The organism is Rhizobium sp. LjRoot258, assembly GCF_964254185.1.
In the GTDB taxonomy this organism is placed as follows: Bacteria; Pseudomonadota; Alphaproteobacteria; order Rhizobiales; family Rhizobiaceae; genus Rhizobium.
Window position 1 is genome coordinate 2520938 of sequence record NZ_CAXUST020000001.1, and the last position, 56634, is coordinate 2577571.

A 56634-nucleotide genomic window follows, 5' to 3' on the forward strand; every position below is an offset into this window, starting at 1 on the left:
CGCAATCCACACTTCATCACTCATCGCAGCCCGATCGACCGCCTGCAGGACAAGCTCAAGGTTGAAGCTGAGCTTCAGCTCACACACCACGACGACAGGCGGCCCACCTTCGCTCAAGCCGACGAGATCGCATCCGCCGATCTCGCCTTTGACGACATAGCCCGCCGCCTCCAGGAAGCCTTTCACCGGCAGGTAGAGCGAGGTTTCCATCATGACTCGAGGTTATCAGGCGTTGATATCGGCGATGTCGCCGTGCCGGACAAGCAGCCGCGGCGACGACATATCGCCGGTCTCTTCGTCGACCATCACGGCATAGGCCGCGACGCCGACGAAACGCGAGGCCATGGAGGTGGCAATCTTCTCGGCGCTGATGGCATTCGATGCCTGGCGCATCTCGCCCGGCACCAGATTGCCCCGGTTCTTGCGGTAAGGGAGCACGATAAACTTCTCAGCATTGGCCACGGCGATATTCCTGATTGATCGTTCCCGAAATGTTCTGATTTGTTGCAGGATGTCAATCAGAACCTGCCGGCTCTCGTCGCTGGTGTCTGAACTACACACTGTCAAGCCGATACAAGACCAAGAGGGCGGCGGTTGGCACCGCCAAGGGGGCAGCCGCGCAAGATCGCAGTTCACGGCAGATTGCGGGGGCGGCTTGGTGAGAAAATGCGGCCTGATCATTGTGGAGCCAGAGGGAAGCTCTGAGCATCCACGGCAGCGCCGTCCACCACCCGGAAACGAGACCGGCCTGACGCAACGCCGTGGCAGTCCAGGTGTTGCACCCAAAGAAGGCATTGAAATAGCCCTCGGCTTCAAAGAAGGCGTCGTTCTCTCCATAGGAGAATCCGGCCAGCGGCATCGGCTTGCCGACCTGCTTCGCGAAACTGCCGAGAACGAACCCGAGCAGGCGCCGGTATCCCTCCTCGCCGACATCGACTGCCATGACGCTCGGGTGATCGAGCTGAATGTCGCCGGCCAGCGAAACATGCATCACCGAATTGTCGAGGCTGAAGCTCTTGAAGACCGGCATCGCCTTCAGGTCTGCCCAGGTCGGCGTTTCCGTATAGAATGACCGGCCTCCCCATCCGAAGATGATGTAGCGAAGGTTCGGGTCGTCCAGATCAAGGGCGCCGTCACGAAGGAAGCCGAAGCGCGCAAGAATGTCGGCGTCAACCGGCACGGCGATGTCGCTGTGGATCGGATTGCTGAGGACGAGGATGCGGTGGCGAACGCCTCCCGGCGTCGGATCGTCGCGCCAGATCGGCCTTGGCAAAACGATGCCGGCCGCAGTTGCCGCAGCGATTAGCACGATGACGATCGCGAATGACTTCAGGATCTTCGGGAGCACGCGGCCATCCATAGCTGAAAGAGCAGTGGATGCTTAACAGCCATTGTGGCAATTTGGAGTAGAAAATCTTGACATGACACGGGAATTTTCCGCGAGCCCGCGCGGCATGGCCACCACGTTGGCCATGCCGCCGATTGTCTCCAAAGAGGCCGAGACGGCCCCGCCTGACGCGTCGTCTCAGGCCGCCTTGGTGTTTGCCTTGCGCGACAGATGGGCGACGACGTTCTCGATCATCCGCATGCCGGCATCGCCGCCAAGCGTCATGATCGATTCCGGGTGGAACTGCACCGCGGCGATCGGCTCCTTGTCGTGCTCGATACCCATGATGGTGCCATCTTCGCTTTCCGCCGTGATGATAAAATCACGCGGCAAGGTCGAGGGATCTGCAAAGATCGAGTGGTAGCGGCCGACCGTCACCTCCTTGCCGAGGCCGGAGAAGACGATGCCCGGCTCCAGCACACGGATGCGCGACGGCTTGCCATGCATCGGCAGCGCCAGATGGCGGAGTTCTCCGCCATAGGCCTCGGCCAGCGCCTGCAGCCCGAGGCAGACGCCGAAGATCGGCAGGTTGCGCGCCCGCGCCTTCTTGATCGTCGCCTTGCAATCGAAATCCTTGGGATTGCCGGGACCCGGCGACAGCACGACCAGATCCGGATCCAGCCGGTCGAAGATCTCTTCCGGCACCGGCGTGCGAACCGTCGAAACGGTCGCGCCGGTCTGGCGGAAGTAGTTGGCCAGCGTATGTACGAAGCTGTCCTCGTGATCAACAAGCAGGATATTGACGCCCTTGCCGACGGCAGCGACGTCGCGGCTGACCTTGCCGGAGTTGCCGGCCTTGGCATCGCGAATGGCGGAAAGCATGGCGGAGGCCTTCAGTTCGGTTTCGGCTTCTTCTTCGTGCGGATCGGAATCGTTGAGCAAGGTCGCCCCTGCCCTGACCTCCGCGATCCCGTCCTTGATCCGAACCGTGCGCAGCGTCAGGCCAGTGTTCATGTCGCCGTTGAAGCCGACCATGCCGATCGCCCCGCCGTACCAGGCGCGCGGGCTCTTCTCATGGCTTTCAATGAAGCGCATCGCCCAGAGCTTCGGCGCGCCGGTTACCGTCACGGCCCAGGCGTGGCTGAGGAAGCCGTCAAAAGCGTCCATGTCGTCGCGCAGCCGGCCCTCGATGTGGTCGACGGTGTGTATCAGGCGCGAATACATCTCGATCTGGCGGCGGCCGATGACCTTCACCGATCCGGGTTCGCAAACGCGGCTCTTGTCATTGCGGTCGACGTCCGAGCACATCGTCAGCTCGGATTCGTCCTTCTTGGAATTCAGAAGCTTCAGGATCTGCTCGCTATCTGCGATCGGGTCCTCGCCACGCTTGATCGTGCCCGAGATCGGGCAGGTCTCGATGCGTCGGCCGGACACACGCACGAACATTTCAGGCGAGGCGCCGACCAGATACTCCTGGTTTCCAAGATTGATGAAGAAGGAATAGGGCGACGGGTTGATTGCCTTCAGGCGCTTGGAAATGTCGGACGGCTTGCTGTCGCAGCGCTCCATGAATTTCTGGCCGGGCACCACCTCGAAGAGATCACCTTTGCGGAAGCTTTCCTTGGCCTTGACCACCAACGCGGCATACTCGCCGGGACGATGGTCGCTCTTCGGCGGAATGGCGTCGGTGCGCTCGAACGGCTCGGCCGGAATGTCGCCCGCCTTGCCCTCGGTCGAAAGCCCGCTCTTTTCGAAATCGTAACGGTCGATCCAGGCCTTGGCAGAGTAGTTGTCGACGACGAGGATTTCATCCGGCAGGTAGAGAACCATGTCGCGCTGGTCGGACGGGCGCGTCAGTTTCAGGTCGATTGCATCGAACTGAAAGGCAAGGTCGTAGCCGAAGGCGCCATAAAAGCCGAGGTTCGCATCCGCCTGCGAATAGAAGAGATCGGTGATAGCGCGCAGCACCGTGAAGACCGTCGGGATCTTCGAGCGTTCCTCCTCGGTAAAAGCACGTTCCGGCATCTTCACCGTCAAATCGAGGCGCCGCGCCGTGGAGACGCCGAGCACCAGATCGGAGACCGTCTTCAGGCGCTCGGTAATGAAGGAGAGGATCACCTCACCGCGCTCGTTGTAGGCCTCGATCCAAACGTCGCGGCCATGGCAAGAAATCCCGAGTGGCGGATCGACGACGGCAGTGTCCCAGCGGGTATAACGGCCCGGATATTCGTAGTTCGACGAAAACACGGCGCCGCGGCGCTCGTCGAGCTTGTCGATACAAGAGGAGACCGCATCGGCATAGGGGATCGCCCGCCGCTGCCGGGTGACGGTAATCCCGCCCCGCGTCTCGTAGATTTCCGCTCCGTCATCCCGAAGGATCGTTACCATTGTTCCACTCCGTTATCGGGGCCCGGGTGACAGGCAGCCTTAAAAACAAAAAAGCCGCCTGGCGTTTTCCGGGCGGCTCACTCGTCGTCTTTGGACACGATAGGTCGAGGCCGCCTCAGCGAGCCCACCACCAAACTGCAATGTTCAAGGACGTGTTCATGGGCGAAATTGTTAGCGTGAGATCGGATCGAGCGCAAGAGCCGAATCGGGGAATGAAAAAGGGCGGTCCAATGGCCGCCCTTCACATCTCTATGCCGCCGGTTCAGAATCTGGCCTTCGCTGTAACCATGAAGGTACGACCGCGACCGGTATCGATCGCCGTGCTCTGGATCGTGCTGGAAGCCGGCGTGTAGGTCTTGTCGAAGACGTTCGTCACGCTCGCCGTCAATTCCAAACCATTTTCCCACTTGTAATTGGCAAAGAGGTCGACGACGCCATAGCCACTCATGAATCGTGGGCGCCCGGCATTCGTTGCATTGATTTGCCCGATGTCAGCCTTACCGGCAGCGTAGAGGCGCGTGCCGACGGTCAGGCGTTGATCTTCAAGAAAGCGCCCACCGAGGGTACCGCTGAAGATGTTTTGCGGAAGATAGCTCTGCACCCCAAAGCCGTTAACCTGCGGCGGCAGATCGGTGTTGGTATGGGTATAGGCAAGATCGCCGAAGACGAAGCCCGCGTCGTACGCCGCCTGGATTTCAATGCCGCGAACGTTCGACGTACCGGGGTTGTTGACGAAGAAGGTCTGCCTGCCGCCGCCGGCAAACGCACCCGTGATGTAGTTGTCGATGTCGTCGTTGAAATAGTTGGCCTTGAAGCGGAAGCTGTCGCCTGCATCCAGAATGCCATCCAGCTTGATGTTGGCGCCGACTTCCCAGCCCTTGGAGGTTTCCGGCTCCAGGAAAGGATTCGGGAAAAAGTTCTGGCCGGTAGAACCGGGGTGTGAGCCGCCAGCGAAGGTTTCATTGATGGTCGGCGCGCGCTGGGTTTCAGCATATGTCACATAGGGCTGGAACCACGCGGTCGGATTGAGCGCAAGGGTGACGCTTGGGTTCAGGCGTCCATCGGACTGATCGACGGTGTATGGACCTGCCGGCATTCCGAGCGGATTGCTGGCAACGACAGAACCCGAACCGTCAAGATCGAAATGATCATAGCGCAGGCCAAGCGTCAGATCCGCCATGCCGTAGGTCAACGTGGTTGTGTCGAAGACGCCGAGGATGCCGCTCTTGCCGCTACCGTTGACGCCACCCAAGGGCTGCGTCCGGCTGTTGATCACGTCGTAATCGTCGTGGAAATACTCGACACCATAGTTCGTGGAGACGGCGACGTCGCCGATATCGAATTTGGAGGTGTTGGAGACGTCGAAGCCAATGCCGGTATCGGTAATCCGGCGACCGGCGGCCGCACCGCCGCCCGTGGCGTTCGTGTCATATTTCATCTCAAGGCGGTTGTAGTAAAAGTTCGTCTCGAAATCGATCAGCTCGTTGTCGCCGGGCGTATAGGCGTAGCTCGCGGCAAACGTCTTGTTCTTCACGTTCTGGAAATAGGAGTTCGCGAAGAAGTCGTTGTCGTAGGTGATGCCGCCAAGTTTGATCGTGTTTTCCGCATTCGGCGTAATCTCAGCCTTCAGCATGCCGGAAAGCAGATCCTGCTCGGTGAAAGGCACGGTAACGCCGTCGCCGTTCTCGTAGTTGCCCGGATCGCTCTTGCTGATACCGCCGAGGACGGCAAAGACATCATTGAACCGATAGGCGCCAATAGCCGATTCGGACCAACCAAGTTCGTTGGTTCCGACCGTCGCTGAGACCATACCACCGTAGTTCTTGTCGCCCTGGATCAGATCATCGATCTCGTAGGTTCGGAAATTGACCGTCCCGGCCAGTGCACCGCCCCCGATACCGGTGATTGCACCGCGGGTCACGTCGATGCCTGCCAGGAAGGCTGGATCCACATAGGTAAATCCTTGCGCCTCATGGCCGGTGAAGCGGAAATTCTGGCGAACGCCGTCGATCGACATGTTGACGCGGCCGGAGCCTTCGAAGCCGCGAATGTTCACGGCCACCCCCGGGTTCTGAGGATTGTTGGCCGTCGACGTTCCGGGAACACTGCGCAGCAGATCATCAGTGCCCTGACCGGACTGGAGGTTGATCTGGTCCGCGGTGACCGTGCTGGAAGGACCCGCCTTGTTGTAGGGATCGTTGGCCGCCTGCCGGCTGCCCTTCACGATGATTGGCGAGAGGAAGGTATCGCCCTCGTTCTTGGCCTTCTGCTCTTCGGCCGTCTTTGCAGTCGAAGGCGCGCTTTGCGCAAAAGCGATGGCGGAAGGCAAAACAATGGCGAGTGCTGTGCAGGCGAGTAGAACCGAGCGCGAGTGCCGGACGATCATGAAATCAACCCCTTGAGAAAAATATCCACCGGGCTGGCTGGTCGTGACGCGGCTGCGTTTTCGATGGGCTGGCTAGGCTTTCTGGCGACGTTTTTCGCCTTCTTTTTGCCGCATAAAAAACATGACTTTAATTGTCAATATATCGGGAGCCAGTTATCTTGATTTAATAAATCATATTTTCATCGTAGCGATCAACGTTGCGAAATTGCAACGAAAACCGCATCCGCACGTTCTCCTCCCGGGTCAACATACAACGGGTGGATGCGTGAAGAATATCATCGTGATTCTAGTGGCACTGGGCTGCATTGGGCTTTTGACCGGCGCACGCCTGCCGCACGAGGGCCCTCATCCGGCGGTCCGTCCAGGTCAATCCAATACGGCGGAGCCCACGCCGCAACGTCCCCCGATACCTGAACCGAAACCGGAGCGAGGCGATGCTGAAACGCCGCCCGCCAAACAGGGTCCTGCCGATTTTTCTAACCAGCCGGAAAAGCAGGGACCGAAACTTCCGTCGCAGCAGACGCTGGAAGAGCAGCATCTGACGATTGCCGCAGAGAGCGATGCCGAGCATTCGGAATGTGAGAGGGAGCTTCAGGTCCTTGGCGTTGTCTTCAAGGACATTTCGCGCATCGATGATGGCAACGGCTGTGGAATCGACAAGCCGATCGAGGTTTCCGAGGCTTTGCCGGGGATCAAATTGAAGCCCGAGGCGGTGTTTCGCTGTCCTGTTGCTCTCGCCTTGGCCCGCTGGATGAAGGAAAGCGTCATCCCGGCGGCAAGCGTCGCCGCAAAGGATCAGGGGCGCATCGTCGCCGTCAATCAGGCTTCGTCCTATATCTGCCGGCTGCGCAATGGCGCGCAAACTGGCAAGGTTTCCGAGCACGCGCGCGGCAATGCGATCGACATTGCAAGCTTCAGCTTCGAAAAAGGCACGGACGTCGCCGTTCAGCCGCGCCGGGAAGATGCAACGCTGATCGGCGCCTTCCAGCGAACGATCAGCGCCGCCGGCTGCCTCTACTTCATGACGGTGCTGGACCCTGAAAGTGACGCAGCCCACGAAACCCACTTCCACCTCGACGTGTTGGAGCGCAACGGAGGATATCGCTATTGTCATTAGAGCGCCGAGCGTTCGGATGGGCGCACAAGGGACGCTCTAACTCTTTGAATCTACACATCGTGCTTTCCGAAGATCGATTCCGGTTTTCGGGCCGATGCTGTAGCTGGCGTCGCCACCTTGCGGCGCCGACTTACCGGTTCAATCACCCGCGCGCCGCGTGCAGACATAGGGTTTCTTGATGCAGGCGATCTTCGGCGTCGAGCAAGCGGCTTTGCCGTCGACCACAGCGCAGATCGAACACTGATCGCTAAATTCCATGCAATCGGGATTACGCTTCATGAAATCGGCCATGCTTTCGGCAGCCGACCACGCGTCGGCCATAGCGCTGTTGGCGATCAGCAAAAGGACCGCCGCTGCAAAAACATAGCGTCGAGTAAAGCCACAGAACGACATCGTCGTTTCCAATCCAGCCGGGTGCACCGCATTTAATCCTTGCGTTGCGGCGAGGTTCAGAACAACCCCTCGATATAGCCCTGATCATTGAGGTAGATCCGCTCCGCCGAGGGCGATCTCGGCAGGCCGGGCATGGTCATGATTTCGCCGGTGATGGCGACGACGAAGCCGGCGCCCGCCGAAAGGCGGACCTCGCGCACCGGCACGATATGTCCTTCCGGCGCGCCGCGCAGGTTCGGATCGGTCGAAAAGGAGTATTGTGTCTTGGCCATGCAGACAGGCAGGTGCCCGTAACCCTGCTCCTCCCAGGCCAGCAACTGGTCTCTCACAGCCTTGTCCGCCGTCACCTCACCGGCGTGATAAATCTTCGAGGCCACGATCTCGATCTTCTCGAACAGGGAGACATCGTCGGGATAGAGCGGCTCGAATCTCGACTGTCCCGATTCCGCAAGCTCGACCACCTTGTAGGCAAGCTCCTCGATGCCGGCAGAACCCTCGGCCCAGTGCCGGCACAGGATTGCCTCCGCCCCGAGGCGGGAGACGAACTCCTTCACCGCTGCGATTTCCGCATCCTTATCCGAGACAAAATGATTGATGGCGACGACGACGGGAACGCCGAACTTGCGAACATTGGCGATATGGCGGCCGAGGTTGGAGCAGCCCTTCTTCAGCGCGGCGACATTCTCCGTTGCGAGATCGTCCTTCCTCACGCCGCCATTCATCTTGAGCGCGCGCACCGTCGCAACAATGACGGCGGCATCGGGCTTCAATCCGGCCTTGCGGCATTTGATATCGAAGAATTTCTCGGCACCAAGATCCGCACCGAAACCCGCTTCCGTCACGACGTAGTCGCCGAGCTTCAACGCCGTCTTGGTGGCAATCACCGAGTTGCAGCCATGGGCGATATTGGCAAAGGGGCCGCCATGCACGAAGGCCGGATTGTTTTCCAATGTCTGAACGAGGTTGGGCTGCATGGCGTCCTTCAAGAGAACTGCCATCGCGCCGTCCGCCTTCAAGTCGCGGGCATAGACGGCCGTCTTGTCGCGGCGGTAGCCGACGATGATGTTGCCGAGACGCTCCTCCAGATCCTTGAGATCCCTGGCGAGGCAAAGAATGGCCATCACCTCGGAGGCCACCGTGATGTCGAAGCCGTTCTGCCTGGGAAAGCCGTTGGCGACGCCGCCGAGCGAGGAGACCATCTCGCGCAGCGCACGATCGTTCATGTCCATCACGCGCCGCCAGCTGACGCGCCTGAGATCGATATCCTGTTCGTTGCCCCAATAGATGTGATTGTCGATCATCGCGGCAAGCAGGTTATGGGCGGAGGTGATGGCGTGGAAATCGCCCGTGAAATGCAGGTTGATGTCCTCCATCGGAATGACCTGCGCATAACCGCCGCCCGCAGCGCCGCCCTTCACGCCGAAGCATGGTCCGAGCGAAGCCTCGCGGATGCAGACGATGGCCTTCTTGCCAATCCGGTTCAGCCCATCGCCGAGGCCGACGGTCGTCGTCGTCTTGCCCTCGCCTGCCGGTGTCGGATTGATTGCTGTTACGAGGATCAGCTTGCCATCGGGCTTGTCTGCCTGCGCGGCAATGAATTGGGCGCTGAGCTTGGCCTTGTCATGCCCGTATGGCGCGAGTTGCTCGGCCGGAATGCCGAGCTTTGCACCGATTTCGAAGATCGGCTGCTTCTGCGCCGCGCGCGCGATCTCGATGTCAGATTTGTATGCTGCCATCCCCGTTTCCCCACTGTTGTCTGCGCTTGATCGGCGCCACATATGTTTCAACGGGATAGCGAAATATCGCGACTGTGAATAGTGCGCTGGTTGCCCAACGCTCGTCCAAGCCTCTGTCAGTCAGACATCGAACCTATCCATTGCGCGGACAAGATATGAAATCACTCGAACTCATTGTCGACCACATCATCCGTCGAGCCGCTGGATACTCGTGGCCTTCTAATATCGGCCTTGCCCTCGCGGCTGGCCGTTTATGCCGTTTCCTTCGACTACAAGTTGCTGAAGGTCGCGGGCGGCGTGTTCATCCTCGATGAGGGTGAAATGATCTTGGCCATGCTTGCATCGTCATGGTGATGATCTTCGGCTACGAAAACGTCGTCAGCCGCTTTTCGACGAGAGCGAGGCCGATGTCTCGTTCATCGGCAAGCTCGACGCCGGCAGCCTCAAGATCAAGGTCGCGTCTTCGATCGCGGCAAAAGCGAAGATGACGGACAAGATCTGATCCCGAAATGATTCGAAAGTCCTTGGCGCCTTGCCGCAGGTGCCCCGAAATTCCGGCCTGCACGGGCGCTCACGTCGCCTTCGCATGGAGGAATGGCCGATTCCGTCTCCTTGGGTTGCGTTTCCAGCGGGCACGAAAACAACCATAGGCCGATCCCTGTGGTTAAAGTAATACAATTGAAATTAATCACTGCGTGCCGCGCTGTTTCGCACTAGCAAATATATCAGTTTGCATATTCTATGACGCTGATATGAAGGTAAGCAGGGACGCATTGATGTCTTACATGACTACCTCGGAACGGCAGCTGTCTCTCGTCACGGAGATTTCAGCGGTCAACACCAGGGCCGAATTCGCACAAGCTCTCGTTGGGGCAGCACGCGCTTACGGTTTCCGGCATGTAACCTTGATGCATGCCCCCGCGCCCGAAAGCATTCTTCTCAAAACCCTTCTCATCGAAACCTCGCTTCCATCCGCATACTTCAACCAGTTCGACCGCGCCCGCATCATGCGCTTTCCGATGCTGTCGACGGGAATGGGCGACTCGGCCCTGCCGCGTTCCTGGAGTCTTTCCGACAATGCCTGCGACAGCATTTTCCCGGATGAGTTGAGCAAGCTTCTGCGCGCCTTCGGCATGCCGACGGGCGTCGCGGTGCCCGCCTATACACGCGACAGTGAGCGAATCCTGTTCTGGCTGGGGGGCGACCGCCCACCGCTCGGGCAGACGGAGCTCAACGAACTCACGATGGTGACCCTCCATTTGCTCGACGCCTATAACCGCACGAAGCAATCGAAGCTCATGGAACACCCGCCCCTTTCTGCCCGCGAACGGGAGGTCGTCCGCTGGACGGCACAGGGAAAAACGTCGATCGAGATCGGCCAGATCCTTTCGCTCTCCGATCACACCGTGAACGCCTATATGACGAGCGCCATCAAAAAGCTCGACTGCGTGAACCGGACGCAGCTTGTCGCCAAGGCGATCCGGATGAAACTGATCAACTGAACAAGGCGCTCAGCGATCGAGCACGGAGCGAATCTCGACGAGATTTGACCGGACGCGAAGAATGTAGAAGCCCATCGTCGCCAGATGGCTCGGCATGATCCAGCCGTCTTCCCGACCGTTGGAAATAATCGCCGGCTGGATTTGCAACGCCGCCTGGAACTGCCTCATCGTTGCGCTAAAGATTGCGCCCAGATTGCGCTCCGCGACGACTTGGGAAAAGTCGGATTGTGCGGCCGCAAGGATCGCGTAGTAGGCATAAAGCTGCCCGTAGGCGAACCAGAAGCGGTCATCGGCGCGTGTATCGAACCAGCCGCGATGATGGTTCTGCGAGCGGTCCGCCAGAACATCGGAGGTGCTACCGAGATCGTTGGCGATGCGGTCGATGAACTGGATCAGGTTGTCTGCGCGTCCATCGAAGATCGCGTTGCAGGCGGCCAGGTCGGTATTGAATTTGCGCAGGCTTTCGAGAGCGGAGCGATAATAGCTTGGTGTCGGCGTCTTCGGCCCGAACGGATTAAGTCCGAAATACCAGCTGTACTCGTCGAACTGCAGATTGCCGCGCGCCCTTTGCAGATCGTTGTTGATCCCTGACGTGCCCCGCACGCGGCCAAGCGTGTCGACGAGTTCGACCGAGGTGCGACGAACCGCCTGGTTCACGCCACGCTGAAACGACGCCTTGTTGTCAAGGAACGGCGTGTGATCCCAGTCGATGCCGAAGAAGCCGAGACGATAGAGGAGCATGGAGGAGATCCACGCATTCTGATTGACGTTGAAGTCCGTCAGATCGGCCGCGACATCGACGATGGCCGAGCGCTGGCAGGTCTTTGCCGCCGACCCGTCTGTTGTCGGCAGCTCCTGACCGGCAGGAACCTTGCGCTCCGAAAGTCGGTACTCGTTCACGAAAGAAGGGTTGAACCCGGACCAGACCTGCGTCTGCCAGATGAAATTGCAATAGAGAACAACAAGCAGCCCGATAAAGCCAAGGATCGGCAACCGGACCATCCATGTCCTCTGAACATACCAGCCACGGGCGGCGATAAATGGCCAGAAAGCCCAGGCGAAGAAGATCCGCGCCCAGCGTGCGATGGTCGCGCCGATCAGCCTGAAAAAACCGGCGATCCGGTCGAGCATCGTCTTCTCCTTGCCGCGATGGGCGAACGTTGTCTGCGCACTGACATATGCGCTCGCTCCGGGAAGGACAATATCATGCTGATATTATTGTTTCTTCGGCGAGAGGCTAGGAGCGCAGAAAGCGCAAGCGGAGACGCTTGGAGATTTTCGTCGTATCGATGATCGGCCCGCCGGAGCTTTCCTCCGGCTCCTGCTGGAAGGCCCCGAACTTGCTCGCGAAGACGGCGTCTGCGGTCCGCTTGCGATGCTCCAATTCCTGCGGCACCAGCATGTTACGCTCAAACAGTTCAATCGGACCGGCAATGGCGGGAAAGAGGTCGGCTGAAATCTGGACCTTTGAACCCGGAATGTCCGTGTCCACCTGTGCCTGATAGATCAGCAGTCGCTCTTCGGTGTCGATCACCATCTTGCGGCTGAGGGCGTTGCACTGGCCGACCTGGCTATTCAGCGCATCGACGAAAAGCTGGAAGAGATTGATGAAGCGTTCGCGGCGCTGGCTATCCTCGCGCATTGCGCGTTCCTCGTCGGCAACACGCTCAGCGTCCGCCTTCAGGGCGCGCCGCTCTTCTTCCATGCGCTCCCATTCGGCCTTGCTTCCGTAAAGGCCAATCCTGCCCTGCGTCGTGAGCGCCTTGGCATTCAATTCCCGGATGCGCAGGCGCGCGATATCGATCTTGTCGACAAGCCGACGGCGCTGCTCGACGATACCGATCAGCCCATGTTCCCCCAACTTATGAAAGTCGATGCCAATCGTGCGGTAGCTCGAAATGACACCCGTGGTGGCATCCGACTTCACCAAAAGGTCGCGCAGCCGCTCCACAACAGGAGCAGCGCGCACTCGCGCGCTATGGCGACGCCACATCCGCTGGCGCGAAAAGCGACCGATGAATTTTTCGCCCGCCGTCAGGCCACGGAAGCTGTCGAGATCCGACGAAACCTTGATCGTCAGCGTATCGAGGACGGAAACGAGTTCCGCGAGGAGATTGGTCAGGCTCGCGCCGTTTGCGACAAACGCCTGGAAGCGGCCGTTCTCGACCAGGAAGCGCTCATCGTCGACGGCGGCCCCTTGGCGTGCAAACTCGCTGATGAAGTCGACGCAGACCCTGGCTTCAAGACGCAACTGTTCCACGAGCGCTCGCGCAGCTTCCAGCTGCGTGTCGAAGGAAAAAGGCTTGCGCACAAGAACGCCTCCATGAATCGGTTATGGCGAAACTAGCGCATAAGCCGCCGAACCGGAATCTGTTTCAGGAACGGTCATACCGCTTCGGCGAGCCATTCCCCGTTCATGGCGTCATCCCAATGGCGCCGACAGAGGGACACGTACTTTTCGTTGCCGCCGACATCGATCTGCGCGCCTTCGCGCAGCACCTTTCCTTCTGCGTCGTGGCGCACCACCATCGTCGCCTTGCGCCCGCAATGGCAGATGGTGCGGACCTCACGCATCTCGTCGGCGATCGCGAGAAGCTCCTCAGACGCCGGAAACAGTTTCCCTTGAAAATCGGTCCTGAGCCCATAGACCATGACAGGAATGTTCATGCGGTCGACGATCCGGGCAAGCTGCCAGACATGCTCGCGCGTCATGAAGTGAGCTTCGTCGACGAAGACGCAAGCGATTGGCTCCCCCTCCTTGCTGAGATCGCCGATCAAGGCCTGCAAGTCCGCTTCCGGCTCGAAGGCGACGGCGCTCGCCTGCAGCCCGATCCGGGACCCGATAATCCCCTTTCCGACGCGCTCGTCGAAGGCCGCAATCAGCAAAACGACACGCATGCCGCGCTCCTCGTAATTATAGGAGGCCTGCAGCAGCATCGTCGACTTGCCGGCATTCATGGTCGAGTAGTTAAAATAGAGTTTTGCCATCGTTTTCTCCGTCTTTCGTTTCTTGGAAGCTCGAAACTGCGAAGAAAAGTCCCTCATTTTGATAATCACAGGAAAATCGAGGCCAGAAACCGTCAAAACCCTTGAAAACCCGGCATTCCGCGAAAAATGCCCTACGTCGCAATCGGGTACTGCAATGCGGCGCAAACGCGCTCGGGTCGCTTGTAAAACTCGGCTATTGGTGATTGGCTTGGGAACGCAAGACTGGGAGTCAAAAATGAAAACGACAAGCGCATTCAAACTGACCACCGCCACCGCAGTTGCCGCTCTCTCTGTCGCAACAGCAGCATTCGCCGCAGATCCCGATAGCTGCTCGGCCGTGCGTCTTTCAGACGTCGGCTGGACGGACATCACCGCCACCACCGCCACAACCGCAGTCATTCTGAAGAACCTCGGCTACGAGCCGGATGTCAAGGTGCTCTCGGTTCCGGTCACCTATCAGTCGATGAAGAACAAGGACATCGACGTGTTCCTCGGCAACTGGATGCCGGCCCAGAAGAAGGACGTCCAGCCCTACCTCGATGAAAAGACTGTCGATTCCCTCGGCGTCAACCTCGAGGGCGCCAAGTACACGCTCGCGACCAATGCCAAGGGCGTTGAACTCGGCATCAAGGATTTCGGCGACATCGGCAAGCACAAGGACGAGCTCGACGGCAAGATCTACGGGATCGAGCCGGGCAACGACGGCAACCGCCTCGTCATGACCCTGATCGAAAAGAACGAGATGGGAATGGGCGGCCTTGAACTCGTGGAGTCCTCCGAACAAGGCATGCTGGCCCAGGTCGCCCGCGCCGAAAAGGAAGGCAAGCCGGTCGTATTCCTCGGTTGGGCGCCCCATCCGATGAACGAAAACTTCAAGATGACCTATCTGACGGGCGGCGACAGCACCTTCGGTCCGAACTTCGGTGGCGCGACGGTCTACACCAACACCCGTGCCGGCTACACCACCGAATGCCCCAACGTCGGCAAGTTGATCTCGAACCTGAAGTTCAATCTGGAAATGGAAAACCAGATCATGGGCAAGATCCTCAACGATGGTGAGGATCCGCAGGTCGCCGCGACCGAGTGGCTGAAGGCAAATCCGAACGCAGTCGATCCCTGGCTCGCAGGCGTCACGACGAAGGACGGCAAGGACGCCCTTGCCGCCGTGAAGTCGGGCCTCGGCCTCTGAAACTGATGAACGGGGCGGCCCTCGCCGCCCCTTCTTGTTTCACCTCGATCTTTGCTCTTTCGGATAGGCGCGCTCCTTGAATTGGATAACCGACTATAAAATTCCTATTGGCCCGCTCGCCAAATCGACCGTCGATTGGCTGACATCGAGCGGCGAATGGTTTTTCGACCGGCTTGCATTCGTGTTATCGCACGTTATCAATGCGTTGCTCTTCATTCTGCAAGCCCCGCATCCGCTCATCGTGCTGGCTGCGATCGTTGGGATCGCCTATTGGCTGCGCCGCTCGATCGGCGTCGCGGTCTTCACCCTGCTCGGCTTGCTGCTGATCATGAACCAGGGCTACTGGAAGGAGACGACGGAAACGCTGGCGCTCGTCCTGGCGTCGACGTTCGTCAGCATGGCGATCGGCATTCCGCTCGGTATCGCCGGGGCTCGACGCGCCTGGGTGTTTTCCATCATGCGGCCGGTCCTTGACCTTATGCAGACGATTCCGACCTTCGTGTACCTCATCCCAGCGCTCATTCTCTTCGGTCTCGGTATGGTCCCCGGCTTGATCGCCACTGTCATTTTCGCGATCCCGGCCCCGATCCGCCTGACGCGTCTGGGCATCATCTCAACGCCTCCATCCCTCGTTGAAGCCGCCGAATCGTTCGGCGCGACGCCGATGCAGGTGCTGCGTAAGGTCGAGCTTCCCTTCGCCATGCCGCAGATCATGGCCGGCCTCACGCAGACGATCATGCTGTCTCTCTCGATGGTGGTTATCGCCGCCCTTGTCGGCGCCGATGGTCTCGGAAAGCCGGTGGTGCGCGCGCTCAATACGGTCAACGTCGCCATGGGCTTCCAAGCGGGTCTGTGTATCGTCATTCTTGCGATTATTCTCGACCGCATGTTCCGTGCGACAGGTGAAGGAGAAGGCGTATGACCGCGGTCCGCTTCGACAACGTCAGCATCGTCTTCGGCGACAAGCCGGAAAACGCCCTCGCCTTGGCCGATCAGGGCAAGAACCGCGACGAGATCGGCGCTGCGACTGGCCTCGTCCTCGGCGTGGCGGATGCCTCGCTCTCGGTTCAGGAAGGCGAGATCCTGGTCCTCATGGGACTTTCGGGCTCCGGCAAGTCGACCCTGCTGCGTGCCGTGAACGGGCTGGCGCCCGTCGTGCGCGGCGCGGTGTCGGTCGCAACATCGAATGGGCTCTGCAATCCCTACAAGACCACTGCCAAGGGCTTGCGCGACTTGCGCATGCATACCGTTTCGATGGTCTTCCAGCAGTTCGCGCTTTTGCCGTGGCGCACCGTGGCGGAGAATGTCGGCTTCGGCCTTGAGCTCGCGGGCATGCCGGAAGCCGAGCGCAAGAAGCGCGTCGGCGAACAGCTCGAGCTCGTCAACCTGACGAAATGGGCCGACCGCAAGGTCAATGAGCTGTCCGGCGGCATGCAGCAGCGCGTCGGCCTGGCGCGTGCCTTTGCGACCGGTGCGCCGATCCTTTTGATGGACGAGCCGTTCTCGGCCCTCGATCCGCTGATCCGCACGCGCCTGCAGGATGAGCTTCTCGAGTTCCAGCGGCGGCTAAAGAAGACCATCCTGTTTGTCAGTCACGATCTCGACGAGGCGTTCCGCATCGGCAACCGCATCGCCATCATGGAGGGCGGGCGCATCATCCAGTGCGGCACCCCGCAGGAAATCGTCAAGAACCCAGCTGACCAGTACGTCGCCGATTTCGTCCAGCACATGAACCCGATCAGCATGCTGACGGCGCAGGACGTGATGCAGCCCGGGCTCGGTCATGCAGCGGCGGGCGCCAGCGTCAGCGGCACGGCGCGTGCCGAGACGCCACTGATCGACATTCTCGATGCGCTGTCGCGCCAGCCTGGCAGCATCGGCGTCGTGGAAAACGGCGCCATCGTTGGTACCATCTCGGCGCAGGATATCGTCGAAGGCTTGACCCAGCACCGGCGCAAAGAACAGGCTTGATCCCGCCGTCCGCTTCCGCCAGAAAGTGGACATGAAAGATCAAGCGTCCGTTCTCAGGGAAACGGACGGAGAAGCCCGCAAGCTCGCTCGCACCCTTCTCCGCTCCGCCCGCTACGCCGCAATTGCCGTTCTCGATCCCGGGACCGGCTTCCCCTTTGCGAGCCGCGTCCTCATCGGCACCGACATCGATGGCGTTCCCGTCATTCTCGTCTCTGGTCTGTCGACGCATACGCGCGCGCTCGACGCCGATCGTCGCGCCTCGCTGCTGACGGGTGAGCCTGGCAAGGGCGATCCGCTTGCCTATGCCCGCCTGACAACCCAATGCCTTGCCGAACCGGTCGAGCGCGACAGCTTGATCCACGCGCGAATTCGCAGCCGCTTCCTCAACCGCCATGCCAAGGCAAAGCTCTACATCGATTTCCCCGACTTCCGTTTCTTCCGGCTTGTGCCGCAGTCGGCAAGCCTCAATGGCGGTTTCGGTCGCGCCTATCTTCTTCAAGGCGACGACCTGACGATTCGATCCTCCGGCAGCGAGGCCGTGGCAGCGCAAGCCGACGCGATAGTGCGAGAATTGCTAGATAAGCGCCCCGATCTCGCCGCGACGATCGCAGCTGGCCTGAAGGCCGGTAACGGCGATTGGCGCATTTGTGGAGTCGATTGCGCCGGTTTCGATCTGATTTCGGGAGATTTTCTCTTGCGTTGCGAGTTTGACGCCGTCGCGCAGGGGGTTGAGGACGTTTATTCGCATATATCTAACATAAAATACGCAATACCTGAAATTTAGCTATATACAATCTTGACGCGGTATTGATAGTTTTCGCCGTCCGGCATTGAGCGGGAACATGCGTTTTTGAAATTAGTTTCACATCGGGAAGAAGATATGGACACAATCGATTTAACCGCCAACGCGAACGTTGCAGCTGCCTTGTTATCGGCCATGGCAAATCCGAAGAGACTCCTCATTCTGTGCAACCTCGTTAAGGGGGAAATCCCGGTCGGCGCGCTCGCGCAGCAGGTCGGTCTGAGCCAGTCGGCTCTCTCGCAGCACCTGTCCAAGCTGCGCGCGCAGAAGCTGGTAAAAACGCGCCGTGACGCCCAGACCATTTACTATTCCAGCAATTCCGAGCCGGTTCTCAGAATCCTTGAAGCCCTCACCGACATCTATGCCGTTCAGAGCCGCGCAAAATCTGCGGCGTAAGGACGCGCTGACATAATGTCAGCCTATAAGTCGCGCTGCCGAGGGGATGTATCCCGGAATAGTGCGGCATTTTATTTCAGCACCTGAGTATAGTTTTAGACCGGCAGGAATGCCGGTCTATTTTTTTGACATCGCGCTCACCGATCCGGCGGCAATGTCCAAGCCAGGTCGGCGACATTTGATCGTGGGCGACGCCCAGGCGGCAACGTCCGCGGCTTGACGCCCGGACAGGCGCTGATAATTTGACCGGGCAGTAAAAAACTGCCTCAGCCAATACCGGGAACGGCCTCCGAAACGGCCATGGAGAACAGCATGTCCAACCGCGTCAATACCACGCCAAACGACCTTCGGGCCTTTTGGATGCCCTTCACTGCGAACCGTCAGTTCAAGAAGGAGCCGCGTCTGTTCGTCGGCGCCAAGGACATGTACTACACGACCCATGATGGCCGTCAGGTGCTCGACGGCACCGCCGGCCTCTGGTGCGTGAACGCCGGCCATTGCCGGCCAAAGATCACCGAGGCGATCCGCGAACAGGCCGGCGAGCTCGATTACGCGCCGGCCTTCCAGCTCGGCCATCCCAAGGCCTTCGAGCTGGCCAACCGCCTTGTCGACATTGCGCCGGAAGGCATGGATCACGTCCTTTATACCAATTCGGGATCGGAATCGGTCGAGACCGCCCTCAAGGTCGCGCTTGCCTATCATCGCGTGAACGGCGATGGCTCGCGGTTCCGCCTGATCGGCCGCGAGCGCGGCTATCACGGCGTCAACTTCGGCGGCATCTCAGTCGGTGGCATCGTCTCCAACCGCAAGATGTTCGGCACGCTGCTGACGGGCGTCGACCACATGCCGCACACCCACCAGCCGGGCAAAAACGCCTTCACGCGCGGCCAGCCGGAGCATGGCGGCGATCTCGCCACCGAGCTCGAGCGTATCGTCACGCTGCATGACGCCTCCACCATCGCCGCCGTCATCGTCGAGCCGATCGCCGGCTCGACCGGGGTCCTGATCCCGCCGAAGGGCTACCTCAAGAAACTCCGCGAGATCTGCACCAAGCACGGTATTCTTTTGATCTTCGACGAAGTCATTACCGGCTTCGGCCGGCTGGGCGCGCCGTTCGCTGCCCAGTATTACGACGTCAAGCCTGATATGATCACCACCGCAAAAGGCCTGACCAACGGCGTCATTCCGATGGGCGCGGTCTTCGTGACCGCAGAGATCCATGACGCGTTCATGAACGGCCCGGAGCACATGATCGAGTTCATGCACGGCTACACCTACTCCGGCAATCCGATCGCTTCGGCAGCAGCGCTTGCCACGCTCGACACCTACAAGGAGGAAGGTCTGCTGAGCCGCGCTGCGGAACTCTCCGACTACTGGGCCGACGCGCTGCACTCCCTGAAGGATTGCCCGAATGTCATCGACATCAGGAACACCGGTCTGATCGGCGCCATCGAACTAGACCCGATTGCCGGCGAGCCGACCAAGCGCGCCTTCACGGCCTTCCTGAAAGCCTACGAGAAGGGCCTGCTGATCCGCACCACCGGCGACATCATCGCGCTCTCGCCGCCGCTGATCATCGAGAAACACCACATCGACGAACTCTTCGGAAAACTGCGCGAAATTCTGCAAAACAACATCTGATATCGGCGACGGTAGAGTGCCGCCTTTCAATCCTCTCCCCTTCCAGGGGGAGAGGCATCAAACGCGATGAGCACAATTCACGCGATGACCGACCACCGCCTTGCTCGTCATCCACCGAATGACAAATCTGCATAAAGCCAAGACCTGAATCGCGTTACGGGTCTCCGCCACCGCATTTCTCCGCCAGAAAGGACACATTCCTTTCGATCGGGGATCATTGCCATGTGCACGAGACTGCTTGCGCTTTTCTTTCTGTTGCTCGTCACATTCTCTGCCTATCCAGCCTCTGCTGCGACGGGCTTTCGCGAAATGACCATCCCGGGCACTGAGAGCGATCATCCTTTGCATCTCAGCCTCTGGTATCCCACAGGTTCCGACACTGAACCGGCAAAGCTTGGCGAGACGCCTGCCTTTGTCGGCCTCCCCGTCATCCGGGATGCCGACCCCGCGCCCGGCCCGCATCCTCTGGTTATTCTCTCGCATGGCTACGGCGGAAGCTGGCGCAATCTCGCCTGGCTCGCCAGCGAACTCGTCGACCGAGGTTATGTCGTGGCCGCACCAGATCACCCCGGCACGACCACCTTCGACATGAGGCCGGCGGACACCGTGAGGCTCTGGAAGCGCCCCACTGACATCAGCCGGGCAATCGATGCCGTCCTTGGCGACGCAACACTCAGCGGCGGCGTTGCAGCCAACCGCATCGCCGCCATCGGCCATTCACTTGGCGGATGGACCGTCGTCGAACTCGCCGGCGGCCGCTTCGACGCCGAGGGCGTGATGACAGACTGCTTGGCGCAGTTTAGCGCCATCTATTGCAAGATCTTCGCCGCACTCGGCGTTGGCCGCGATCCGGCAGCCACCGCAGCACTTGGCGCGGATCTCAGCGACAGCAGGCTCGGCGCGATCGTGACCCTCGACCTCGGCCCTGCGCGCGGGTTCACCCCACAGAGCCTCGCTGCAGTGCAGATACCCGTGCTTGTCCTTAGCGCCGGAAAGAACATTGATACGCAGACGGCGGAAAGAGCAGACATCGCAGCGACCAACAAGGACTCGTTCTATCTGGCCGGGCACCTGCCTTCGGCAACGACGCAATTTACTCTGGTTGCTGGCGCACTGCATTTCAGCTTCATGCAGCTCTGCAAGCCGGGCGCAGCCGCACTGATCGAGGAAGAGGCGCCTGGTGAAAGCATCGTCTGCCGGGATGCAGCTGGCGCCAATCGACAATCGATCCACAGGCAGGTCAGCGACATGATCCTTGCCTTTCTAGAAAGAGCGCTTCCGGCGAAATAGATGGCGCAGCGGAACAGTCGGATTCGCGGATTTTCTTGTCAAGAATCGTGATTCCGGCGCAGCCCATTCCAGAATTCGTCAAAAGTGGCGATCGATTTGCTATCTTCTTGCTTAATCGCCGTGAAATTCCTAAGAAACTTGCTACGCACTCGCCGAAGCCAAATATGGAAGGCGGGTGTCTCGGCCGCGCAGCTGCTCATCGTCTCTTGGCGCATCCCCGCAAGGGTTGTTGTACGATCTGGGTTCGCCGCTGCGGTGCTCAAATCGCGGGTTTGAAACCCACCCAAGGAGAAAGAAAATGAGTCTGAAGACTTTGTCGGGCGCGACCCTCGTCGCCTCCCTTGCCTTTGCGCCGCTCGCCCATGCAGACATCACTATTGGCCTTATCGCGCCACTGACCGGTCCGGTCGCTGCCTACGGCGATCAAGTGAAGAATGGCGCGCAGGCCGCTGTTGACGAGATCAACAAGAAGGGCGGCATCCTCGGCGAAAAAGTCATCCTCAAATATGCCGACGATGCCGGCGAGCCCAAGCAGGGCGTTTCCGCTGCAAACCAGATCGTCGGCGACGGCATCCGCTTCGTCGTCGGCCCGGTCACCTCAGGCGTCGCGATCCCGGCATCCGACGTTCTCGCCGAGAACGGCGTGCTGATGGTCACCCCGACCGCAACTGCCCCGGACCTGACCAAGCGCGGGCTTGCCAACGTCCTGCGCACCTGCGGTCGTGACGACCAGCAGGCCGAAGTCGCTGCCAACTACGTCCTGAAGAACTTCAAGGACAAGCGCGTCGCGATCATCAACGACAAGGGCGCTTACGGCAAGGGTCTGGCAGACGCCTTCAAGGCCACGCTGAACGCCGGCGGCATCAAGGAAGTTTTCGACGACTCGCTGACGCCAGGCGACAAGGACTTCAGCGCGCTGACCACTCGCCTGAAGGCCGAGAAGGTCGACGTCGTCTATTTCGGTGGCTATCACCCGGAAGGCGGCCTCTTGGCCCGCCAGCTGCATGACCTCTCCGTCAACGCCGTCATCATCGGCGGCGACGGCCTCTCGAACAGCGAGTTCTGGAACATCGGCACCGATGCGGCCGGCGGCACGATCTTCACCAATGCGGTGGACGCAACCAAGAGCCCGGACTCCAAGGCAGCCTCCGACGCGCTTGCCGCCAAGAGCATTCCGGCTGAGGCCTTCACGCTCAACGCCTACGCCGCAGTCGAAGTCCTGAAGGCAGGCATCGAGAAAGCCGGCAGCGCCGAAGATTCCGAAGCAGTCGCCAAGGCGCTGAAGGGCGGCGAGCCGATCTCGACGGCAATCGGCAAGCTGACCTACGGCGAAACCGGCGACCTGACTTCGCAGAGCTTCGCACTCTACAAGTGGGAGGGCGGCAAGATCGTTCCGGCTGAGTAAGTCTTTCGATCTCTTCGATTTTTTGCCGGGCGTCGGTTTGTGGCGCCCGGTTTCATTTGTGTGAACAGGCATCCCACTGCAGCAAGCCAATCTCGCTTTGTCGCGCACATCGGCTATAACTGGACAAACGCCAGCACGAGGATGCCCATGACCGCCAAGCTCGAACGCCTCATCGACCAGGGAACGGGCCGCCTGCCTGCCGATATCGTGCTGAAAGGCGGACGCTTCTTCGATCTCGTGACCGGCGAACTTGTGGCATCGGATATCGCCATCGCCCAGGACCGCATCGTCGGCACATGCGGCAACTACGATGGCGAAACCGAAATCGATATCTCAGGCAAGATCGTCGTGCCTGGTTTCATCGACACGCATCTCCATATCGAGTCCTCGCTGGTGACGCCGCACGAGTTCGACCGCTGCGTCCTGCCCTATGGCATTACCACCGCCATCTGCGATCCGCATGAGATCGCCAATGTCCTTGGCACTGAAGGCATCCAGTACTTCCTGGATTCCTCCCTCGAGACGATCATGGACATCCGCGTCCAGCTTTCCTCCTGCGTGCCCGCCACGCATCTGGAAACATCGGGCGCCGATCTGCCGATCGAACGGCTCCTTCCATTTCGCAGTCACCCGAAGGTCATCGGCCTTGCCGAGTTCATGAACTTCCCCGGCGTGATCCACAAGGATCCCATCTGCATGGCCAAGCTCGACGCCTTCCAGGGCGAGCATATCGACGGCCACGCGCCCCTGCTCTCGGGCAACGACCTGAACGGCTATCTCGCCGCCGGCATCCGCACGGAGCACGAATGCACGAGCGCTGCCGAAGCGCTGGAAAAGATCCGCAAGGGCATGCACATCCTCGTGCGTGAAGGCTCCGTGTCGAAAGACCTCGCCGCGCTGATGCCGATCATCACCGAGCGTCTGTCGCCGTATCTGGCGCTCTGCACCGACGACCGCAATCCGCTGGACATTGCCGAGCACGGCCATCTCGACTACATGATCCGCACCGCGATCAAGAACGGTGTCGAGCCGCTGGCCATCTACCGCGCCGCATCGATCTCTGCTGCGCGTGCCTTCGGGCTGAGAGATCGCGGCCTCGTCGCCCCCGGCTGGCGCGCGGACCTCGTGGTCATCGACAGCCTGGCAAACTGCCGCGCCGACATCGTCTTTGCAGCCGGACGCCAGGTGACAGCGGAGCTTTTTGCAGCGCGCAAGCCGGTGGAGCCGGTCGGCCTCGACAGCGTTAAAGCCCGGCCCGTCAACGCCGCCCATTTCGGCGTCCCGGTAGCCGATGGCGAAACGCCTGTCATCGGCGTCACCCCCGGCAAGATCATCACCGAACATCGCCGCTACCGGCTTCCGGTGAAGGGCAACCAGACCGATGTCGATCTTGGCAACGACATCATCAAGGTCGCCGTCATCGAGCGGCACGGCAAGAACGGCAACCACGCCAACGGCTTCGTCCAGGGCTTCGGTCTCAACAAGGGCGCGATCGCGTCAACCGTCGGCCATGACAGCCACAACATCTGCGTCGTCGGCGTCAGCGAGGATGACATGGCGCTCGCGGCCAACCGTCTCAGCGAAATCAAGGGCGGCTTCGTGGTCGTCGAGGACGGCAAGGTCACCGGCGAGATCGCCTTGCCCGTTGCCGGGCTGATGAGCCTCGAGCCCTACGAGACGGTGCGCGACACGCTCCACCGTCTACGCCAAGCCGCCTATGCGCTCGGCACGACGCTGGAAGAACCCTTCCTGCAGGTCGCCTTCCTGCCGCTGCCGGTCATCCCGCACCTGAAGATCTCAGACCGCGGAATGGTGGATGTCGACACGTTCGCGTTGATCGGGTGAGTGCCTAGCCCGCTACCCGTGCGCAGAACGCATCCAATGCTGCGAGCTTGATCGGCCCGGTTCCAATCACCGCCTCGAAACCCGGCATCGCCAGGCGTTCTCCGATCACCATTCTTGCCGGTGGCACGAACTGTGCCGGCTTGCGCGTCAGGTTGAAGACGAAGAGCAGCTTCTCGCTTCCCTTCTGTCGCGTGAAGGCCAGAAGGTCCTGATTGGTCCCGATGAATTCCATCGTCCCGTCAAGCAGCGCCGGGTGGCTTTTGCGGAATTCGAGCGTCTGCCTGTAGTGATGCAGCACCGAATGCGGGTCGTTTTCCTGCGTATCGACCGAAAGAGCCGCCTGCTCGTAAGGCACAGGCAGCCACGACCTCTGCGCACCCGTGAAGCCGGCATGCGCCTTGGCAGCCTCCCAGGGCATCGGCGTGCGGCACCCGTCGCGTCCCTTGAAGGCCGGCCAGAAGCGGATGCCGTAGGGGTCACGCAGATCCTCGAAAGCAAGCTCGGCCTCCGGAAGCCCCAGTTCCTCGCCTTGATAGAGGCAAATCGAGCCGCGCAATGTTGCCAGCACCGACAAGGCGAGCTTGGCGATGACAGGCCGCTCCGCTTCCGTCCTGGCAAAGCGGCTGACATGGCGGTTGACGTCGTGGTTCGAGAAGGCCCAGCAGACCCATCCATCCGCAACCGATTTCTGGAAGGCGTCGACGCAACTGCGGATATGGGTGGCGGTGAAATCCGGCCCGAGCAGATCGAAAGTGTAGCACATATGCAGTTTGTCGCCGCCGCCCGTATAGGCGGCCACAGTCTTCAATGAGCGGGCGCCGTCGCCAACCTCGCCGACCGCCGTGCGCGCCTCGTAACGGTTAAGCAAAGCCCGGAACCGCTGGAGGAAACCGATATTCTCCGGCTGCGTCTTGTCATAGAGGTGGTTCTGCATGCCGTAGGGGTTCGTATCCGGTGCATCAAGGCCGGCATCGCTCTCGTCGGGCGCGTGCGCAGGGTTGTCGCGAAGCAGCTTGTCGCAGAAGTAATAATTGACCGTATCGAGGCGGAAGCCGTCGACGCCGCGGTCGAGCCAGAACTTCACCGTGGCAAGCACGGCATCCTGAACCTGCGCGCTGTGGAAGTTGAGATCCGGCTGCGAGGTCAGGAAGTTGTGCTGGTAATACTGCCGGCGTACGCCATCCCATTCCCATCCCGGCCCGCCAAAGATCGAGAGCCAGTTGTTGGGCGCGGTGCCGTCGGGCTTCGGATTGGCCCAGACATACCAGTCCGCCTTGGGATTGGTCCGGCTCGAGCGGCTCTCGACGAACCAGGGATGAACGTCCGACGTATGGGAGATCACCTGGTCAATGACGACCTTGATGCCGAACCCGTGAGCCGCCGTCATCATCTCGTCGAAGTCGGCAAGCGTGCCGAAAATCGGATCGACATCGCAATAGTCCGAAACATCGTAGCCCATATCGGCCATGGGCGACTTGAAGAACGGCGACAACCAGATGGCATCGACACCGAGGCTGGCGATATAGGGCAATCGCCGGGTGATGCCCCTCAGGTCGCCTAAGCCATCTCCGTTCGTATCCTGGAAGGAACGCGGATAAACCTGATAAATCACAGCACCGCGCCACCAGTCCGCCGTCTTGTCCGCAACCGACATCAGTCGTTCCTCTCCTGCATCATCTTATGGTGCCCACACTAAAGCGGGAGAGACAAAAAACAACCTTCAGCCGGGATCGGCCGCGCAGCCGTGCTTCTGCATCTTGCGCCTGATCTTTTCGCGCTTCTTCATGTCTTTGCTCGGCAGCTTTCCGCCCGTCACATTGCGCTCCATGACGGCAAGCGTCGCGCAGTCCATCTTGCGCCCCTTTCCGCCACCGCCGTGCCCATAAGCCAACGTCGCCGACATGATTGCTGCAGCTCCAATCGACACAGCCAGAGGAAATCTTGTAACCGCACGCATGGGTTCGCTCCGGGAGATCCTGCCGCTTTGCAATATGCGCTTCCTGTTCGAGCCAGGCAATTTCGAGGAAGGATGCAGCCGCCGCCAGTTCGTAGCTTGTCAGGAAGGTGCTCTGCGCGTATCAGCGAAACGGGAAATTCAGGGAGGTTTTCTGTGAGCGGGCGTTTTCTATCGATCGGTGAATGCATGGTGGAGCTTTCGCAGGCCGGCGCTGGTCTGCTGCGCAAGGGCTTTGCCGGCGATACGCTGAACACGGCCTGGTATGCCCGCGCCTGCCTGCCGGCCGATTGGTCGGTGGAGTATTTTACCGCGCTCGGCGACGAACCTACGTCCGATGAGATGATCGCCTTCTTCAAGGAAGCCGACATCGGTACCGAGTTTATAGCGCGCATAAAGGGCAAGGCGCCCGGCCTCTACATGATCAGCCTGAAGAATGGCGAACGCTCCTTCAGCTATTGGCGAGACAACTCCGCGGCCCGCCAACTCGCGGCCGACGCAGAACTCCTGCGGGAGGCGATCGAGGCCTGTGACGTCATCTATTTCTCCGGCATCACGCTTGCAATCCTGTCACGCAATGACGCCGACACGTTGCTGGCCGAGGTCCGCCGCGCCAAGGCGGCCGGCAAGCTTGTCGCCTTCGACCCCAACATCCGCCCACGTCTCTGGTCGAGCTACGACGTGATGCATGCGACGATCAGCGAAGGCGCGCGCGCCGCCTCCCTCGTCTTGCCGAGCTTCGATGACGAGGCCACTCACTTCGGCGACGTCTCGATATCGGCAACGATTAAGCGATATCGCACGCTCGGGGCGACCGACGTCGTCGTCAAGAATGGTGCCGAGGGTGCCACGCTGAGTTTCGATGGCGTGGAGAGCTTCGTTCCCGCCGAAAAGGTCGAGCAGGTGGTCGACACGACAAGTGCCGGCGACAGTTTCAATGGCGCATTTCTCGCGCGCTATCTCGAGACCAAGGACGCGCCGGCCGCTGCGGCATTTGCGGCAAAGGTCGCCGCTCGCGTGGTCAGCGAACACGGCGCCCTCGTCGCACGGGAAAAGCTCGGCTTGAAGACGACCTGAGCAGCAACGAGCCCCGCAAAAGACCGCAGTCTGTCGGCGCAATGCGACTGTAATATTTCCATCATCGACGACCGCCAGAATGAGGAGCGCGGGAATCGAGTCTCCGGGCCCGCCCGGAATTGAGCCGGCGCCACTGCGGGCGCGTCATGGATGGAATTGGGGGCGTGCTGCAACGTATGTCGGATGTTGGAAGCGACGAAAGCCGGGCCGTGTCTCGGTTGGGCGTGGCGGAACGGCTCGTTATTGTCAGCGATGCCTGGCATCCGCAGGTCAATGGCGTCGTTCGCTCGATCGAGAACACCAATCGCGAACTGGCGAAGATGGGGATCGAAGTGGCGATGGTGACGCCGCAGGGCTTTCACAGCATCCCCTGCCCCACCTATCCCGAAATTCGTCTTTCGATCGCCAACTATCGCCGCGTCGCGCGCGAGATCGAAAAGCACATGCCGTCCTACGTACACATCGCGACGGAAGGCCCTCTGGGTCTCACGGCGCGGCGCTGGTGCCTGAGGAACCGCATGCCGTTTTCCACCAGCTATCACACGCGCTTTCCGGAATATGTCTCGGCGCGCCTGCCCGTGCCGAAGAGCTGGCTTTATGCTTTCGTCCGCTGGTTCCACAATTCCGGCGCCGGCTGCATGGTCGCAACCCCCAGTCTTGCGCGTGAACTCTCCGAAAAGGGTATTAGAAACCTGATGCCATGGAGCCGAGGCATCGACGCGAACCAGTTCCGCCCGATGCCACTGGAGGCGGCGCCGTTCGGCCTGCCCCGCCCAATCTTCATGACGGTTGGCCGGGTGGCGCTGGAAAAGAACCTTCCGGCATTTCTGGATCTCAATCTGCCCGGAACGAAGGTCGTCGTGGGTGACGGACCCGCCCGCGCCGAACTCGAGAAGCGCTACCCGAATGTACTTTTCACCGGTCTGAAAGTCGGCGAGGAACTGGCAAGGGCTTATGCCCAGGCCGACGTCTTCGTCTTCCCATCGCTGACGGATACGTTCGGCAATACGATCTTGGAGGCGCTCGCCTCCGGCGTTCCCGTCGCTGCCTATCCCGTGACCGGCCCACTCGACATCATCGGCGAGGACAACGAGGTCGGCGCACTCGACAACGACCTGAGGACAGCCTGCTTGGCGGCTCTGTCTGCTTCGCGCCAAAAGGCGCGCGAACTGGCCCTGCAATATTCGTGGGAAGCTGCGACCACGCAGTTCATCAACAACATTCGCGCCGCCAATGGCGTCATCACGCCAAAATGGAAAAAGGCTTGGCAATTTGCCGCCAAGTCGTTGCCAAGAACGAAGAAGCCCGGCGAAACCTCCGGGCCTATCTCGTCTGGAACCTGATCCCGTTATTTCCCGAGCGCGTCGCGCAGCGTCTGGTTGGCGACGGAAATCGCGCTGCGCACCGCCGGTGTCTCGGCAATGGCGTTGAGAAGCACGAAGTCGTGGATCGTCCCGTTATAGCGGATCGAGGTCACCTTCACGCCGGCCTGGCTCAGCTTCCGGCCATAGGCCTCACCTTCGTCGCGCAGCACGTCGTTCTCATCGGTGATGATCAGTGCCGGTGGCAGGCCGTTCAGCTGATCGAGCGATGCCTGCAGCGGTGAAGCAGTCGGTTCCTTGCGCTTGGCTTCATCGGGCAGATACGCGTTCCAGAACCACTTCATCGCTTGCTTCGTCAGCCACGGACCGTTGGCGAACTCGTTGTAGGAGCCGGTCTCGAAGTTGGCGTCGGTCACCGGATAGAAGAGAACCTGTTGATCGATCGCCGGGCCGCCGCGCTCCTTGGCAAGCAGGGTGACTGCCGCCGTCATGTTGCCGCCCACGCTATCGCCGGCCACCGCCAGGCGGCTTGCGTCGACATTGAATTCCTTCTCATGCGCGGCAACATATTTGGTCGCGGCGTAGGCCTGCTCGATCGCGATCGGATAGCGCGCCTCCGGCGAGCGCTCGTAGTCAACGAAGACGACGGCGGCCTTGGCGCCATTGGCGATTTCGCGCACGAGGCGGTCATGCGTGTCGGCATCGCCAAGAACCCAACCGCCGCCGTGGAAATACATCACCACAGGAAGCTTGCCCTTTTCACCTTCAAGACGAACGATGCGCAACTTGATGCTGCCGGTCGGACCGGCCTTGATCGTCACGTCTTCTTCCTTCGCCGCGAGCTTCTTGACGTCACCCTTCTGCGCGCCAGCAAGCACGCCACGGGCGTCGGAGGGAGACAGCGTATAAATCGGCTTGGCACCGGCCAGCGCGTCGATGAACTTTTGGGTCGTCGGTTCCAATACCGGATCGGCAGCGGCGCCGAAGGTGGTGGCTGCCAGGAGAGTTGCTGCGCAGACTGCGGTCTTTACGGTCGACATTGTTCTGTCCTTTCGGGTGCGGTTCGTCGTGAACACGGATTTCATGTATCGCGCGATTATTTATTGCGCGATATAAAACTCGACATAGCTCCCATGCGAAAAACTTCATTGCGATTATTTATCGCGCGATATACCGTTGCACAATTTTGGAGATCACAGACATGAGCGACGATCTGAACCTCGACGATTTCGTCTGCTTCGCGCTTTACACCGCGAACCACGCTATGAACCGCGTCTACAAGCCGCTGCTTGACGCCCTGGACCTCACATACCCGCAATATCTGGTGATGGTCACTCTCTGGAAGGAAGACGGTCAGACCGTCGGCGGCATTGGTGGGAAGCTGCTCCTCGAGTCGAGCACCCTCACCCCGCTTCTTAAGCGCCTGGAGGCGATAGGCTACATCAAGCGCGAGCGTGGCAAGGACGATGAGCGCGTGGTCATCATCCGCCTGACCGGGCAAGGCCGGGAACTCAGAAAACGAGCGGCGGCCATCCCCCGCTGCATCGCCGAGGCGTCAGGCCGGGAATTCGCGGAATTGAAGCGGCTTGGGGCGGACGTCATCGCACTGCGCGACGCGCTGCAACGCAAAACGGCCTAAACTGCACTGCCGACTAGGTCCGTCTCTTCTTCGACTCGTACGGATTGTCAGGCGAGCGGTAGTGGATGCGGATCGGCACGCTCGGCATGTCGAAATCGGCACGCAGGCCATTGATCAGATAACGCGTATAGGATTCCGGCAACGCGTCCGAACGCGTGCAGGAAATCATGAAGGCCGGCGGGCGCGCCTTCACCTGCGTCATGTACTTGAGCTTGATGCGCCGGCCCGAGACTGCCGGTGGCGGGTGCTGCACCTGCTGCTGTTCCAGCCAGCGATTGAGGCGCGCCGTCGAAATGCGCTTGTTCCAGACCTTGTCCGTATCGATGATCGACTGCATCAGCTTGTCGAGACCACGCCCCGTCTGGCCGGAGATCGGCACGGCGCGGATGCCGCGCGCCTGCGGCAGCAGCCGGTCGGTCTTTTCGCGCAGATCGGCCAAAACCGCCTGCGCATCCTCGATCATGTCCCACTTGTTGAAGGCGAGCACGGCAGCACGGCCCTCACGCAACACCAGATCGACGATGTGCAGGTCCTGTTTCTCGAACGGGATCGTCGCGTCGAAGACGACGACGACGAGTTCGGCAAAACGGATGGCGCGCAGCGCATCGGCGACCGAAAGCTTTTCCAGCTTCTCGATCACCTTTGCCTTGCGGCGCATGCCTGCCGTGTCGAACATCTTGATCGTGCGGCCGCGCCAGTCCCACTCGACGGAGATGGAATCGCGCGTGATGCCGGCTTCCGGCCCGGTCAAAAGCCGGTCTTCGCCGAGGAAGCGATTGATCAGCGTCGACTTGCCGGCATTCGGGCGGCCGACGATTGCCACGCGCAGCGGCTTGCTGTCGTCGTAAGCGGGCTCTTCCTCTTCCTCGCCGTCGGCACCGGTCGACTGCGGGATATCGACATCAGTGACGGCGACATCGTCCTTCGGCGGAAACGCACGCTCCTCGCCAAGCGCCGCAACGATCGCGTCGCGCAGGTCGAGCATACCCTGTCCGTGTTCGGCCGAAATCGGCGTGGGCTCCCCGAGGCCCAGCGAGTAGGCATCATAGAAACCAGCGTCGGAGCCACGCGCTTCGGACTTGTTGGCGACCAGGATCACCGGTTTGCCGCGACGGCGCAGCATTTCGGCGAGCGCCGTATCGACAGGCGTCAGACCGGTCTTGGCATCGACGACGAACAGCGACAGATCGGCTTCGTCAATCGCGGCCTCGGTCTGCGCGCGCATCCGCCCCTGCAGGCTCTCTTCGTGGGCCTCCTCAAGGCCAGCGGTGTCGACGATGGTAAAGCGCAGGTCGACCAGCCGCGCGTCGCCGGGGCGGCGGTCGCGGGTGACACCCGGCGTGTCATCGACGAGCGCCAGCTTCTTTCCAACCAAGCGGTTGAAGAGCGTCGACTTGCCAACATTCGGGCGACCGACGATGGCGACCGTAAAGCTCATTGAAATTCCTTACATTCAGCCCTGTGCGGCGGGCGCCTTGCCGGATGCGGTGATGTTATCAAGCATCATCTGGGCACGATTGGCAACATTGCGCGGGCTCTGCGCATCATCGGCGATCGCCTGGAACCATTGGCGCGCCTGCGTCATGTTGCCGGCCTTATAGGCGGCAAGGCCGAGTGCCTCGCGGGCGGAGTGACGGAAGGCGTTGCCGGGAACAGCCATTTCCTCGACATGGGCGGAAACCTGATCGTAGGCGCCACCTTCGATCAGCAGCCAGCCGGCACGCATCTTGGCGGCATCGCGAACGGCTGCCGGTGCTGCGTTGTCCTTGCCGATCACGTCGAAGGCGGCAACGGCACCTGATGTATCGCCCTTCTGCGCCAGAACGGTGGCTGCGCGCATCCGCGCCAGGATCGGGTAAGCTCCGTGACCTTCCTTCTCCAGCTTATCGAGCGCGGCCAGCGCCTCGTCGTTCTTGTTCTCGTCAGCAAGCTTCATGGCGGCAATGAACTGGTCGCCCGTGCCGGAGGACTGGTTATCGTCCCAATACTCATAGACCTTGTAGCCGACGGTACCGAGGACGATCAGGACGGCTAGCGCAATCAGGTAGCGGCCGAACCGGCGCCATGCGCCCTTCACTTGGTCGGATCGCAGTTCCTCATTGACTTCACGAATGAAGCTGTCGTCGTTGAATGCCATTCTCGTCTCCGGCCGCGGATATGCTTCGTCATGCGGGTTGCACGCACATTGTGGGCCTTCTACCCCATTTTTCAGCAGTTGTAAGGGGGATTGGAAAGATTCGTCACATAACGATCGGAGCCACGCCAATCAACAGCTCGTGCAGCTTGAACATGATGAGCGCCCAGGCAACGACGCCGATGATCACGGCATAGAGATCATACTTTGCCGAGACGAAAGGACGAAGGGTGAGCTCGCCGGCGCGCTCGCGGCGTTTCAGGGCAATGCGGAGAATGACACCCCAGGCGAGGAAGGCACCGAACAGCAGCACCGAGGCCGTCTCGCCGTTGGCCAAGAGGTGCGAGAAAGCCCAGATCTTCACCGACAACACCATGGGATGCTTGGTCTTGACCGCGATATGCCCCGCCGGCAGCAGCGAGGCGACCAGACAGATCATGGCGAGCAGCATCAGCGTCAGGGTGATGTGCGCCATCCATACCGGCGGAGTGTAGAGCATGCCAGTCACCTGGCGCGCCTGACCAAAGCCGTAGATCAGCAAGATCAGCGAGAGGATGCTGACAATGGAGTAAGCGATCTTCCAGCCGCGCTCGCCAAGGCTGTCGATCATGGACTGTCGAAGGCCGGGCGCAATGACGCGGATCAGATGAAGCCCGAGGAAAATGATGATCCCGACGATTAGCAATGTCATGGCGATCTCCTGTGCGTTTTCCGAGACTTAGCCGTAGCCGGCGAAAAACGCCAGCGTCACCCAAGCTTCGCCGCATTTCTGTAACAGGAAAGCCGCAAACAAATTGTCGCGGTGTCCATGTTTCGTTCGTTTTTCAAAGCCTCCCTCGCTCTTTCTTTGTTCATTCCCGGCGCAGCGGGCGCCAACGACCAGCCGAAGCAGCTGGTGATGATCTCGTTCGACGGTGCGCACGACAACGCGCTCTGGCAGAAAAGCCGTGAGATGGCCGCGAAGAACGGCGCGCATTTCACCTACTTCCTTTCCTGCACCTTCTTGATGAACCAGGCCGCCAAAAAGGCCTATCAGGCACCGCACCAGAAACAGGGCAAGTCGAATGTCGGCTTCGCCCAGAGCGACGACGAAATCCGCGAGCGGCTCGGCAATATCTGGCACGCCCACCTCGAGGGCCACGACATCTCGAGCCATGCCTGCGGCCATTTCGACGGGCGGCAGTGGAGCGAGGCCGACTGGTCGAAGGAATTTTCGACCTTCCATGCCACGCTGAAGAACGCCTGGAAGAGCGTCGATCTCGAAGAGCCGAACGGCTGGCAGGACTTGGTCGACCATGGCATCCGTGGCTTTCGTGCACCCTACCTCTCGGCAACGCCGGGCGCAGACATGATCGCTGCGGAAAAGAAGGCTGGCTTCACCTATGACGCAAGCCTGGTGACGAAGGGACCGGCCGTTCCGGTCGAGGAAGCCGGCATCGTCCGTTTCGGCTTGCCGCTGATCCCTGAGGGCCCGCGCGAGAAGCCGATTATCGGCATGGACTACAACCTGTTCGTTCGACACTCCAACGGCACCGAGGACAAGGCCGATTCGAAGGCGTTCGAAGACCGCTCCTATGCGGCCTTCAAGGAGGCATTCGACAAGCAATATTCAGGCAAACGCATGCCGCTGCAGCTCGGCTTCCATTTCGTGGAGATGAACGGCGGCGCTTATTGGCGCGCGCTCGACCGGCTTGTCAGCGATGTCTGTCGCCGCGCCGATGTCGCCTGCGTCAGCTATTTTGAGGCGATCCCGATGATCGAGGCGCGCGGCAAATTGCTGCCGCAGACGCAGACCTCGGGGCTCTAAGCGAGCATTGCGGCGCCTTGCACCCCGTGTGCTTGCAGCGCATGAAAAACGCCGCCCGTCAGCCTGACGCGCGGCGTTTGTCTTTACCGAACGACAGCGTTAGCCGTCGGCGTGGATGATGCCTGCCTCGCGCTCCAGATAGCGCTGGTCGATATCAGGCAGCGGCTCGCCCTCGATCGCGGATTCGAAGGTGCGCAGGCGCTTGTAGATCGACAAGAGTTCAACGATCGTCGTCCAGGAGTTGACGAGATACTGGAACGAGCCGCGCACCTGATCGAAGACATTGTTGATCTGCGTCAGCAGGCCGAGCGTCAGCTTGCCGGCCACGATCGACGGCACGAGCACGATCAGGCTGAACAGGTTGTCGGCCTGCAGATAGAAAATGCGGGCGACGTTGAAATACATGTAGTGGAAATAGAGCCGGAAATAGTTGCGGCGCACATTGGCGAAGAGTTCGGCCACCGTCGGCGGCGTCGCCCGGTCGGCATGGTCTTCGCCGTAGACGAGTTCCTTGCGGTAGGATGCTTCGACGCGCTGGTTGCGGAACTCCAACCCCGGCAGCTTGATGCCGACGAGCCCGAGGAAGACAGTGCCGAAGATCGACCAGAAGAGCGCTGCCCAGACGAGCGCATGCGGCACCTCGCCGATCAGCGGCAGCTCGGTGATGTTGGAGCCGATCTTGAACAGCACGGGCAGGAAGGCGATCAGCGTCATGACCGAGCTGACGAGACTGACGCCGAGGCTTTCAACCGTCGAGGAGAAGCGCATCGTGTCTTCCTGAACACGCTGCGAGGCACCCTCGATGTGTCGAAGCTTCGGCCAGTGCGCCATGTAGTATTCGTTCATCGCCGTGCGCCAGCGGAAAATCCAGTGGCTGACGAAGAAGAGATTGAGGACACCGACGGTGATCGCCACGAAGGCGATGCCGGCAAAGCCCAGCATGCCGAGATAGAGCTGCGCTGCGGTGACCGGTGCCGTTTTCGCGAGAGCCTGCTGAATGAGATCGTAAAACGGTCCGTACCATGCATTGATGGCAACGCTCACCTGAACCGAAAAATAGGTATTGAAGATGATCAGTGCGGAGCCCAGCACCGACCACATCTGCCAGCGGTGCGGGTTATAGGTGAACCAGAAGCTGGCAAAGAGCGCGACCGCCAACACATAGTAGATGTAGAACCACAGGAACGGGGCAGACCAGAAGACAGACACACCAATCGGCGCCTCCTGACCTGACGCCAGGGGCGGCAGGCCAACCACCGCACCGAGGCCGGAACCCACGAAATACCAAAAGAGAACGGCAAGAAGCGCCCAAGCAACAGCTGAGATGAAGAAGAGGCTAGGCTTGGGGAAGTAGGATACGAACACGGGAGAGGTTGCTTTCCTGAACTGGAGTCTTCGGAGTCTCTAAACAGACCAATTGCGGCGAAAACTACGGCAGTTCGCAAAGAGCGGCAATGGGCTCACCCCATTGTTACGCACTTGTAACGCGCTATGACAATGTCCTGGCGACCGGTGTCACCAGCGCCGCGCACACCAGCAGCGCCGCGGCCGCGGCATAGGTCGGCGTCGTGAAGCTGCCGGTTTGCTCGGCCATCCACCCCGCGACAATGGGGCCGATGATCTGCCCGACTCCGAATGCTGCCGTCATCGTCGCGAGTATCCGGCGCGGGCTGGCCGGGGAAAGTTTGCGGCCGATCTGCAGGCCATAAGCGGTAATGGCGAGGAAGGTTGCTCCAAACAGCGCGCCACCGATGAGCGGCGCTACCGAATGCGGCAGGAGAACGGTTGCCAGCACGCCGACCGCCTCGATGAGCAACGCGGCCACGTACACCTTCCCCAGTCCCAGCAAGCGCACGAACGGCTTCCAGGCAAAGAGCGCCACCGAAGCGGTCAGACCGGCGATGAACCAGCAAAGAAACTCAACGATCGGCCCGGCAGCATCCATGCGCGCGATCGTGACCAGAAACGTGCCGGTGATCACATAGCCGAACCCGAACAGGCCATAAGATGCCGTCACAAGCAGCATCGGTGGGCTCCAGACGATCCGCGGTTCCTTGCCGGTCTGTGCCGCGGCAGCCGGGCCTGCCGGCAGCAACCACCAGACCGCCATCAGGCTGACTGCCGAATAGACGGCACCGCCGATAAAGGACGCTCGCCACGCCTCGGCGCTCCCGTGATAAAACAGCCCGATCAGCAGCACCATGACGGACGAGAGCGCGATACCGGCGCCTGGGCCACCGAAATGCGCTGCCTGCACATGGTCGTTGCCAGCGATCGCGCCGTGGCTGAGCACGATCTGCGAACTGAAAACGAGAGCGAAGGCGCTGGCAACGCCGGCGAGGAAACGGATGACGGCAAAGGCCGGAACGGATGTCGTCATGGCCATCGCTGCAAGGAGGACCGCCGTTGCCGCAAGAGCAAGGAGCGCGACCTTGCGCTCGCGTCCTGTTGCCCAGCCATAGGCGGCCAGAACGGCGCCGACGAGGTAACCGACGAAATTCGCTGAGGCGATAAAGCCCGCATCTGCGGCCGAAAGCGGCACGCCACTGATCATGCTCGGCAGGATCGGCGTGTAGGAAAAACGGCCGAACCCCATGGCGGCTGCCATGGCGATGGCGCCTGCCAGCCCTGTTCGGAACAGGTTTTCGGAGAAGGTGTCATTGCGTGCCAACATGGTCTGCTTATCGCGCTGCAACATGACGCCGACAATCAAGATTTTCTGATCGATCGATCAATTGCACGAAATCATCGCTTCGCTCCTTGAACGTGATTATCTTAAGATATATGTTTTAAGACATAGTGAAAGATACATCAAAGGAGTGACCTATGAGAGGTTTTAGAGGCGGAATGATGGGTGGCGGCGGCTTTCGCATGGGGCGGAAATTCGCGTCAGGCGACTTGCAACTGGTGATTCTGGCCCTGCTGGTGGAACAACCCCGCCACGGCTACGAGCTGATCAAGCTTTTGGAAGAGCGCTCAGGCGGCTTCTATGTTCCGAGCCCCGGCGTCATCTATCCGGCGCTGACTTACCTGGAGGAAACCGGTCTTGCCGATGTCGAGAGCGAGGGCGCCAAGAAGCTCTATAGCATCACCGAGAGCGGCCGCAGGCTCGTCGAGGAGAACCGCACGATGATCGACGTGACGCTCGGCAAGTTGGAGGGGATTGCTTCGAAGATGGCGCATGTCCGCAAGATCTTCGACCCCGAAAGCCGCGTTGGCGAACGAGACGATGACGGCTTTCCGGACGACAAGAGCGAAGTTGCGGCGGCGCGCATGTTGCTGAAATCCGCGCTTCGGCTGCGCTATCCCTGGTCGAAGGATGAAGCCAAGCGCATCGCCGGCATTCTCGAACGCGCGGCCGGCGAAATTCTTGCCGGCGGCCGTTCGGGCGACTAACGCCTCAGGCGCCGCCTTCCGGCAGCGTCAGGATGACAGGACCATTTCGCGTGGCGACGATCGTGTGCTCGTATTGCACGGTCGGTGCCTGCGGGTCCGCGTAGAGCGTCCAGGCATCGTCGCCTCCCTCCGCCCATGTTGCGCCGAGCGAGAGGAAAGGCTCGACCGTGAAGACAAGGCCTTCCGTTATCATCCGCTTCTCGGATGGATCCGGCCAGGTCGAGAGCTCTGCCGGCTCTTCGTGTAGCGAACGGCCGATCCCGTGGCTCGCCAGGTTGGCGACAAGCGTATAGCGGTTCTTCACGGCAAAGGCGCCGACCGCCTGGCCGATCTTGGCGAGCGGCTCGCCTGATTTCACCTGGTTGAGACCGACCCACAGCGCCCGCTTGCCGTCGCGGCAGAGCTTCTCGATCTTCGACTTGTGCGGCGCAAGACTGAAGGACGCGCCAGTATCGGAAAAGAAACCGTCCTTTTCCGCCGATACGTCGATATTGACGAGGTCCCCCGGACGAATGACGCGCTGGCCAGGAATGCCGTGGGCGATTTCCTCGTTGACGCTGATGCAGGTCGCACCGGGAAACTGGTAGCAAAGTTCGGGCGCGGACCGCGCACCGGCTTCCTCCAGCACTTTGCGGCCGATCTGATCGAGTTCCAGCGTCGTGATACCGGGTTCAAGCGATGCGCTCATCACCTGCAAGGCATTGGCGCAGATGCGGCCGATTTCCTTCAGCTTGAGGAGTTCGTCTTCGCTTTCAATGATCATGGATCTCTACCCGGCCTTCTTCGGCCGGTCGGCCGGCTCTCGATCAGGATGAGAGCACGACTGCGTTCGGAATCCAATTCATCCTTTACGGCATCATGCTCCAGCTTCAGGCGGTGGCTTTCGCCTCTTCGCCGCTTTCAGTCAATGCCTTTCTGACGATCGGCGCGACTTTCGTGCCATACAATTCGATGCCGCGCATGATCTGGTCGTGCGGCATCAGGCCGATGGCCATCTGCAGCAGAAAGCGGTCATTCTTAAACAGCCGGTGATGCGCGATGATCTTCTTCGCCACCAGTTCCGGCTCTCCCACGAAGAGCGCGCCGTTGGGTCCGCGCGACATGTCGAAATGCGCCCGGTTCGTCGGTCCCCAGCCGCGCTCGCGGCCAATCCGGTTCATGACCTCAGCCTGCGGACCGTAGAACTGGTCCGCGGCAGCGTCCGTCGTATCCGCAATGAAGCCGTGCACGTTGATGCTGGTCTTGAGCTTTAACGCCTCCTGCCCGGCCCGGCGCGCCGCCTCGCGGTAGAGATCGAACAACGGCGCGAAGCGCCGCGGCTCACCGCCGATGATAGCCAGTGCTACTGGCAAGCCCATCGCGCCTGCACGCGCCAGGGATTGCGGCGTGCCGCCGACGGCGATCCATAAAGGCAAGGGATCCTGCAACGGCCGCGGATAAACCCCGCGCCCATTGATCGGCGCACGCAGTTCGCCCGACCAGCTGACCGTCTCGTTGTCGCGCAGGGTCACCAGCAGGTCGAGCTTTTCCTGAAACAGCTGGTCGTAGTCTTCCAGATTGTAGCCAAAGAGCGGAAAGGACTCGATGAACGAGCCTCGCCCCGCCATGATCTCGGCACGCCCATTGGAAAGCAGGTCGAGTGTCGCGAACTGCTGGAAGACCCGCACCGGATCATCCGAACTGAGCACGGTCACGGCGCTGGTCAGCCTGATATTCTTGGTTTTCACGGCAGCGGCGGCCAAGGCGACGGCGGGAGCGGAAGCCGCATAGTCCGGCCGGTGGTGCTCGCCCAGTCCGAACACATCGAGCCCGACCTGGTCGGCGAGTTCGATTTCCTCGATCAGATGCTTCAGACGCTCAGCCCCTTCCTCGCCCTTGCTTCGGCTCGGATTCGGGTTCACGTCGGCAAAGGTGTAGAGGCCTAGTTCCATGGCTCGCATCCCGTTGAATTCACTGATGGAGATAAGGATGGCGCAGCCCTGGTGCAAATACAAATTCTGGAACCGATCGTTCGAGAATATCGATAGGCAGCATCGCCGCGACCCCGGCCGCGGCGAAATTCCGAACCTGAAATCAACGACTTCAGACCTTGAATGGAATCATTTTCCGAAGGACTTCGTATCTGAGATAAAGGCCACCCCAGGCAATCAGCCCGAGATAGACCCCGAACAGCAGGTGCGAAAAGATCGGGCTTCCCACCCGCAGATGCGTCGCGATCGCGCCGCCGAGCAAACCCGTAAGCAGGATTGCCCCGAGCACCGACGTCCGCGGTATTGCATAAAGAAGTGCGCACAACAGCGTCACGATACCGAGACCTCGGGCAAGCATCGGATCGCCCGAATAGCCGAGCGCAGTCATCGTCTCAGTGACCGGCGCGATCGGCACCAGCTTGATCGCCCCGTCGAAAACGAGGAAGGCAATGATCAACCCGCTCATCACCGTGCCGGTCACGGTTTGCCAACGCGGAAGCCCCGCATGTGATTCAATAATTGCAGACATGCCTGTATCCCCCTGTTTCGATTCGCGTTTCAGATCCTGAAAAGCAACTCGGCGAGTTGGTCAGCGCATTTGCCCCAGCCTTCGTGGAAGCCCATCTGCTCGTGCTGTTGCTTGTCGGCCGCCGTCCAGTGCCGGGCCTTGGCGGTGTATTTCGTCCGCCCGTTGCCGAGGTCTTCGAGCAGGATGATGCCGACGAAGAACGGCTTTTCGGATGGCACCCAGGCACTGGTGAATGCATCGGTGAACACGATCTTCTCGTTTTCGACGATCTCCAGATAGACGCCGCGGTTTTCAAACTCCTGGCCATCGGGGCTGCGCATGACGATGAGGTTCGCGCCGCCGGGACGCAGGTCGAGCTTGGCGTCTGCGATGCTCCAGGGACGCGGAACAAACCATTCCTTCATCACAAGAGGATCGGTCCAGGCCTTGAAGATCTTCTGGCGCGGGGCATCGAATTCCCGGACGAGAACCAGTTCGTGCTGGGCTTCTGCGGTCATTTCAGCATTCCTCCTGTTGAGCGAAACCTGTTTCGATCAGGTTGTTACAAGGACGTGGGAGGTTTTCCGGTTCCGACAACCGGATATGACGTTTGAGAATTATTTCGCGATCGGTTGCGCCGCCCCGTGGACGAGGCTGTCGATCTGCTGGCGGATGTGGGCGGCTTCCGCTGCCGAGTGAGCAAGCGCAATGGCGCGATCGAAGGCCTCGTGCGCCTCACGGGCGCGACCGAGTTGCTTCAAAAGGCCGCCGCGCAGACCGTGGTAGTAGAAATAGCCGTCGAGCTTCTCGCCGAGTGTTTCGACAAGTGTCAGCGCCTCTTGCGGACCCCTGAGCTTGGAGACCGCGACGGCGCGGTTGAGCGTGATCACCGGCGACGGCTGGACACGCTCAAGCGCGCGATAAAGCAGCTCGATCTCTTGCCAATCGGTATCCTCGGCGCGCTTGGCACGAGAATGCAGCGCCGCGATCGCTGCCTGCAGCTGGTAGGGTCCGGGCTGGCGATGACGGATCGCCTTGTCGAGCAGCGCCAGCGCCTCGTTGATCAGCTCGCGATTCCAGAGCGAGCGGTCCTGATCCTCGAGCAGTACGATATCGTTTTCGCGGTTAAAGCGGGCCCGACGCCGCGAAATCTGCAGCAGCATCAGCGCAAGCAGGCCCATCAGCTCTGGCTCGCCGGAAAAGATGCGCAGCAGAAGACGCGCGAGCCGGATCGCCTCGTCGCTGAAAGCGCAGGCCTCGTGCTTCGGATCGGCTTGGCTGTAGCCCTCGTTGAAGATCAGGTAGATCATCGTGCTGACGATTGAGAGCCGTTCGGCACGCTCCTGCGCATCCGGCGTCTCGAAGGGCACGCCGGCCTTGGCAACGCGCGCCTTGGCTCGGGTGATCCGCTGCTCCATGGCGCTGTCGCCGACGAGGAAGGCACGCGCGATCTGCTGCACGGTAAGCCCCGAGACGATGCGCAGCGCCAGAGCGATCTGCTGCGTGGCCGGCAGATCCGGGTGGCAGCAGATGAAGAGCAGCCGCAGGATATCGTCGCGATAATTGGAATCGTCCAGCCTTTCGGCAATGTCGCTTTCGGCATCGCCGGTGTCGGAAATCAGTTCCTCATCGGGAAGCGCTTGTGTCTTCGAGCGCTTGCGCACAGCGTCGATGCCGCTGTTGCGGCCGACGAAGATCAGCCATGCCGTCGGATCGCGCGGCGGTCCCTTGTCCGGCCAGGTGCGGATGGCACGCAGGCAGGCCTCCTGAAAGGCCTCCTCCGCGATATCGAGATCGCGGAAGTATCTGAGCAGCGCGCCAAGCGCCTTCGGCCGGGCCGAAGCAAGCGTCACGTCGATCCAGGCAATGTCTGTCATGTCGAAGAAGCTCCCGGCCGGAACACGTAGAACGGCCGAATTTCATAAGAGGTGGAACCCGGATTGACCGCAGACAGCTCCTTCGAGAACGCGACCGCCTCCTCCAGGCTATCGAAATCAACCACGTAAAAACCGAGGAGCGCTTCCTTCGTCTCCGCAAACGGACCGTCGAGGACAAGCGGCTCTTCCTTGCCCTTGCGCACGGTGGTGGCCGCGGTCGTCGGCATCAGCCGGCCCACAGGACCAAGCTTGCCGCGCTCGGCCAATGGCGCCTGGACGGCATAGAGCTTCGCCATCACGGCGTCCTCCTCCTCCTTGGTCCAGGAGAACACCGTCTCTTCATTCGCATAACAAAGGATTGCATAAAGCATGTCTTACTCCTCTTCCTGAATGACGAAGGAGTAGCGCGACATCCGACAGGACGCAGCAAAAAACGACAGCGCGCAGAAGGAGATGCTACGTGTTCGCCGGCAGCCCCAGGCGTGGCGAGCACAAGGCAAACAGGCAGCCGTCCGCTACCTAGCCGTCCTGGCTGAAAACTGAAGGGACTGGAGAGCGCTACGCTACCTCAGCCCCATCCGTTCGGCCTGACCCGACGGCAACGGCCTCCTGCACTGCCAACTCCGCCATGGCCAACGCGGCCTCGCGGGTCTTGGCGGCGGCGACGAAGCGGCCGTTGTGGCAGAACGTTGCGCCCTCCACGCCGCAAGTGGCCTCAAGATCGCCATTGGTCAGGCCGGCCCAGGCTGCGGGCAGATCTGCCGGCAGCTCGAACCCCTCTTCCGCGCGGCGAATGCCGGTCACGCACCAGTCCTTTTCCCGCGGATGAACGACAAACAGCAGGTGGTCGGCGCCTGCCTTCACGATGGCGGGACGGAAGGGCATTCCCCTCGGGAGTTCCAGAATGCGCGCTTGACCGGCACGCTCGATTGCCTGAAAGACCAGCGCTTCGGCCCGCAATTTGGCAGCGCCTTTGGCAATCTTTGCCTCGACGAAACTGCGGGCAATGGCGATGGCGTTTTGGAATCCGCGATCTTCGGCCTCCGGATCCGTCTCGTCGAAAGCCGGTTTCAAGGTTTCCAGCAGGGCCGGCAGCGTCAGCCCCGCCAGTGGGCCAGACGGGCTGAGCACACCGTTGTCCGTGAGATCGACCGGCAGCACGAAGCTTTGATCGAAGGCGGCATGCACTGCCTCGATGTGGGCCTCCCCAACACCGGCGGCGACGAGGTAGTCGCGGCCGTAGTGCTTCCAGATCAGACCGAACGAGCTGTAGGGCTGCCCATCCTCGCGCAGCGGCGCGCCACGCTGATGGTGATCGAAAATGCGCGCAGACGCGTCATATCCGCCACCGACGTCATAGATGATGCGGTCCGCGCCCGGCGTGATCCACTCCGACGCCCTGCTGCGGATCAGGCGGGCTTGCGGGAAAAGCCGGGTCAGGATGACGCTGGACAGCACTTCATCGGCATGGAAGCCACCGGAATGGGTGACGAGGAAATCGGGGATCATGCCAGGATGCGCCTTGTTGTTTGCTGGGGCCGCTTGCGGTTGGCACCACATAACCATTGCTGGCTGCCATCTCAACCCGTCTTTTGCCCAAGTCCTGCCAAGGGTCGCGATCGAAGCGCGGTGGTGTCGCCCGCCGACTGTGGCTTGCATTCGGCAGCACCATCGCGTGAATGCACGCTCGCGGTGCAAATTTCGCCGCACCCCTCGTTTTTGACGTATTTGGCCTATCTATTTCGCTGCACTGCACAAATCGGAGGACGGTCATTGCAGCAGAAAACCCGCATCGATTGGCTGGATATCGCCAAGGGTATGTCCATCATTCTTGTGGTGATCTACCACACCCTCCTCTACCACGACTTCCACGACATCGCGCCTGACCTCTATGCGCGCCTGAGCAGCATCATGACGCCGATCCGGATGCCATTGTTCTTTACGGTTTCCGGCTTCCTGGCTGCCTCGGCGATGCGTGCCTCGTGGGGCGACTTCCTGCGTCGTAAGATCTGGCTGCTCGTCTATCTCTTCGCGATCTGGAACACCGCGCGCTGGCTGTTCTTCCGTTACGTGCAGACGAACGTTCTGGTGCCGACCGAGGGAAGCGATCCCTATCAATTGCTCGAAATGTGGTGGGCGCCAAACACCGGCATCTGGTTCATCTGGGCGCTTGCCATCTTCATGGTCGCGACGAAGCTTCTCTTCCCCATCCACCGCCCGACCACAATCGCAATTGCCGCACTGATCTCGATCCTGACCTTCGGCGAGCACCTGTCGATCGATCTCTTCACCCACCGCAACGTGCTGCAGTATTTCGTCTTTTTCCTCTTCGGCTGCTGGTACGGGAAGCCGGTGGTCAACGCGATCACGCAGCGGCCGCTGCTGACGGCTTGTGCGGGCTTGCTCATCTTCGCCGCGCTCTACGTGCTGCGCTGGAGACTGCAGGCCATCGAGAAAGGTAGCTTTGCGCTGGTTTCCTCGATCGCCGGTCTTGCGTGGCTATGCGGGACGGCCGTACTGATGTCGCGCTTGCAATCGGTGCGCCACGCCTTCGCGTATTTCGGGCGCAATACGCTGCCGGTCTACGTGACCCATGTGATGATCGTGTCACTGATGGTCGCCCTGGTTGCCCCGATCGTTGGAAGCCATGCGGCAAGCGGCTACATCACCGCGCCGCTGGTGGTCGTCTTTGCGATCGGCCTATCGCTTGCGATCAGGGCAATCGCCGATCGCAGCGGTGCCGGCTGGCTTTACACGCCGCCGACGCGGCGCCAACAGCAGGCCGTGCCCGCCTGAATGGCCGCAATCTCAGGCGCTAGGCGGCGCGCTCGATCGAAACTGCCACGCCGCGGGCCAGCGAATTGGCGACCATACAGATCGCCTTTGCCCGCTCGACCACCTGCTCGGCGCGCGTGCCGTCTTGCCCATGGCAGGCGACTTTCATCACCGCCGATTTCGCAATGATCGGCTTGCCCTCGAGCTCCAGGACGACCGAGATTGCGATCTTCCCAAGTGAGACGCCCATCTCGTCAGCGGCGTAGCGCAGGTCGTTGCAGAAGCAACCGCCGAGCGCCAATGCCAGAAGCTGCGCGCCATTGAACCCGAGCCCCTGCCCGCCGGCCTTACCCTCGGGACGATCGACAACGATGGTGTGGGAACCTGCCCATCCCATCGCCGCCTGCGTGCCCTCGACATTGTGCAACTCCACCGTGACTGCAACCATGCCAACTCCTTTGTGGCTGAACAGGCAAGTCCGGGAGCGCCGCAGTTTGGCGCGACGCGACCGGAAACTCGGTGCATATTATCCGCATCGATCCGGCGGGAGACAAGGACATGACGCCCTCACCGTATTTGAACGACCCCAAGGTCTACATCGACACCGACACCTTCATCGATCTCATCAACAAAAGGACACGGTGCCTGATTTGTTGCGAAGCCCTCGAGAGCAAGGTGGTCAACCGCGAACACGTCCTGCCCAAATGGATTCTGCGGAAGTACGACCTCTACGACAAGGAGATCACTCCCCCCCCCACGAATACCATGGTCGGCGATATGATCGCCACACGATCCCCTGCTGCAAGGACTGCAATTCGCTGCTTGGAAGGAAGCTGGAGCAGCCGGTGCAACGATTGACGGAAGGCGGATACGCGAAACTTCTACGACACCTTGACGATGACGGGCACCGTCTGCTGTTTGCCTGGCTTTCCTGGATCTTCCTGAAATTCCTGATCAAGGACGGCGCCATCGCGATCAAAGGGGATCACCGGGTGGAAGCCGTCATGGAAGACAAGAGCACCGATTGGGCGACACTCCATCACATCCATTGTCTCGCCAGATCGCCCTACACCGGCGCACGCATTGCGCCAGAAGTGTTGGGTTCGGTCGTCATCCTTGCGATTGAAGACGATCGCTATCGCGAGGACTTCGACTTCGTCACCGTCCACGAGACTCAAACCATCATGATCCGTCTCGGCGATCTCGCCATCATCGCCAATCTGAGTGACAGCGGCCGCTCGATGGACATCATGCACCGTTTCGTCCTACCCGGAAAACAGGAAAAGTTTACCATCCTGCAGGCATTGGAAATCTGCGCGGATATGGCGGCAACGACAACGCGGATCAACGCCAAGCCCGTCTACGTCACGCGCATAGATCAAGCCACGGGCCGTCCCTCGATCCATGCGGACCTACCCGTCCACGAGGCCAATCCTGTCGATCCGAGCACGCGCTCCGCAATATTCGAACTCGTCTACAGGGAGCATCTGCCGCACCTGAAGATAGCGGGCAGCGACATGTCTGCCCTGCAGGCCATCAGGGAGAACCGTTTGACCTTCCTCGATCATCGCATGAGCCGGGCGGCCACCGAAATAGAGGAATAGGCAATTGCTTCCGGTATTTGCGGTCGTTTGCTGAAATCGACGGCGCGCTCAGGCATCCGCAAGCGTGCGCTTGACGGCGCTGCGCCAGCCCTTGAGCTTCGCCGCACGCGTCTTCTCGTCCATGGCGGGTTCAAAGCGATGATTGCGCTTCCAGCTCTTGGCGAAGCCTTCACGATCTGGCCAGACACCGGCCTTGCTGCCGGCAAGCCAGGCCGCTCCGAGCGCCGTGGTTTCGAGGATGACCGGCCGGTCGACGGGCGCGTCGAGAATGTCTGCCAGCCGCTGCATCGTCCAGTCGGAGGCGACCATGCCACCATCGACGCGAAGAACGGTGCTCTCCACGCCGCCCTTCCAGTCCTTGTGCATGGCGTCAAGCAGATCGCGGGACTGGTAGCAGACCGCCTCGAGGGCAGCGCGGGCGAATTCCTTCGGGCCGCTGTTGCGCGTCAGGCCGAAGATCGCCCCGCGCGCATTCGCATCCCAATGCGGCGCGCCAAGACCGGTGAAGGCGGGAACCAGATAGACCTCCTGCGTCGGATCGGCAGCATCGGCAAGCTCGCCGGTGCGAGACGCCGTATCGATGATGCCGAGCCCGTCGCGAAGCCATTGCACGGCAGCGCCCGCGATGAAGATCGAGCCTTCCAGCGCATAGGTCGTCTCGCCGTTCAGCCGATAGGCGATCGTCGTCAGCAGCCGGTTCTTCGAACGCACGATGTCGCTGCCCGTGTTGAGCAGCGCGAAGCAGCCGGTGCCGTAGGTCGATTTCATCATACCGGGCTCGAAGCAGGCCTGCCCGATGGTCGCCGCATGCTGATCGCCGGCGACGCCGAGGATGGGAATCTCCGCGCCAAGAATGGCTTTCTCGGTAATGCCGAAATCGTCGGCGCAGTCCTTCACGTCAGGCAGCATCGCCGCCGGAACGCGAAGGATGTCAAGCAGATCCTTGTCCCAGCTATTGTCGGCAATGTTGTACATCAGCGTGCGGGAGGCATTCGTCGCATCGGTCGCAAACACCTTGCCGCCGGTCAACCGCCAGATCAGGAAGGCATCGACGGTACCGAAGCACAATTCGCCCTTGGCGGCACGGGCCCGCGCGCCTTTGACGTTGGCAAGCAGCCACGAAAGCTTGGTGCCGGAGAAATAAGGATCAAGAAGAAGGCCGGTCTTCCTGGTGAATGTCTTTTCTAGATCCTGTCTTTTCAACTTGTCGCAATAACTTGCCGTGCGGCGATCCTGCCAGACGATTGCGTTGTGGATCGGTTTGCCGCTTTCGCGTTCCCAGACGACGACGGTCTCGCGCTGATTGGTAATGCCGAGCGCGGCGATGTCCTTTGCCTGGATCCTGGCCTCACGGATCGCCTTTTTGATGGTCGAGACGACGGAATCCCAGATTTCCTCCGGATCGTGCTCCACCCAACCGGATCGAGGGTAGATCTGGCTGAACTCCTTCTGGCCCGCACCGGCGATCTGCATTTCGCCATCGAAGACGATCGCCCGTGTCGATGTCGTCCCCTGGTCGATTGCCAGAACATACCCGCTCATGCCAGTCCTCCCGCTGATCGTGATTATCGGGAGAAATCAATAAGACAGGAGGGCGGGCGATGAAAGAACCTGCCACCTCTTCGACACAAGAGATTTGCCGTGAGCGCAATTGCCAGCAGAGATGCTTTGCGCATAACCTCAACTCTATTGCGTCGCAAAACGGCTTGAGGAGAAGAGAATGGCCAGAACAATCGTCGTCACCGGATCCACCAGCGGCATCGGCCTTGCGATCGCGACAGCCTTTGCCGGCAAGGGCGACAACGTCGTCATCAACGGTTTCGGAAAGCCCGAGGAAATCAAGGCGATAGTCGAGAAGCTTGAATCGGCCTCGAAGGCGAAGGTGATCCATCATCCGGCCGACATGACGAAGCCGGCTGAAATCGCAGACCTGATCGAAACTGCCGCGAAGACCTGCGGTTCCGTCGATGTGCTGGTCAACAATGCCGGCATCCAGCATGTCGAGAAGATCGAGGATTTCCCGATCGAAAAGTGGGACCAGATCATCGCGATCAATCTGTCCAGCTCGTTTCATACCATGCGTGCGGCGATCCCGCTGATGAAGGCGAGGAAAAAGGGACGCATCATCAACATCGCCTCCGCGCACGGCTTGGTCGCCTCTCCGTTCAAATCCGCCTATGTCGCGGCAAAGCATGGTATATTGGGCCTGACGAAGACGGCGGCGCTGGAACTTGCCGAATTTGGCGTGACCGTGAATGCCATCTGCCCGGGCTATGTGCTGACGCCTCTCGTCGAGAAACAGATACCGGATACGGCCAAGGCACGCGGCATGACGGAGGAGCAGGTCAAGACCGAAGTGATCCTCAAGGCCCAGCCGACGCATGAATTCGTCAAGGCGGAAGAGATCGGGGCGCTGGCTCTCTACCTCGCAAGCGACGAAGCCAGGCAGGTGACCGGCACCCACATCTCGATTGACGGTGGCTGGACCGCGGCATAACCATTCAAAATAAAGATAAAAACCAAGGAACGATATGAACGACAGCATCCGCTTCATCCTGAATGGCGAGGACGTCACGCTTAGCGATGTCCGGCCGACCGAGACGCTTCTCGACTATCTCCGGTTGAAGCGCCGGCTGACCGGCACGAAGGAAGGATGCGCGGAGGGCGATTGCGGCGCCTGCACCGTCCTTGTGGGACGGCTGATCGACGGCAAGCTGCATTATGAACCCGTCAACGCCTGCATTCGCTTCATGGGGTCTTTGAACGCCACCCATGTCGTCACCGTCGAGCATCTGGCCGCCAAGGACGGTTCGCTGCATCCGGTACAACAGGCAATGGTCGATTGCCACGGCTCGCAATGCGGCTTCTGTACGCCGGGTTTCATCATGGCGATGTATGGCCTCTGGCTTTCCAACGACAAGCCGGTTCGCGCCGACATCGAAAAAGCCCTGCAAGGCAATCTCTGTCGTTGCACCGGTTACGAGCCGATCGTGAAAGCCGCCGAGCAGGTGAGCCACACGCGCCCGAGCGCACTCTTCGACCCGCTCGAAAAGACCCGCTCCGATGTCATCTCGCGCCTCTGGGCGATGCGCAACAGCGAGACGATCTCGATCACGACGGTCGAGGGCCGGCTGGTCCTGCCGGGATCGCTGGACGCGCTGGCGCGTGTGCTGTCCGAAGAGCCGACCGCCACCATCGTCGCGGGATCGACCGATGTGGGCCTGTGGGTGACCAAGCAGATGCGCGCCTTGAACCCGGTCGTCTTTATAAACCATCTGACCGATCTGCAGTCGATCACCGCTGGCGACGGCGGCTTCACGATCGGCGCCGGCGTGACCTACAGCCGCGCCTTTCAAACCATCGCCGGCAAGGTGCCGACCCTCGGCCGCCTCATCGACCGCATCGGCGGGGAGCAGGTGCGCAACATGGGCACGATCGGCGGCAACATCGCGAACGGTTCGCCGATCGGCGATATGCCACCGCCACTGATTGCCCTCGGTGCCACGGTGAAGCTGCGTTCTCTGGCCGGAACGCGCATGCTGCGGCTGGAGGATTTCTTCATCGATTATGGCAAGCAGGATCGCCGACCGGGCGAGTTCGTCGAGAGCATCTTCGTGCCCTATCCCGCCGAGGCGACGAAGTTTGCCGTCTACAAGATCACCAAGCGCCGCGATGAGGACATCACGGCGGTTCTCGGCGCCTTCTACCTGACACTGGATACGCAGGGAGACGTCAACGACATCCGCATCGCCTTCGGCGGCATGGCCGCGACACCGAAGCGTGCCCGCAGCGTCGAGAATGCGCTCATGGGCAAGCCTTGGAACGAGACGACGATCGAAGCCGTCCGGGCGGAGTTCGACGCCGACTTCCAGCCGCTGACCGACTGGCGCGCAACGGCTGCATACCGTCAGCTGACCGCCAAGAACCTTCTGACCCGTTTCTATCTGGAAACGTCAGGCACGCCGGCGGAATTGCGGCGTTTCGAGGAGGTGGCCTAAATGGACAAGTCAACTCTCCCCGACCCAAAGTTCATCATATCAGGCGCGATGCATGGCTCGCTGCGTCACGATTCCGCGCACAAGCACGTTACCGGCACGGCCGACTATATCGACGACCTGCCCGAGCCTGCCGACCTGCTGCATGGCGCACTCGGCCTGTCCGACCGGGCACATGCCGAGATCATCAGCATGGACCTTTCCGAGGTCAAGGCGACACCGGGTGTCATCTGGGTTTTCACCGGTAACGACGTGCCCGGCGAAAATGACGTCAGTTCGAACGGCAGCCACGACGAGCCGCTGCTGGCCGAACACAAGGTCGAATTCCACAATCAGCCGATCTTCGCCGTCATTGCCGAAACGCGCGAGATTGCCCGCCGCGCCGCACGCAAGGCAAAGATCGAATATCGCGACCTGCCGCACTGGAGCGATATCGACGGCGCGCTTGAAAATGGCAGCCCGCTCGTCATCACGCCGATGACGTTGCAGCGCGGCGATGCCAAGGGCGAGATGGAGAACGCCCCGCGCCGGTTGAAGGGCCAAATGCGCATCGGCGGCCAGGAGCACTTCTATCTCGAAAGCCATATCGCCGTGGCGATCCCCGGCGAGGACGACGAGGTCGCCATCTGGTCGTCCACCCAGCATCCGAGCGAGATCCAGCATATTGTGGGCCACGTCCTCGATATCCCGTCGAACGCGGTGACGGTGAACGTGCGCCGCATGGGCGGCGGCTTCGGCGGCAAGGAGACGCAGGGCAACCAGTTTGCGGCGCTGGCGGCGATTGCCGCCAAGAAGCTGAAGCGCGCCATCAAGTTCCGTCCTGATCGCGATGAGGACATGGCCGCAACCGGCAAGCGCCACGACTTCCTTGTCGACTACGAGATCGGCTTCGATGATGAAGGCCGCATCCACGCAGTCGACGCCACCTATGCGGCGCGCTGCGGCTTCTCCTCGGATCTCTCCGGCCCTGTGACGGACCGGGCGCTCTTCCACGCAGATTCCAGCTATTTCTACCCGCATGTCCATCTGACATCGAAGCCGCTGAAGACCCACACCGTTTCCAACACCGCCTTTCGCGGTTTTGGCGGGCCACAGGGCATGCTCGGGGCTGAACGCTTCATCGAAGAGATCGCCTATGCGATCGGCAAGGACCCGCTCGACGTCCGCAAGCTGAACTTCTACGGCCAGCCTGGCTCCGGCCGCACGTTGACCCCCTACCATCAAGAGGTCGAAGACAACATCCTCGAACGCATCGTCAGCGAACTGGAAGAAAGCGCCGAGTACCAAGCGCGCCGCAACGCTATCATCGCGTTCAACCGCAACAGCCGCTACATTCGCAAAGGCATTGCGCTGACGCCAGTGAAGTTCGGCATCTCCTTCACCATGACGGCGTTCAACCAGGCCGGCGCGCTCGTCCACGTCTATCAGGATGGTTCAATCCACCTGAACCACGGCGGCACCGAGATGGGCCAGGGGCTATACACCAAGGTCGCGCAGGTGCTTGCCGACAGCTTTCAGGTCGATGTCGAGCATGTGAAGATCACGGCAACGACGACCGGCAAGGTACCCAACACTTCGGCCACCGCGGCATCCTCCGGATCGGACCTGAACGGCATGGCGGCCCACGATGCCGCCCGCCAGATCAAGGAACGGCTGGTTGCCTTTGCCGCCGAAAAATGGAGCGTACCTCCCACGGACGTTGTCTTCCTGCCCAATCGCGTCAGGGTTGGCGACAAGGAGTTCCCCTTCCCTGATTTCATCAAGCAGGCCTATTTGGCCCGCGTCCAGCTTTCCGCCGCCGGTTTTTATAAAACCCCGAAGATCCATTGGGATCGCGCAGCCGGCCGCGGCACGCCGTTCTACTATTATTCCTATGGCGCAGCCTGCTCGGAGGTCTCGATTGATACACTCACCGGCGAATACCTCGTCGAACGCACAGATATCCTGCACGATGTCGGCCGCTCGCTGAACCCGGCGATCGATATCGGCCAGGTGGAGGGCGCATTCGTTCAGGGCATGGGCTGGCTGACAACGGAGGAACTGTGGTGGGACGACAAGGGCCGGCTGGCCACGCATGCGCCTTCGACCTACAAGATCCCCCTCGCCTCCGATCGCCCGAAGATTTTCAACGTGCGTCTTGCCGAATGGTCGGAGAATACCGAACACACGATCGGCCGCTCCAAGGCCGTCGGCGAACCGCCGCTCATGCTGGCGATCTCAGTGCTGGAGGCGCTTTCCATGGCCATTGCCAGTGTTGCCAGCTACAAGGTCTGCCCGCAGCTCGACTCACCAGCAACGCCCGAGCGCGTGTTGATGGCCGTGGAGAGAATGAAGAACGCATAGGCGCACGTGGCAGCACCTCGGGGCACTGCCACTCCAATCTCACGGCTTACCGCCAGAACTCCCTGTTGTAGCGCGGCTCGCGCCCATCCATGAAACCGAGGTCGCGCTTGATGCGATCCGGCATGCCCTCGAATTCCAGCCTGTCCCATCCCGAAAGCCGACGCAGCAGTCTCCGGCCAAGGTCGGACAGCCAACTGGAAGCCCCGGCAGCCCTTGCCTGCCTGTCCTGTTCGATAGCGGCGCAATCCATCACATCACCTCAACAATCTGATCCGTTGGGTTGCAGATTGCGCCAATAAATGCTGAAATTCCAATCGAACGCTCGTCTGGACGCATAAAGAGAACTTATCCATGAAGCTGTCGAAGCAGTTTCCCCTGAACGCGCTGCGCGTATTTGAGGCCGTCGCGCGGCTTGGCAGTTTCACCAAGGCCGGCGACGAACTCGGCATGACGCAAACGGCCGTCAGCTACCAGGTGAAGCTGCTGGAGGAGAATATCGGCGAGCCCCTCTTCATGCGCCGCCCGCGCCATATCAGGCTGACCGACGCCGGCGAACGGCTGGCGCCCAAAGTGACGGAAGCCTTCGCCATGTTGCACGAAGCGATGGCCTCGGTTCGCGCAGCAACCGAGGAAACGCTGCTCATTCACTCCACGCCGACCTTCGCCTCGCAATGGCTGGCGCGTCATCTCGGCTCGTTTCACCTCAAATATCCCGCCACCGCCGTACGCTTGATCACATCGGACTCGCTGATCGATTTTGCCAGGGAGCCCGCCGACATCGCGATCCGCAGCGGCAAGGGCGAGTGGCCGGGCCTCGTTTCCCACCGGCTGCTGGCGATCGATTTCACTCCGATGCTGAGCCCCGAACTTGCAGCCAGTGCCGGCGGCATCCACCAGCCGAGCGATCTCCTCAAACTGCGATTGATCGATGCCGGCGACTCGTGGTGGACGTCATGGTTCGAGGCGGCCGGTGTCGCCGATCCCGACCTTGCGGGCAGACCGCGCAGCCGGCTCGGCGCGCAATCCTTCGAGGCGAGTGCTGCCCTTGCGGGACAGGGCGTGGCGATCCTGACGCCGGCATTCTATCGCGATGACCTTGCCGCCGGTCGGCTGCTCCAGCCCTTTCCACTGCTTTGCAGCGACAACGATTGGGACTACTGGCTGGCCTATCCGGAAAGCCGCCGCAACGTTCCTAAAATCAAAGCATTCCGAAACTGGATTCTCGAGGAAATGAACGTCGCCGTGACCAACGGCAGCTAATAACCCATCTGCGGCGCGTAGAAGCAGCGCGGCGTATCCTCGTTCGGGAACAGGCAGAGATGGTAGTCGCCGTCACCCGAACGCATTGCCTTGCCCATGGGAAGGAGGAAGACATGCGCATGTGTGACAAGCCTATGATCGCCTGGCAACAACGTCACCCGATAGCCATGCGGCGTAATCGCCACGCTTTTTGGCGGGATCATCTGGCAGTCTCCGGTTTCGCTGTCGCCGTTGCAACAGAAGGGCTCGTAGCTCCAGCCTGAAGGCGCATCATGGGCCTGAACACAGGACGCGAATGCAATCATCACACACACAAGAATGCTGCGCATTGGCATCTTCTCCGTTGATGAATGCGCCGCCGGAATGAAGCGGTTTTCACCTCATCCCGACGGCCTCAAAAATGAAATTGTAATCGAACCGTGACATTTCAAGCCACTTTTCATGCTGCAAAGCGGCCTCGACAGACCGCACATTCAAGGACGCCTAACCATTCCGCGTGGTTTGCGGACGGCAATCCGCAAACGGGCTCGATGATCGCGAGATCAACGCCATGAGGGAGCATCCAATGCAAAAGCGTCGACATCTTGGCTTGGCATGCATTCTTTTGACTGGCTCGCGTTGAATGTACAGGAACGCATCCCGCAGCAGGACGATCCTGGCGCGAAAGAGGTCGGCGAGCTTCGCCGTCTTAGCAGCCTAGCCAACGGCGTTGATATGGTTTGCATATTGCAGCCTCTATCAGGACTGGCTGTCGTTTCCGTCCGAGGGCGAGATAAGGGCGGAATGCACATCTTGAAGCCGCCGGCGAAACGAGCTGGAGCGTTCTTTCGATCTTCAAAAAGCATGTAGGCCTTCTGAGAATACGAACTCGACGTGATTGCCGAGCATGAAATCTTGGTCCCAGGCGCTGCCAGTGTCGCGTGTGCAGTCAACTCGCATGAAGCATTTTCAAAAATTCGTGACCGTGGGCGAGGTTGCCGGGTACGTTGCAGCCGCGGCTGACGCCTTATCCCCTTTCCTCCGCGCGCGACTTTCTGCAATGTGGCGACACTGAAGAACAGGGGAACTCCATGTATGAATACGCCATAGCGTGGGAATGGCTGGCCTTTGCGGCCCGCTGGTTCCACGTCATCACCGCGATTGCCTGGATCGGCTCGTCCTTTTATTTCATTGCACTCGATCTCGGTCTGGTGAAGCGGCCGCATCTTCCGCCGGGCGCCTATGGCGAGGAATGGCAGGTTCACGGCGGCGGCTTTTATCATATCCAGAAGTATCTCGTGGCCCCGGCGCAGATGCCGGAGCACCTGACCTGGTTCAAGTACGAAAGCTACTTCACCTGGCTATCCGGCTTCCTGATGCTCTGCATCGTCTATTACGGCGGCGCCGACCTCTTCCTCATCGACCGCCATGTGCTCGACATCAGCGCCCCGGTGGCGATCCTGATCTCGCTTGCCTCGCTCGCCGTCGGCTGGATCGTCTACGACCTGCTGTGCAAGTCGCCGCTCGGCAAGAACACCTGGGGCCTGATGGTCGTGCTTTACGCCGTGATCGTCTTCATGGGCTGGGGCTACACGCAGCTCTTCACCGGCCGCGCCGCCTTCCTGCATCTCGGCGCCTTCACGGCAACAATCATGTCGGCCAACGTCTTCATGATCATCATCCCGAACCAGAAGATCGTCGTCGCCGACCTGATCGCCGGGCGCACCCCCGATGCGAAGTACGGTGCGATCGCCAAGCAGCGCTCGCTCCACAACAACTACCTGACGCTGCCCGTCATCTTCTTCATGCTGTCGAACCACTATCCGCTGGCGTTTGGCACCGCCTACAACTGGGTGATCGCCGCCCTCGTCTTCCTGATGGGCGTCACCATCCGCCACTGGTTCAACACGACGCATGCCCGCAAGGGACGCCCGACCTGGACCTGGATCGTCACCCTCATCCTCTTCATCCTGATCATGTGGCTGTCGACGGTGCCGAAGGTGCTGACCGGCGAGAAGGATGCGCAGGCTGTCGCGCCCGCCTTCCAGCAATTCGCCGGTGACCCGCATTTTCCCGCGGTCAAGCAGCTTGTCGGCACACGCTGTTTGATGTGCCATGCCGCCGAGCCGGTCTATGAAGGACTGGCGCGGCCGCCGAACAACGTGATGCTGGAAACCGATGCGGAAATTGCCGCTCACGCCCGCCAGATCTATATACAGGCGGGCCGCAGCCACGCCATGCCGCCCGGCAACGTCACCGACATCACCCCGGACGAGCGCAAACTGCTCGTCGCCTGGTTCGAAAGTGCAGTCCAAGGCAAACAGGAATGACCTCAGCCGCCCTTCGTGCCCTGCTTCTCGCTTCCACGCTGACCGCCTGCGGCCAGAGCGGCGTGGATACGACGGCGCCACAGGGTAGCCCGGCGGCACCCGCAGGCGATTTTTCCGGCGATCTGAACGCCCTCGGCACCGAACCCTTCTGGGCGATCAGGATCCGCTCCGACAGCATCACCTTCAGCCGCCCCGGCGCTGAAGACGTAAAAAGCGTCAACCCAGGCCCGCTGGTCGAGAAGGAAAGAGCCAGCTGGACGGTCCCCGGTGGACCGGCTCCCTTCAAGC

Annotated in this window: 54 protein-coding genes and 1 pseudogene (2 of these 55 only partly in view); 26 read left to right on the top strand and 29 right to left on the bottom strand. The window is 60.7% G+C overall.

Annotated features, from left to right (window positions below; translation table 11 throughout):
• From ACSQ9D_RS12490 to ACSQ9D_RS12510, 5 genes are all read right to left on the bottom strand, one after another.
• On the bottom strand, positions 1–210 hold the beginning of the coding sequence (locus ACSQ9D_RS12490) for a DUF2161 domain-containing phosphodiesterase (protein WP_436283828.1). 501 nt of this gene lie to the left of the window's left edge; the window shows 210 of its 711 coding nt (coding positions 1–210); its start codon is at positions 208–210; its stop codon lies beyond the left edge, outside the window.
• Between the two features lie 15 nt (positions 211–225).
• Positions 226–462, bottom strand: a complete 237-nt coding sequence (locus tag ACSQ9D_RS12495) for a hypothetical protein (RefSeq protein WP_436282483.1) — start codon at positions 460–462, stop codon at positions 226–228.
• A gap of 91 nt (positions 463–553) precedes the next feature.
• A complete protein-coding gene (locus ACSQ9D_RS12500) occupies positions 554–1348 on the bottom strand; it encodes a TIGR02117 family protein (RefSeq protein WP_436282484.1) in 795 nt (264 codons plus the stop codon).
• Positions 1349–1525: 177 nt separating this feature from the next.
• Positions 1526–3715 (bottom strand): anthranilate synthase, encoded by a 2190-nt coding sequence (locus tag ACSQ9D_RS12505; RefSeq protein ID WP_436282485.1) that lies wholly within the window; start codon positions 3713–3715, stop codon positions 1526–1528.
• Between the two features lie 262 nt (positions 3716–3977).
• Complete coding sequence (locus tag ACSQ9D_RS12510; RefSeq protein WP_436282486.1) at positions 3978–6101, bottom strand: TonB-dependent receptor domain-containing protein; 2124 nt, start codon at positions 6099–6101, stop codon at positions 3978–3980.
• 265 nt (positions 6102–6366) lie between these two features.
• On the opposite strand from ACSQ9D_RS12510, the gene ACSQ9D_RS12515 reads away from it, so the two are divergent.
• On the top strand, positions 6367–7218 hold the full coding sequence (locus tag ACSQ9D_RS12515; RefSeq protein WP_436282487.1) for an extensin-like domain-containing protein: 852 nt from the start codon (positions 6367–6369) through the stop codon (positions 7216–7218).
• A 138-nt stretch (positions 7219–7356) separates the two neighbouring features.
• Here the strand turns inward: ACSQ9D_RS12515 and ACSQ9D_RS12520 are convergent, their stop codons facing one another.
• Both ACSQ9D_RS12520 and ACSQ9D_RS12525 read right to left on the bottom strand, forming a co-directional pair.
• Positions 7357–7611, bottom strand: coding sequence for a hypothetical protein (locus tag ACSQ9D_RS12520; protein WP_436282488.1), 255 nt, complete (start codon positions 7609–7611; stop codon positions 7357–7359).
• Between the two features lie 56 nt (positions 7612–7667).
• The gene (locus ACSQ9D_RS12525; RefSeq protein WP_436282489.1) at positions 7668–9347 is read right to left on the bottom strand and encodes a formate--tetrahydrofolate ligase; all 1680 of its coding nucleotides are present in this window, start codon (positions 9345–9347) and stop codon (positions 7668–7670) included.
• A gap of 155 nt (positions 9348–9502) precedes the next feature.
• Between ACSQ9D_RS12525 and ACSQ9D_RS12530 the strand changes: the two are divergent.
• A pseudogene (locus ACSQ9D_RS12530) lies at positions 9503–9822 on the top strand (YqhA family protein); the annotation flags it as partial.
• Between the two features lie 301 nt (positions 9823–10123).
• The gene (locus ACSQ9D_RS12535; protein WP_436282490.1) at positions 10124–10849 is read left to right on the top strand and encodes a helix-turn-helix transcriptional regulator; all 726 of its coding nucleotides are present in this window, start codon (positions 10124–10126) and stop codon (positions 10847–10849) included.
• Positions 10850–10858: 9 nt separating this feature from the next.
• Here the strand turns inward: ACSQ9D_RS12535 and ACSQ9D_RS12540 are convergent, their stop codons facing one another.
• The 3 genes from ACSQ9D_RS12540 to ACSQ9D_RS12550 form a co-directional block, all read right to left on the bottom strand.
• The gene (locus tag ACSQ9D_RS12540) at positions 10859–11980 is read right to left on the bottom strand and encodes a DUF2333 family protein (protein WP_436282491.1); all 1122 of its coding nucleotides are present in this window, start codon (positions 11978–11980) and stop codon (positions 10859–10861) included.
• Positions 11981–12086: 106 nt separating this feature from the next.
• Positions 12087–13160, bottom strand: a complete 1074-nt coding sequence (locus ACSQ9D_RS12545) for a hypothetical protein (RefSeq protein ID WP_436282492.1) — start codon at positions 13158–13160, stop codon at positions 12087–12089.
• Positions 13161–13234: 74 nt separating this feature from the next.
• Positions 13235–13837: a thymidine kinase gene (locus tag ACSQ9D_RS12550; protein ID WP_037118269.1), complete on the bottom strand. Its 603-nt coding sequence runs from the start codon at positions 13835–13837 to the stop codon at positions 13235–13237.
• A 235-nt stretch (positions 13838–14072) separates the two neighbouring features.
• Between ACSQ9D_RS12550 and ACSQ9D_RS12555 the strand changes: the two genes are divergently transcribed.
• From ACSQ9D_RS12555 to ade, 9 genes are all read left to right on the top strand, one after another.
• The gene (locus ACSQ9D_RS12555; protein WP_436282493.1) at positions 14073–15026 is read left to right on the top strand and encodes a choline ABC transporter substrate-binding protein; all 954 of its coding nucleotides are present in this window, start codon (positions 14073–14075) and stop codon (positions 15024–15026) included.
• Positions 15027–15102: 76 nt separating this feature from the next.
• Positions 15103–15948: a choline ABC transporter permease subunit gene (choW, locus tag ACSQ9D_RS12560; protein WP_436282494.1), complete on the top strand. Its 846-nt coding sequence runs from the start codon at positions 15103–15105 to the stop codon at positions 15946–15948.
• The gene (gene choV / locus ACSQ9D_RS12565) at positions 15945–16997 is read left to right on the top strand and encodes a choline ABC transporter ATP-binding protein (protein ID WP_037118274.1); all 1053 of its coding nucleotides are present in this window, start codon (positions 15945–15947) and stop codon (positions 16995–16997) included. Before choW ends, choV begins: the two co-directional genes overlap by 4 nt.
• Positions 16998–17028: 31 nt before the next feature.
• Entirely contained in the window at positions 17029–17781 is a 753-nt protein-coding gene (locus tag ACSQ9D_RS12570; RefSeq protein ID WP_436282495.1) for a HugZ family protein, read from the top strand.
• A 96-nt stretch (positions 17782–17877) separates the two neighbouring features.
• On the top strand, positions 17878–18195 hold the full coding sequence (locus tag ACSQ9D_RS12575; protein WP_024313935.1) for an ArsR/SmtB family transcription factor: 318 nt from the start codon (positions 17878–17880) through the stop codon (positions 18193–18195).
• Between the two features lie 312 nt (positions 18196–18507).
• Entirely contained in the window at positions 18508–19836 is a 1329-nt protein-coding gene (locus tag ACSQ9D_RS12580; RefSeq protein WP_436282496.1) for an aspartate aminotransferase family protein, read from the top strand.
• Between the two features lie 222 nt (positions 19837–20058).
• Positions 20059–21126 carry an alpha/beta hydrolase family protein gene (locus ACSQ9D_RS12585; protein WP_436282497.1) on the top strand — a complete coding sequence of 356 codons (1068 nt, stop codon included), beginning with the start codon at positions 20059–20061 and terminating at the stop codon, positions 21124–21126.
• Between the two features lie 298 nt (positions 21127–21424).
• Complete coding sequence (locus ACSQ9D_RS12590; protein WP_436282498.1) at positions 21425–22531, top strand: branched-chain amino acid ABC transporter substrate-binding protein; 1107 nt, start codon at positions 21425–21427, stop codon at positions 22529–22531.
• 147 nt (positions 22532–22678) lie between these two features.
• On the top strand, positions 22679–24376 hold the full coding sequence (ade, locus tag ACSQ9D_RS12595; RefSeq protein ID WP_436282499.1) for an adenine deaminase: 1698 nt from the start codon (positions 22679–22681) through the stop codon (positions 24374–24376).
• A gap of 4 nt (positions 24377–24380) precedes the next feature.
• On the opposite strand, the gene bglA is transcribed toward ade, so the two are convergent.
• The gene (bglA, locus tag ACSQ9D_RS12600) at positions 24381–26030 is read right to left on the bottom strand and encodes a beta-galactosidase BglA (RefSeq protein WP_436282500.1); all 1650 of its coding nucleotides are present in this window, start codon (positions 26028–26030) and stop codon (positions 24381–24383) included.
• A 66-nt stretch (positions 26031–26096) separates the two neighbouring features.
• Positions 26097–26279: a hypothetical protein gene (locus ACSQ9D_RS12605; RefSeq protein ID WP_436282501.1), complete on the bottom strand. Its 183-nt coding sequence runs from the start codon at positions 26277–26279 to the stop codon at positions 26097–26099.
• 207 nt (positions 26280–26486) lie between these two features.
• On the opposite strand from ACSQ9D_RS12605, the gene ACSQ9D_RS12610 reads away from it, so the two are divergent.
• Together ACSQ9D_RS12610 and ACSQ9D_RS12615 are read left to right on the top strand one after the other, a co-directional pair.
• The gene (locus ACSQ9D_RS12610) at positions 26487–27407 is read left to right on the top strand and encodes a sugar kinase (protein WP_436282502.1); all 921 of its coding nucleotides are present in this window, start codon (positions 26487–26489) and stop codon (positions 27405–27407) included.
• Positions 27408–27583: 176 nt separating this feature from the next.
• Complete coding sequence (locus ACSQ9D_RS12615; protein WP_436283829.1) at positions 27584–28750, top strand: glycosyltransferase family 4 protein; 1167 nt, start codon at positions 27584–27586, stop codon at positions 28748–28750.
• Between the two features lie 5 nt (positions 28751–28755).
• Here the strand turns inward: ACSQ9D_RS12615 and ACSQ9D_RS12620 are convergent, their stop codons facing one another.
• Positions 28756–29769: an alpha/beta hydrolase gene (locus ACSQ9D_RS12620; protein ID WP_436282503.1), complete on the bottom strand. Its 1014-nt coding sequence runs from the start codon at positions 29767–29769 to the stop codon at positions 28756–28758.
• Between the two features lie 161 nt (positions 29770–29930).
• On the opposite strand from ACSQ9D_RS12620, the gene ACSQ9D_RS12625 reads away from it, so the two are divergent.
• On the top strand, positions 29931–30368 hold the full coding sequence (locus ACSQ9D_RS12625; protein ID WP_436282504.1) for a MarR family winged helix-turn-helix transcriptional regulator: 438 nt from the start codon (positions 29931–29933) through the stop codon (positions 30366–30368).
• Between the two features lie 13 nt (positions 30369–30381).
• On the opposite strand, the gene der is transcribed toward ACSQ9D_RS12625, so the two are convergent.
• From der to ACSQ9D_RS12640, 3 genes are all read right to left on the bottom strand, one after another.
• A complete protein-coding gene (gene der, locus ACSQ9D_RS12630) occupies positions 30382–31806 on the bottom strand; it encodes a ribosome biogenesis GTPase Der (RefSeq protein ID WP_436282505.1) in 1425 nt (474 codons plus the stop codon).
• 15 nt (positions 31807–31821) lie between these two features.
• A complete protein-coding gene (locus ACSQ9D_RS12635) occupies positions 31822–32505 on the bottom strand; it encodes a tetratricopeptide repeat protein (protein WP_436282506.1) in 684 nt (227 codons plus the stop codon).
• A 103-nt stretch (positions 32506–32608) separates the two neighbouring features.
• The gene (locus ACSQ9D_RS12640; RefSeq protein ID WP_436282507.1) at positions 32609–33193 is read right to left on the bottom strand and encodes an NnrU family protein; all 585 of its coding nucleotides are present in this window, start codon (positions 33191–33193) and stop codon (positions 32609–32611) included.
• A gap of 117 nt (positions 33194–33310) precedes the next feature.
• On the opposite strand from ACSQ9D_RS12640, the gene ACSQ9D_RS12645 reads away from it, so the two are divergent.
• Positions 33311–34309 carry a polysaccharide deacetylase gene (locus ACSQ9D_RS12645; RefSeq protein WP_436282508.1) on the top strand — a complete coding sequence of 333 codons (999 nt, stop codon included), beginning with the start codon at positions 33311–33313 and terminating at the stop codon, positions 34307–34309.
• 99 nt (positions 34310–34408) lie between these two features.
• Here ACSQ9D_RS12645 and sbmA read toward each other — a convergent pair whose 3' ends face one another.
• Together sbmA and ACSQ9D_RS12655 are read right to left on the bottom strand one after the other, a co-directional pair.
• The gene (gene sbmA / locus ACSQ9D_RS12650) at positions 34409–35674 is read right to left on the bottom strand and encodes a peptide antibiotic transporter SbmA (RefSeq protein WP_436282509.1); all 1266 of its coding nucleotides are present in this window, start codon (positions 35672–35674) and stop codon (positions 34409–34411) included.
• A 124-nt stretch (positions 35675–35798) separates the two neighbouring features.
• A complete protein-coding gene (locus tag ACSQ9D_RS12655; protein WP_436282510.1) occupies positions 35799–37007 on the bottom strand; it encodes a YbfB/YjiJ family MFS transporter in 1209 nt (402 codons plus the stop codon).
• Positions 37008–37135: 128 nt separating this feature from the next.
• On the opposite strand from ACSQ9D_RS12655, the gene ACSQ9D_RS12660 reads away from it, so the two are divergent.
• Positions 37136–37705, top strand: coding sequence for a PadR family transcriptional regulator (locus ACSQ9D_RS12660; protein ID WP_037118309.1), 570 nt, complete (start codon positions 37136–37138; stop codon positions 37703–37705).
• 4 nt (positions 37706–37709) lie between these two features.
• Here ACSQ9D_RS12660 and map read toward each other — a convergent pair whose 3' ends face one another.
• The 7 genes from map to ACSQ9D_RS12695 form a co-directional block, all read right to left on the bottom strand.
• Complete coding sequence (map, locus tag ACSQ9D_RS12665) at positions 37710–38468, bottom strand: type I methionyl aminopeptidase (protein ID WP_436282511.1); 759 nt, start codon at positions 38466–38468, stop codon at positions 37710–37712.
• Between the two features lie 106 nt (positions 38469–38574).
• Positions 38575–39636, bottom strand: a complete 1062-nt coding sequence (locus ACSQ9D_RS12670) for an LLM class flavin-dependent oxidoreductase (RefSeq protein WP_436282512.1) — start codon at positions 39634–39636, stop codon at positions 38575–38577.
• 151 nt (positions 39637–39787) lie between these two features.
• On the bottom strand, positions 39788–40204 hold the full coding sequence (locus ACSQ9D_RS12675; protein ID WP_436282513.1) for a DoxX family protein: 417 nt from the start codon (positions 40202–40204) through the stop codon (positions 39788–39790).
• A gap of 29 nt (positions 40205–40233) precedes the next feature.
• On the bottom strand, positions 40234–40701 hold the full coding sequence (locus ACSQ9D_RS12680) for an SRPBCC family protein (RefSeq protein WP_436282514.1): 468 nt from the start codon (positions 40699–40701) through the stop codon (positions 40234–40236).
• Positions 40702–40800: 99 nt separating this feature from the next.
• Entirely contained in the window at positions 40801–42060 is a 1260-nt protein-coding gene (locus tag ACSQ9D_RS12685; protein ID WP_436282515.1) for an RNA polymerase sigma factor, read from the bottom strand.
• The gene (locus ACSQ9D_RS12690; protein WP_037118325.1) at positions 42057–42431 is read right to left on the bottom strand and encodes a YciI family protein; all 375 of its coding nucleotides are present in this window, start codon (positions 42429–42431) and stop codon (positions 42057–42059) included. Before ACSQ9D_RS12690 ends, ACSQ9D_RS12685 begins: the two co-directional genes overlap by 4 nt.
• Positions 42432–42618: 187 nt before the next feature.
• The gene (locus ACSQ9D_RS12695; RefSeq protein WP_436282516.1) at positions 42619–43569 is read right to left on the bottom strand and encodes an MYG1 family protein; all 951 of its coding nucleotides are present in this window, start codon (positions 43567–43569) and stop codon (positions 42619–42621) included.
• Positions 43570–43833: 264 nt separating this feature from the next.
• On the opposite strand from ACSQ9D_RS12695, the gene ACSQ9D_RS12700 reads away from it, so the two are divergent.
• Entirely contained in the window at positions 43834–44856 is a 1023-nt protein-coding gene (locus tag ACSQ9D_RS12700) for an acyltransferase family protein (RefSeq protein WP_436282517.1), read from the top strand.
• A 19-nt stretch (positions 44857–44875) separates the two neighbouring features.
• Here ACSQ9D_RS12700 and ACSQ9D_RS12705 read toward each other — a convergent pair whose 3' ends face one another.
• A complete protein-coding gene (locus ACSQ9D_RS12705) occupies positions 44876–45283 on the bottom strand; it encodes an OsmC family protein (RefSeq protein WP_436282518.1) in 408 nt (135 codons plus the stop codon).
• Between the two features lie 71 nt (positions 45284–45354).
• On the opposite strand from ACSQ9D_RS12705, the gene ACSQ9D_RS12710 reads away from it, so the two are divergent.
• Both ACSQ9D_RS12710 and ACSQ9D_RS12715 read left to right on the top strand, forming a co-directional pair.
• Entirely contained in the window at positions 45355–45693 is a 339-nt protein-coding gene (locus ACSQ9D_RS12710) for a hypothetical protein (protein ID WP_436282519.1), read from the top strand.
• A complete protein-coding gene (locus ACSQ9D_RS12715) occupies positions 45681–46439 on the top strand; it encodes a hypothetical protein (RefSeq protein WP_436282520.1) in 759 nt (252 codons plus the stop codon). The genes ACSQ9D_RS12710 and ACSQ9D_RS12715 overlap by 13 nt, the downstream gene beginning before the upstream one ends.
• Before the next feature lie 48 nt (positions 46440–46487).
• Here the strand turns inward: ACSQ9D_RS12715 and glpK are convergent, their stop codons facing one another.
• Positions 46488–47981, bottom strand: a complete 1494-nt coding sequence (gene glpK / locus ACSQ9D_RS12720; protein ID WP_436282521.1) for a glycerol kinase GlpK — start codon at positions 47979–47981, stop codon at positions 46488–46490.
• 178 nt (positions 47982–48159) lie between these two features.
• Between glpK and ACSQ9D_RS12725 the strand changes: the two genes are divergently transcribed.
• Genes ACSQ9D_RS12725 through xdhB form a run of 3 tightly spaced genes read left to right on the top strand, consistent with a single transcriptional unit; the run spans position 48160 to position 52777 of the window.
• The gene (locus ACSQ9D_RS12725; protein ID WP_072373242.1) at positions 48160–48936 is read left to right on the top strand and encodes a 3-hydroxybutyrate dehydrogenase; all 777 of its coding nucleotides are present in this window, start codon (positions 48160–48162) and stop codon (positions 48934–48936) included.
• Positions 48937–48970: 34 nt separating this feature from the next.
• Complete coding sequence (xdhA, locus tag ACSQ9D_RS12730) at positions 48971–50437, top strand: xanthine dehydrogenase small subunit (protein ID WP_436282522.1); 1467 nt, start codon at positions 48971–48973, stop codon at positions 50435–50437.
• A complete protein-coding gene (gene xdhB, locus ACSQ9D_RS12735) occupies positions 50438–52777 on the top strand; it encodes a xanthine dehydrogenase molybdopterin binding subunit (protein WP_436282523.1) in 2340 nt (779 codons plus the stop codon).
• Positions 52778–52823: 46 nt separating this feature from the next.
• Here the strand turns inward: xdhB and ACSQ9D_RS12740 are convergent, their stop codons facing one another.
• Positions 52824–53027 carry a hypothetical protein gene (locus tag ACSQ9D_RS12740; RefSeq protein WP_436282524.1) on the bottom strand — a complete coding sequence of 68 codons (204 nt, stop codon included), beginning with the start codon at positions 53025–53027 and terminating at the stop codon, positions 52824–52826.
• A 101-nt stretch (positions 53028–53128) separates the two neighbouring features.
• Here ACSQ9D_RS12740 and ACSQ9D_RS12745 point away from each other — a divergent pair, with 101 nt between their 5' ends.
• Positions 53129–54037 carry a LysR substrate-binding domain-containing protein gene (locus tag ACSQ9D_RS12745; RefSeq protein ID WP_436282525.1) on the top strand — a complete coding sequence of 303 codons (909 nt, stop codon included), beginning with the start codon at positions 53129–53131 and terminating at the stop codon, positions 54035–54037.
• Here ACSQ9D_RS12745 and ACSQ9D_RS12750 read toward each other — a convergent pair.
• Positions 54034–54366 (bottom strand): hypothetical protein, encoded by a 333-nt coding sequence (locus ACSQ9D_RS12750; protein WP_024313971.1) that lies wholly within the window; start codon positions 54364–54366, stop codon positions 54034–54036. The two genes, ACSQ9D_RS12745 and ACSQ9D_RS12750, sit on opposite strands and share 4 nt — an antisense overlap.
• Positions 54367–55107: 741 nt before the next feature.
• Here ACSQ9D_RS12750 and ACSQ9D_RS12755 point away from each other — a divergent pair.
• On the top strand, positions 55108–56346 hold the full coding sequence (locus ACSQ9D_RS12755) for a urate hydroxylase PuuD (RefSeq protein ID WP_436282526.1): 1239 nt from the start codon (positions 55108–55110) through the stop codon (positions 56344–56346).
• Positions 56343–56634: the 5' portion of a COG3650 family protein gene (locus ACSQ9D_RS12760; protein ID WP_436282527.1), read on the top strand. It continues 140 nt past the right edge of the window; only the first 292 of its 432 coding nucleotides appear in the window; it begins with the start codon at positions 56343–56345; its stop codon lies off the right edge, out of view. Before ACSQ9D_RS12755 ends, ACSQ9D_RS12760 begins: the two co-directional genes overlap by 4 nt.

Excerpts from the sequence above, each read along its gene's own strand:
- der (WP_436282505.1), bottom strand. The coding sequence starts at position 31,806 with ATGAGCTTTACGGTCGCCATCGTCGGTCGCCCGAATGTTGGCAAGTCG.
- ACSQ9D_RS12605 (WP_436282501.1), bottom strand. The coding sequence starts at position 26,279 with ATGTCGGCGACGTTGGCTTATGGGCACGGCGGTGGCGGAAAGGGGCGC.
- ACSQ9D_RS12510 (WP_436282486.1), bottom strand. The coding sequence starts at position 6,101 with ATGATCGTCCGGCACTCGCGCTCGGTTCTACTCGCCTGCACAGCACTC.
- ACSQ9D_RS12660 (WP_037118309.1), top strand. The coding sequence starts at position 37,136 with ATGAGAGGTTTTAGAGGCGGAATGATGGGTGGCGGCGGCTTTCGCATG.
- ACSQ9D_RS12540 (WP_436282491.1), bottom strand. The coding sequence starts at position 11,980 with ATGCTCGACCGGATCGCCGGTTTTTTCAGGCTGATCGGCGCGACCATC.
- glpK (WP_436282521.1), bottom strand. The coding sequence starts at position 47,981 with ATGAGCGGGTATGTTCTGGCAATCGACCAGGGGACGACATCGACACGG.
- ACSQ9D_RS12695 (WP_436282516.1), bottom strand. The coding sequence starts at position 43,569 with ATGATCCCCGATTTCCTCGTCACCCATTCCGGTGGCTTCCATGCCGAT.
- ACSQ9D_RS12645 (WP_436282508.1), top strand. The coding sequence starts at position 33,311 with ATGTTTCGTTCGTTTTTCAAAGCCTCCCTCGCTCTTTCTTTGTTCATT.
- ACSQ9D_RS12675 (WP_436282513.1), bottom strand. The coding sequence starts at position 40,204 with ATGTCTGCAATTATTGAATCACATGCGGGGCTTCCGCGTTGGCAAACC.
- ACSQ9D_RS12740 (WP_436282524.1), bottom strand. The coding sequence starts at position 53,027 with ATGGATTGCGCCGCTATCGAACAGGACAGGCAGGCAAGGGCTGCCGGG.
- ACSQ9D_RS12575 (WP_024313935.1), top strand. The coding sequence starts at position 17,878 with ATGGACACAATCGATTTAACCGCCAACGCGAACGTTGCAGCTGCCTTG.
- ACSQ9D_RS12625 (WP_436282504.1), top strand. The coding sequence starts at position 29,931 with ATGAGCGACGATCTGAACCTCGACGATTTCGTCTGCTTCGCGCTTTAC.
- ACSQ9D_RS12685 (WP_436282515.1), bottom strand. The coding sequence starts at position 42,060 with ATGACAGACATTGCCTGGATCGACGTGACGCTTGCTTCGGCCCGGCCG.
- ACSQ9D_RS12535 (WP_436282490.1), top strand. The coding sequence starts at position 10,124 with ATGTCTTACATGACTACCTCGGAACGGCAGCTGTCTCTCGTCACGGAG.
- ACSQ9D_RS12570 (WP_436282495.1), top strand. The coding sequence starts at position 17,029 with ATGAAAGATCAAGCGTCCGTTCTCAGGGAAACGGACGGAGAAGCCCGC.
- ACSQ9D_RS12725 (WP_072373242.1), top strand. The coding sequence starts at position 48,160 with ATGGCCAGAACAATCGTCGTCACCGGATCCACCAGCGGCATCGGCCTT.
- ACSQ9D_RS12640 (WP_436282507.1), bottom strand. The coding sequence starts at position 33,193 with ATGACATTGCTAATCGTCGGGATCATCATTTTCCTCGGGCTTCATCTG.
- bglA (WP_436282500.1), bottom strand. The coding sequence starts at position 26,030 with ATGTCGGTTGCGGACAAGACGGCGGACTGGTGGCGCGGTGCTGTGATT.
- choV (WP_037118274.1), top strand. The coding sequence starts at position 15,945 with ATGACCGCGGTCCGCTTCGACAACGTCAGCATCGTCTTCGGCGACAAG.
- ACSQ9D_RS12705 (WP_436282518.1), bottom strand. The coding sequence starts at position 45,283 with ATGGTTGCAGTCACGGTGGAGTTGCACAATGTCGAGGGCACGCAGGCG.
- ACSQ9D_RS12670 (WP_436282512.1), bottom strand. The coding sequence starts at position 39,636 with ATGGAACTAGGCCTCTACACCTTTGCCGACGTGAACCCGAATCCGAGC.
- ACSQ9D_RS12525 (WP_436282489.1), bottom strand. The coding sequence starts at position 9,347 with ATGGCAGCATACAAATCTGACATCGAGATCGCGCGCGCGGCGCAGAAG.
- ACSQ9D_RS12690 (WP_037118325.1), bottom strand. The coding sequence starts at position 42,431 with ATGCTTTATGCAATCCTTTGTTATGCGAATGAAGAGACGGTGTTCTCC.
- ACSQ9D_RS12680 (WP_436282514.1), bottom strand. The coding sequence starts at position 40,701 with ATGACCGCAGAAGCCCAGCACGAACTGGTTCTCGTCCGGGAATTCGAT.
- xdhA (WP_436282522.1), top strand. The coding sequence starts at position 48,971 with ATGAACGACAGCATCCGCTTCATCCTGAATGGCGAGGACGTCACGCTT.
- ACSQ9D_RS12635 (WP_436282506.1), bottom strand. The coding sequence starts at position 32,505 with ATGGCATTCAACGACGACAGCTTCATTCGTGAAGTCAATGAGGAACTG.
- ACSQ9D_RS12590 (WP_436282498.1), top strand. The coding sequence starts at position 21,425 with ATGAGTCTGAAGACTTTGTCGGGCGCGACCCTCGTCGCCTCCCTTGCC.
- xdhB (WP_436282523.1), top strand. The coding sequence starts at position 50,438 with ATGGACAAGTCAACTCTCCCCGACCCAAAGTTCATCATATCAGGCGCG.
- ACSQ9D_RS12550 (WP_037118269.1), bottom strand. The coding sequence starts at position 13,837 with ATGGCAAAACTCTATTTTAACTACTCGACCATGAATGCCGGCAAGTCG.
- ACSQ9D_RS12505 (WP_436282485.1), bottom strand. The coding sequence starts at position 3,715 with ATGGTAACGATCCTTCGGGATGACGGAGCGGAAATCTACGAGACGCGG.
- ACSQ9D_RS12585 (WP_436282497.1), top strand. The coding sequence starts at position 20,059 with ATGTGCACGAGACTGCTTGCGCTTTTCTTTCTGTTGCTCGTCACATTC.
- ACSQ9D_RS12620 (WP_436282503.1), bottom strand. The coding sequence starts at position 29,769 with ATGTCGACCGTAAAGACCGCAGTCTGCGCAGCAACTCTCCTGGCAGCC.
- ACSQ9D_RS12755 (WP_436282526.1), top strand. The coding sequence starts at position 55,108 with ATGTATGAATACGCCATAGCGTGGGAATGGCTGGCCTTTGCGGCCCGC.
- ACSQ9D_RS12655 (WP_436282510.1), bottom strand. The coding sequence starts at position 37,007 with ATGTTGCAGCGCGATAAGCAGACCATGTTGGCACGCAATGACACCTTC.
- ACSQ9D_RS12615 (WP_436283829.1), top strand. The coding sequence starts at position 27,584 with ATGTCGGATGTTGGAAGCGACGAAAGCCGGGCCGTGTCTCGGTTGGGC.
- ACSQ9D_RS12750 (WP_024313971.1), bottom strand. The coding sequence starts at position 54,366 with ATGCGCAGCATTCTTGTGTGTGTGATGATTGCATTCGCGTCCTGTGTT.
- ACSQ9D_RS12745 (WP_436282525.1), top strand. The coding sequence starts at position 53,129 with ATGAAGCTGTCGAAGCAGTTTCCCCTGAACGCGCTGCGCGTATTTGAG.
- map (WP_436282511.1), bottom strand. The coding sequence starts at position 38,468 with ATGATCATTGAAAGCGAAGACGAACTCCTCAAGCTGAAGGAAATCGGC.
- ACSQ9D_RS12580 (WP_436282496.1), top strand. The coding sequence starts at position 18,508 with ATGTCCAACCGCGTCAATACCACGCCAAACGACCTTCGGGCCTTTTGG.
- ACSQ9D_RS12520 (WP_436282488.1), bottom strand. The coding sequence starts at position 7,611 with ATGTCGTTCTGTGGCTTTACTCGACGCTATGTTTTTGCAGCGGCGGTC.
- ACSQ9D_RS12555 (WP_436282493.1), top strand. The coding sequence starts at position 14,073 with ATGAAAACGACAAGCGCATTCAAACTGACCACCGCCACCGCAGTTGCC.
- ade (WP_436282499.1), top strand. The coding sequence starts at position 22,679 with ATGACCGCCAAGCTCGAACGCCTCATCGACCAGGGAACGGGCCGCCTG.